Source organism: Streptomyces kurssanovii (assembly GCF_040677245.1).
GTDB classification, from domain to species: Bacteria; Actinomycetota; Actinomycetes; order Streptomycetales; family Streptomycetaceae; genus Streptomyces; species Streptomyces kurssanovii.
Map to the genome: position 1 here is coordinate 1 of NZ_JBFAQK010000028.1, position 55,851 is coordinate 55,851.

General features: G+C 72.1%; 53 protein-coding genes (1 of these 53 only partly in view). 28 read left to right on the top strand and 25 right to left on the bottom strand.

Annotated elements, in window-relative coordinates:
* Positions 1 to 118 precede the first annotated feature (118 nt).
* Positions 119 to 1,000, bottom strand: a complete 882-nt coding sequence (locus AB0K36_RS20275) for a lysozyme (RefSeq protein WP_364596119.1) — start codon at positions 998 to 1,000, stop codon at positions 119 to 121.
* A 328-nt stretch (positions 1,001 to 1,328) separates the two neighbouring features.
* Positions 1,329 to 1,682, bottom strand: coding sequence for a VOC family protein (locus AB0K36_RS20280; protein WP_364596122.1), 354 nt, complete (start codon positions 1,680 to 1,682; stop codon positions 1,329 to 1,331).
* A 216-nt stretch (positions 1,683 to 1,898) separates the two neighbouring features.
* Here AB0K36_RS20280 and AB0K36_RS20285 point away from each other — a divergent pair, with 216 nt between their 5' ends.
* A complete protein-coding gene (locus tag AB0K36_RS20285) occupies positions 1,899 to 3,167 on the top strand; it encodes a hypothetical protein (protein ID WP_364596125.1) in 1,269 nt (422 codons plus the stop codon).
* Between the two features lie 413 nt (positions 3,168 to 3,580).
* Here the strand turns inward: AB0K36_RS20285 and AB0K36_RS20290 are convergent, their stop codons facing one another.
* The 5 genes from AB0K36_RS20290 to AB0K36_RS20310 form a co-directional block, all read right to left on the bottom strand.
* Positions 3,581 to 4,417: an endonuclease I family protein gene (locus AB0K36_RS20290; RefSeq protein ID WP_364596128.1), complete on the bottom strand. Its 837-nt coding sequence runs from the start codon at positions 4,415 to 4,417 to the stop codon at positions 3,581 to 3,583.
* 241 nt (positions 4,418 to 4,658) lie between these two features.
* On the bottom strand, positions 4,659 to 5,759 hold the full coding sequence (locus AB0K36_RS20295) for a catalase family protein (protein ID WP_364596131.1): 1,101 nt from the start codon (positions 5,757 to 5,759) through the stop codon (positions 4,659 to 4,661).
* A 170-nt stretch (positions 5,760 to 5,929) separates the two neighbouring features.
* Positions 5,930 to 6,757, bottom strand: coding sequence for a chitosanase (locus AB0K36_RS20300; RefSeq protein ID WP_364596134.1), 828 nt, complete (start codon positions 6,755 to 6,757; stop codon positions 5,930 to 5,932).
* A 19-nt stretch (positions 6,758 to 6,776) separates the two neighbouring features.
* The gene (locus tag AB0K36_RS20305) at positions 6,777 to 7,373 is read right to left on the bottom strand and encodes a 3'-5' exonuclease family protein (protein ID WP_364596137.1); all 597 of its coding nucleotides are present in this window, start codon (positions 7,371 to 7,373) and stop codon (positions 6,777 to 6,779) included.
* Positions 7,374 to 7,714: 341 nt separating this feature from the next.
* A complete protein-coding gene (locus AB0K36_RS20310) occupies positions 7,715 to 8,317 on the bottom strand; it encodes a TIGR03086 family metal-binding protein (RefSeq protein ID WP_364596140.1) in 603 nt (200 codons plus the stop codon).
* Positions 8,318 to 8,456: 139 nt separating this feature from the next.
* Between AB0K36_RS20310 and AB0K36_RS20315 the strand changes: the two genes are divergently transcribed.
* A complete protein-coding gene (locus AB0K36_RS20315) occupies positions 8,457 to 10,604 on the top strand; it encodes a hypothetical protein (RefSeq protein WP_364596143.1) in 2,148 nt (715 codons plus the stop codon).
* Between the two features lie 102 nt (positions 10,605 to 10,706).
* The gene (locus AB0K36_RS20320; RefSeq protein WP_364596146.1) at positions 10,707 to 11,558 is read left to right on the top strand and encodes an ATP-grasp domain-containing protein; all 852 of its coding nucleotides are present in this window, start codon (positions 10,707 to 10,709) and stop codon (positions 11,556 to 11,558) included.
* 147 nt (positions 11,559 to 11,705) lie between these two features.
* Here AB0K36_RS20320 and AB0K36_RS20325 read toward each other — a convergent pair whose 3' ends face one another.
* On the bottom strand, positions 11,706 to 12,302 hold the full coding sequence (locus tag AB0K36_RS20325) for an NAD(P)H-dependent oxidoreductase (protein WP_364596149.1): 597 nt from the start codon (positions 12,300 to 12,302) through the stop codon (positions 11,706 to 11,708).
* 163 nt (positions 12,303 to 12,465) lie between these two features.
* Here AB0K36_RS20325 and AB0K36_RS20330 point away from each other — a divergent pair, with 163 nt between their 5' ends.
* On the top strand, positions 12,466 to 13,083 hold the full coding sequence (locus AB0K36_RS20330) for an SMI1/KNR4 family protein (RefSeq protein WP_364596152.1): 618 nt from the start codon (positions 12,466 to 12,468) through the stop codon (positions 13,081 to 13,083).
* A gap of 106 nt (positions 13,084 to 13,189) precedes the next feature.
* Here the strand turns inward: AB0K36_RS20330 and AB0K36_RS20335 are convergent, their stop codons facing one another.
* The gene (locus AB0K36_RS20335) at positions 13,190 to 14,698 is read right to left on the bottom strand and encodes a carboxylesterase/lipase family protein (RefSeq protein WP_364596155.1); all 1,509 of its coding nucleotides are present in this window, start codon (positions 14,696 to 14,698) and stop codon (positions 13,190 to 13,192) included.
* Positions 14,699 to 14,889: 191 nt separating this feature from the next.
* Between AB0K36_RS20335 and AB0K36_RS20340 the strand changes: the two genes are divergently transcribed.
* Entirely contained in the window at positions 14,890 to 15,756 is an 867-nt protein-coding gene (locus AB0K36_RS20340) for a PhzF family phenazine biosynthesis protein (RefSeq protein ID WP_364596158.1), read from the top strand.
* A gap of 152 nt (positions 15,757 to 15,908) precedes the next feature.
* Here AB0K36_RS20340 and AB0K36_RS20345 read toward each other — a convergent pair whose 3' ends face one another.
* Both AB0K36_RS20345 and AB0K36_RS20350 read right to left on the bottom strand, forming a co-directional pair.
* Complete coding sequence (locus tag AB0K36_RS20345) at positions 15,909 to 17,972, bottom strand: pectinesterase family protein (protein ID WP_364596161.1); 2,064 nt, start codon at positions 17,970 to 17,972, stop codon at positions 15,909 to 15,911.
* Positions 17,973 to 18,069: 97 nt separating this feature from the next.
* Entirely contained in the window at positions 18,070 to 18,291 is a 222-nt protein-coding gene (locus AB0K36_RS20350) for a hypothetical protein (protein ID WP_189477130.1), read from the bottom strand.
* Here AB0K36_RS20350 and AB0K36_RS20355 point away from each other — a divergent pair.
* Genes AB0K36_RS20355 through AB0K36_RS20365 form a run of 3 tightly spaced genes read left to right on the top strand, consistent with a single transcriptional unit; the run spans position 18,284 to position 20,681 of the window.
* Positions 18,284 to 18,640: a hypothetical protein gene (locus AB0K36_RS20355; RefSeq protein ID WP_364596164.1), complete on the top strand. Its 357-nt coding sequence runs from the start codon at positions 18,284 to 18,286 to the stop codon at positions 18,638 to 18,640. The genes AB0K36_RS20350 and AB0K36_RS20355 overlap by 8 nt on opposite strands.
* Before the next feature lie 53 nt (positions 18,641 to 18,693).
* Entirely contained in the window at positions 18,694 to 19,386 is a 693-nt protein-coding gene (locus AB0K36_RS20360; RefSeq protein WP_364596167.1) for a response regulator transcription factor, read from the top strand.
* Positions 19,383 to 20,681 carry a sensor histidine kinase gene (locus AB0K36_RS20365; protein WP_364596170.1) on the top strand — a complete coding sequence of 433 codons (1,299 nt, stop codon included), beginning with the start codon at positions 19,383 to 19,385 and terminating at the stop codon, positions 20,679 to 20,681. The genes AB0K36_RS20360 and AB0K36_RS20365 overlap by 4 nt, the downstream gene beginning before the upstream one ends.
* A gap of 197 nt (positions 20,682 to 20,878) precedes the next feature.
* Here AB0K36_RS20365 and AB0K36_RS20370 read toward each other — a convergent pair whose 3' ends face one another.
* On the bottom strand, positions 20,879 to 21,724 hold the full coding sequence (locus AB0K36_RS20370; protein WP_364596173.1) for a CAP domain-containing protein: 846 nt from the start codon (positions 21,722 to 21,724) through the stop codon (positions 20,879 to 20,881).
* 295 nt (positions 21,725 to 22,019) lie between these two features.
* Here AB0K36_RS20370 and AB0K36_RS20375 point away from each other — a divergent pair, with 295 nt between their 5' ends.
* Positions 22,020 to 23,009, top strand: a complete 990-nt coding sequence (locus AB0K36_RS20375; RefSeq protein ID WP_364596176.1) for a fibronectin type III domain-containing protein — start codon at positions 22,020 to 22,022, stop codon at positions 23,007 to 23,009.
* Positions 23,010 to 23,051: 42 nt separating this feature from the next.
* On the opposite strand, the gene AB0K36_RS20380 is transcribed toward AB0K36_RS20375, so the two are convergent.
* From AB0K36_RS20380 to AB0K36_RS20390, 3 genes are all read right to left on the bottom strand, one after another.
* Positions 23,052 to 23,579, bottom strand: a complete 528-nt coding sequence (locus AB0K36_RS20380) for a DinB family protein (protein ID WP_364596179.1) — start codon at positions 23,577 to 23,579, stop codon at positions 23,052 to 23,054.
* 64 nt (positions 23,580 to 23,643) lie between these two features.
* The gene (locus AB0K36_RS20385; RefSeq protein WP_189477143.1) at positions 23,644 to 23,970 is read right to left on the bottom strand and encodes a putative quinol monooxygenase; all 327 of its coding nucleotides are present in this window, start codon (positions 23,968 to 23,970) and stop codon (positions 23,644 to 23,646) included.
* Positions 23,971 to 24,070: 100 nt separating this feature from the next.
* Positions 24,071 to 24,829, bottom strand: a complete 759-nt coding sequence (locus AB0K36_RS20390) for an IclR family transcriptional regulator (RefSeq protein ID WP_364596181.1) — start codon at positions 24,827 to 24,829, stop codon at positions 24,071 to 24,073.
* A 180-nt stretch (positions 24,830 to 25,009) separates the two neighbouring features.
* On the opposite strand from AB0K36_RS20390, the gene map reads away from it, so the two are divergent.
* From map to AB0K36_RS20415, 5 genes are all read left to right on the top strand, one after another.
* The gene (gene map / locus AB0K36_RS20395; protein WP_364596184.1) at positions 25,010 to 25,777 is read left to right on the top strand and encodes a type I methionyl aminopeptidase; all 768 of its coding nucleotides are present in this window, start codon (positions 25,010 to 25,012) and stop codon (positions 25,775 to 25,777) included.
* Positions 25,778 to 25,965: 188 nt separating this feature from the next.
* On the top strand, positions 25,966 to 26,436 hold the full coding sequence (locus AB0K36_RS20400) for an SRPBCC family protein (protein ID WP_364596187.1): 471 nt from the start codon (positions 25,966 to 25,968) through the stop codon (positions 26,434 to 26,436).
* 137 nt (positions 26,437 to 26,573) lie between these two features.
* Entirely contained in the window at positions 26,574 to 29,111 is a 2,538-nt protein-coding gene (locus AB0K36_RS20405) for a SpoIIE family protein phosphatase (protein ID WP_364596190.1), read from the top strand.
* Between the two features lie 19 nt (positions 29,112 to 29,130).
* Entirely contained in the window at positions 29,131 to 29,667 is a 537-nt protein-coding gene (locus AB0K36_RS20410) for a hypothetical protein (protein WP_364596193.1), read from the top strand.
* A gap of 30 nt (positions 29,668 to 29,697) precedes the next feature.
* Positions 29,698 to 30,381, top strand: a complete 684-nt coding sequence (locus AB0K36_RS20415) for a uracil-DNA glycosylase (protein ID WP_364596196.1) — start codon at positions 29,698 to 29,700, stop codon at positions 30,379 to 30,381.
* Between the two features lie 12 nt (positions 30,382 to 30,393).
* Here AB0K36_RS20415 and AB0K36_RS20420 read toward each other — a convergent pair whose 3' ends face one another.
* A complete protein-coding gene (locus AB0K36_RS20420; RefSeq protein ID WP_364596199.1) occupies positions 30,394 to 30,939 on the bottom strand; it encodes a hypothetical protein in 546 nt (181 codons plus the stop codon).
* Positions 30,940 to 31,099: 160 nt separating this feature from the next.
* Here AB0K36_RS20420 and AB0K36_RS20425 point away from each other — a divergent pair, with 160 nt between their 5' ends.
* The 7 genes from AB0K36_RS20425 (at position 31,100) to AB0K36_RS20455 (ending at position 39,592) form a co-directional block, all read left to right on the top strand.
* On the top strand, positions 31,100 to 32,179 hold the full coding sequence (locus tag AB0K36_RS20425) for a hypothetical protein (protein ID WP_364596202.1): 1,080 nt from the start codon (positions 31,100 to 31,102) through the stop codon (positions 32,177 to 32,179).
* A gap of 208 nt (positions 32,180 to 32,387) precedes the next feature.
* Positions 32,388 to 33,902: a methionine--tRNA ligase gene (gene metG / locus AB0K36_RS20430; RefSeq protein ID WP_364596204.1), complete on the top strand. Its 1,515-nt coding sequence runs from the start codon at positions 32,388 to 32,390 to the stop codon at positions 33,900 to 33,902.
* A 250-nt stretch (positions 33,903 to 34,152) separates the two neighbouring features.
* On the top strand, positions 34,153 to 36,939 hold the full coding sequence (locus tag AB0K36_RS20435; RefSeq protein ID WP_364596207.1) for a sensor histidine kinase: 2,787 nt from the start codon (positions 34,153 to 34,155) through the stop codon (positions 36,937 to 36,939).
* Positions 36,936 to 37,373, top strand: a complete 438-nt coding sequence (locus tag AB0K36_RS20440; RefSeq protein ID WP_053556780.1) for a roadblock/LC7 domain-containing protein — start codon at positions 36,936 to 36,938, stop codon at positions 37,371 to 37,373. Before AB0K36_RS20435 ends, AB0K36_RS20440 begins: the two co-directional genes overlap by 4 nt.
* Before the next feature lie 56 nt (positions 37,374 to 37,429).
* Positions 37,430 to 37,786 carry a DUF742 domain-containing protein gene (locus tag AB0K36_RS20445; protein ID WP_364596327.1) on the top strand — a complete coding sequence of 119 codons (357 nt, stop codon included), beginning with the start codon at positions 37,430 to 37,432 and terminating at the stop codon, positions 37,784 to 37,786.
* A gap of 6 nt (positions 37,787 to 37,792) precedes the next feature.
* Positions 37,793 to 38,359 (top strand): GTP-binding protein, encoded by a 567-nt coding sequence (locus AB0K36_RS20450; RefSeq protein WP_364596210.1) that lies wholly within the window; start codon positions 37,793 to 37,795, stop codon positions 38,357 to 38,359.
* A 99-nt stretch (positions 38,360 to 38,458) separates the two neighbouring features.
* On the top strand, positions 38,459 to 39,592 hold the full coding sequence (locus AB0K36_RS20455; protein WP_364596213.1) for an FAD-dependent monooxygenase: 1,134 nt from the start codon (positions 38,459 to 38,461) through the stop codon (positions 39,590 to 39,592).
* Positions 39,593 to 39,921: 329 nt separating this feature from the next.
* On the opposite strand, the gene bla is transcribed toward AB0K36_RS20455, so the two are convergent.
* The gene (bla, locus tag AB0K36_RS20460) at positions 39,922 to 40,863 is read right to left on the bottom strand and encodes a class A beta-lactamase (protein ID WP_435877894.1); all 942 of its coding nucleotides are present in this window, start codon (positions 40,861 to 40,863) and stop codon (positions 39,922 to 39,924) included.
* Positions 40,864 to 41,172: 309 nt separating this feature from the next.
* On the opposite strand from bla, the gene AB0K36_RS20465 reads away from it, so the two are divergent.
* Genes AB0K36_RS20465 through AB0K36_RS20475 form a run of 3 tightly spaced genes read left to right on the top strand, consistent with a single transcriptional unit; the run spans position 41,173 to position 45,115 of the window.
* A complete protein-coding gene (locus tag AB0K36_RS20465) occupies positions 41,173 to 41,865 on the top strand; it encodes a FadR/GntR family transcriptional regulator (RefSeq protein ID WP_364596219.1) in 693 nt (230 codons plus the stop codon).
* The gene (locus AB0K36_RS20470; protein WP_364596221.1) at positions 41,862 to 43,256 is read left to right on the top strand and encodes a tocopherol cyclase family protein; all 1,395 of its coding nucleotides are present in this window, start codon (positions 41,862 to 41,864) and stop codon (positions 43,254 to 43,256) included. The genes AB0K36_RS20465 and AB0K36_RS20470 overlap by 4 nt, the downstream gene beginning before the upstream one ends.
* A complete protein-coding gene (locus AB0K36_RS20475) occupies positions 43,253 to 45,115 on the top strand; it encodes a GMC family oxidoreductase (protein ID WP_364596224.1) in 1,863 nt (620 codons plus the stop codon). The genes AB0K36_RS20470 and AB0K36_RS20475 overlap by 4 nt, the downstream gene beginning before the upstream one ends.
* 209 nt (positions 45,116 to 45,324) lie before the next feature.
* On the opposite strand, the gene AB0K36_RS20480 is transcribed toward AB0K36_RS20475, so the two are convergent.
* Positions 45,325 to 45,759 (bottom strand): nuclear transport factor 2 family protein, encoded by a 435-nt coding sequence (locus tag AB0K36_RS20480; protein ID WP_364596227.1) that lies wholly within the window; start codon positions 45,757 to 45,759, stop codon positions 45,325 to 45,327.
* Positions 45,760 to 45,874: 115 nt separating this feature from the next.
* On the opposite strand from AB0K36_RS20480, the gene AB0K36_RS20485 reads away from it, so the two are divergent.
* The 4 genes from AB0K36_RS20485 to AB0K36_RS20500 all read left to right on the top strand — a co-directional run bounded on the left by AB0K36_RS20485 (position 45,875) and on the right by AB0K36_RS20500 (position 48,304).
* A complete protein-coding gene (locus AB0K36_RS20485; protein ID WP_364596329.1) occupies positions 45,875 to 46,444 on the top strand; it encodes a PadR family transcriptional regulator in 570 nt (189 codons plus the stop codon).
* Complete coding sequence (locus AB0K36_RS20490; protein WP_364596230.1) at positions 46,431 to 47,321, top strand: SGNH/GDSL hydrolase family protein; 891 nt, start codon at positions 46,431 to 46,433, stop codon at positions 47,319 to 47,321. The genes AB0K36_RS20485 and AB0K36_RS20490 overlap by 14 nt, the downstream gene beginning before the upstream one ends.
* On the top strand, positions 47,278 to 47,484 hold the full coding sequence (locus AB0K36_RS20495) for a DUF5988 family protein (protein ID WP_364596233.1): 207 nt from the start codon (positions 47,278 to 47,280) through the stop codon (positions 47,482 to 47,484). The genes AB0K36_RS20490 and AB0K36_RS20495 overlap by 44 nt, the downstream gene beginning before the upstream one ends.
* A gap of 220 nt (positions 47,485 to 47,704) precedes the next feature.
* Positions 47,705 to 48,304 (top strand): hypothetical protein, encoded by a 600-nt coding sequence (locus tag AB0K36_RS20500; RefSeq protein ID WP_364596236.1) that lies wholly within the window; start codon positions 47,705 to 47,707, stop codon positions 48,302 to 48,304.
* 192 nt (positions 48,305 to 48,496) lie between these two features.
* Here the strand turns inward: AB0K36_RS20500 and AB0K36_RS20505 are convergent, their stop codons facing one another.
* The 7 genes from AB0K36_RS20505 to AB0K36_RS20535 form a co-directional block, all read right to left on the bottom strand.
* Complete coding sequence (locus tag AB0K36_RS20505) at positions 48,497 to 50,839, bottom strand: glycoside hydrolase family 84 protein (protein WP_364596332.1); 2,343 nt, start codon at positions 50,837 to 50,839, stop codon at positions 48,497 to 48,499.
* A gap of 350 nt (positions 50,840 to 51,189) precedes the next feature.
* Positions 51,190 to 51,939 carry an ATP-binding cassette domain-containing protein gene (locus tag AB0K36_RS20510; protein WP_364596239.1) on the bottom strand — a complete coding sequence of 250 codons (750 nt, stop codon included), beginning with the start codon at positions 51,937 to 51,939 and terminating at the stop codon, positions 51,190 to 51,192.
* Positions 51,936 to 52,523 (bottom strand): hypothetical protein, encoded by a 588-nt coding sequence (locus AB0K36_RS20515; RefSeq protein WP_364596242.1) that lies wholly within the window; start codon positions 52,521 to 52,523, stop codon positions 51,936 to 51,938. Before AB0K36_RS20515 ends, AB0K36_RS20510 begins: the two co-directional genes overlap by 4 nt.
* 2 nt (positions 52,524 to 52,525) lie before the next feature.
* A complete protein-coding gene (locus AB0K36_RS20520) occupies positions 52,526 to 53,809 on the bottom strand; it encodes a DUF7224 domain-containing protein (protein ID WP_364596244.1) in 1,284 nt (427 codons plus the stop codon).
* A 62-nt stretch (positions 53,810 to 53,871) separates the two neighbouring features.
* Positions 53,872 to 54,267: a hypothetical protein gene (locus AB0K36_RS20525; protein ID WP_364596247.1), complete on the bottom strand. Its 396-nt coding sequence runs from the start codon at positions 54,265 to 54,267 to the stop codon at positions 53,872 to 53,874.
* 428 nt (positions 54,268 to 54,695) lie between these two features.
* Complete coding sequence (locus AB0K36_RS20530) at positions 54,696 to 55,232, bottom strand: hypothetical protein (RefSeq protein ID WP_364596250.1); 537 nt, start codon at positions 55,230 to 55,232, stop codon at positions 54,696 to 54,698.
* 362 nt (positions 55,233 to 55,594) lie between these two features.
* Positions 55,595 to 55,851, bottom strand: partial view of a baeRF3 domain-containing protein gene (locus AB0K36_RS20535; protein ID WP_364596253.1) — the 3' portion only. The gene runs 838 nt beyond the window's last position; 257 of the gene's 1,095 nt are visible here — the last part of the coding sequence; its start codon lies beyond the right edge, outside the window — the gene reads right to left on this strand; its stop codon occupies positions 55,595 to 55,597.

The window sequence follows — 55,851 nt, forward strand, 5'->3', positions numbered from 1 at the left end:
ATGCCGCGCACCGGCGCCGCGCTGCTGCTGTGCGAACCACTGCTGGAGGTCCTGCTGCTGGTGGTGACCGCCTCGAGGCTCCACCCGGCGGCGTTCCGCTGTGCCGGGTCCTCCCGGGTCAGGCGGTGTTGTTGGCGAGTGCGATCAGCCGCGTCATCGAGCCGTTGAACTTGTTGCGGTCCACGTCGCCCGCGACGCCGCTGACCCGACCGGTCGCGGTGTACTGCCAGAAGGTCCACGTGGGGAAGCCGCTCGGGACGTTCGGGCTGCTGACGCCCCAGTGGGCGACCCACAGAGGCGCCTTGGTGGACATGCCGGTCCAGTTGCCGGTGCAGGTGTTCCACCAGCTGGCGGTCGTGTAGATGACCACGTCCCGCGTGGTGCGCGCCTTGTACGTGTTGTAGAAGTCGTTGATCCAGGTGCGCATCTGGGTCGTCGACAGGCCGTAGCACATGGCGCCGGACGGGTTGTGCTCGATGTCGAGGACACCGGGCAGCGTCCGGTTGTCCCGGGACCAGGCGCCGCCGTTGGAGGCGAAGAAGTTCGCCTGGGTCGCCCCGTTCGAGTAGTTCGGCCGGGCGAAGTGGTACGCCCCGCGGACCAGTCCGGCGTTGTAGGAGCCGGTGTAGTTCGCACCGAAACGCGAGTCCTTGAAGCTGGTGCCCTCGGTGGCCTTCATGTAGGCGAAGTCGATCCCGGCGCCCTTCACCGAGCCCCAGTTGATCGCGCCCTGCCAGTGGGAGACGTCGATCCCCTGGACGCCGCTCGTGTCCATCGGCGTGATGGGGCCGCCCGCCTCTGCGGCGCCCGGCTGCTCGATGCGGGTTCCCGAACCCATCCAGGCCTGGCCGGGCTTGACGGGCCTGTCCGCCGGCGGCGGGGCGGCGGCCGCCGTACCGGCGGTGGTCATGAGCAGGGCACCCGCCGAGACGAGGGTGCCGATGACGGTGGCGGACTTCGGTCTTCCGCGACGCGCGAATCCAACTCGTGACACAGGCATGACTGCCTCCTGGCAGGGTGGGGGATCGGCGGACGAGCGTCAGGCGCACGACGTCCCGCGGCCCGCGGGAAGTCATGGACACGTCACATGAGTAAGTCACTGTGACGCCCGGGCGTAAAGGGGTGGTCGCAAGTCCCTATGGCCCAGACCTGTGGCGCTTCGACGGACCTGGGGGAACGCCCGTTGCCACGCGGCAAGTTTCAGCGGCGGGGGCGGTGTCGCCATGGCGACGGCGGCTGGTCGGCGGCTCTCGATGCACGCTCGATGGGACCGTTGACGTGGTCGAGGCGTTCATGGAGACAGAGCCGCATGCAAGCCACGCGACAGGTCAGGCGTCGCGCCCGAGGTCCTGGGCGAATGTGATGACGTTGCCGGCCGGGTCGGTGATGGCCGCGATGCGGAACCCCCCGGAGGTGTCCTGGGGTGGCCCCATCGCAAGACCTCTCTCCGCGGCTGCAGCAGCTTGTCCGTCGATGTCGTCGACTCCGAGAGTCAGCATGGCGGAGCCTGCGCGGTCGGGGTCGCGGAGCAATTGGATTGCCCCTCCCTCGGTGACCTGCCATTCCGCCAGGCCGCCCATCGGGTTGCGGTCGGCGGGGCGCCCCAAGAGGCGTTCGTACCACCCGCGAGCCGTTTCGAAGTCCACGACGGGCATAACCGCAAAGACGTTCGTGATCGCCACGTTGAGCACTCCCTTCCTTGCGGCCTGACGTTAGTGACCACCCCTCATGCAATCGTGGAACTGGCCGCCGTGAGTCGGGGCACGAGTACCCCTCCTCGTCGGTCCGGACCGCGCGCCGGCCGTCGTGCACCGGCCGTCCGCGTCAGGGTGGCCGGCGGGCGGCGATGCACCCGGTGTTCGGGACGAGATCCTTGCCCTCGCGTTACCGTCCCAGGCGTGACGAAGAAGCCCGACGTCCTGGAAGAGCTGCCGCAGCTCCGGGAGGCGGTCGACGCGGTGTGTGGGGCTGCGCCGTCCGAGGCCCGGGCGCGGCAGGTACGCGCCCACGCCCGTGAGCTCGTTCGCGCCCTCAAGCATCCCGGCCATCCGCTGACCGTGGCCGACGACCTCGTCGACGTCCTCGCCCGCGACTCGCTCACCGCGTACGAGCAGCTCGCCCTCGTCGGCGAGTTGCGCGACCGGGGAGAGAAACGCCCCACCAGCGAAGCGACGGCCATGGTGCGCTCCGGCGTCATGGTGCTGCTGCAGCGCGAGCTCGGACTGGAGGTCCACCACCTGCGGCAGATCGAGCAGGTGCCCGGCAAGACTCCGGTGGACGTCGCTCGCCGCGAGCGGCTGCGCGACAGCCTGCAGACCCTCGCCGACCACATCGGCCGCCGGACCGGGTGGACCGTCGAGGGCGGTCTGCTCAACCGCGGTTACCCGCTGTGGGTGCGGATGCTCGCCCTGTCCTCGGTGGTGCTCGACACCGGCACCCGCGTCGGTGAGCTGTGCGCCCTGCGCCTCGAAGACCTCTCACCCACGCTGGAGGAGGTCCGCGTCGTGCGCCGGCCGCAGAACGCCCGCCCCGGCACCCCGGATGCCGTCGAGGTCTACCCGCTGCGCCGGGCCACCCGGGCCGCCCTGCGACGCTGGCTCCAGGTCCGCCGCCTGCTGATGACAGACGTGACAGGCGGCGCGGACCGGCTGTGGGTCTCGACACGCGGCAACCACGGCGGCGTCGTCGCCGAAGGTGTCGAACCCGTCTACCGGCCGGCCGGCACCCCGCTTCAGCCCCGCGGCGTCGCCCGCAGCTACACCGGCACCGTGACGAAGGTGAACATCGACCTCGCGGGCACCGAAGGCTGGGAGCCGCTGCCGGTGCGCATGGAACAGCTGCGCCGCGGCGTCGCCGCCCTCGAGGTGACCCTTGTGCCACCCGCCCCAGGCGCTGAACGAGCCGCCGCGCTGACGGCGCGCTTGGAGAAGGCCGGCCGCGAGCTCGCCGCCCTTCCCGACGCCCGGTCCCTGGCCACCACAGGCCGCCGGTCCCGTGACGAGGCCCGCCACGTGCTGCGGGAAGCATGGCAACAGGGCGTCGAGCACCGGGTGCAACTCGCCGCGCTCGGTGCCGCCGGCCTGCCCGCCCTGGACGTGTCGCGCGCCGGATGGGAGCCGGAACTGCTCCGCGCCCTGGACCGGGCGGCCCACCTCACCCCGCTGTAGACCTGTTGCCCCACACCGCTGACCCGTCCGCCGCACGGCGAGCGGACTGGCCAGGTGCCGGTCGACGAAGACCAGCCGGTCGTTCGCGTCGGCGTCCCCCGTCAGTTGCCGCTGCCGGTCGGACGGGCATCACTCCTTTTCCTATTAACAGGCCCTTGCGCCTACGACTGCTCTCTGGGGGCCGCCGTATGGCACGCCCAGTGTGGCCGCCGGGATCCATCCGGCCAGGGGAACACTGCGTAAGGCCACGCACCGACCCGCAGCGCCCGCGTCCGCGACCGCGCCGAAGGCGCCCGCGTCCACGACCGCGCCGAAGCGCCCGCGTCCACGACCGCGCCGAAGCGCCCGCGTCCACGACCGCGCCGAAGCGCCCGGGTGTCACCCCAGGCGCCCCGGCCCACGGAGGGAACGTTTCAGCCCCAGATCGCGGTGACCCACTCGGGGTGGTCGACGAACGGGTTCCGGTTGTGCTGGAAGTCGTCGTAGATCACCTGGTTGCGCCTCTTCTCGAAGGCGTCCGGCGGGTCCTGCTCGTTCCACTGCTTCAGCACGGACAGCCGGCCGTGGTACGGCATGGACCCGTTGTTCACCCGGTCGTTGACCTCCAGGTCGGCGAAGGCGTCGTCGCCCTCGTAGCGTACGGCCATGTAGAAGATCATGCGGGCCACGTCGCCCTTGACCGCGTCGCGGGGCTCGAACGAGTCGCTGTCGGTGTAGTTGCCCGGCGCCTCCCCGACTTGGGAGCCTCCCATGTCGAAGTCCTTGTTGCCGCGGGTGCTGTTCACCGACACGTCGGTGGGCCGCAGGTGGTGGATGTCCGTGCCCGGGCCGGTGGCCGTTCCGAAGTCACCGTGCGACTTGGCCCAGGTGTGCTCGCGGTTCCACTGGTCGGGGTCGCCGCCGTTGGAGGACTTGCTCTGGGAACGGCCGGTGTAGAGCAGGATCACGTTGGCGGAGTTGGCCGGATCCTCGTCGGTGGCCTTGAGCGCGTCCCAGACCTGGGAGTAGGACAGCTTGGTCTGGTCGCTGATGATGGTGTGGAGGGAGTCCTTGAGGTCCTGTCCGGTCCTGCCGATCGCGTCCTGGTAGTAGGTGTCGTCGTACACCGACGTGGACGCGGCCGAGCCGGCGGTCACGTCGGACGCGGGCGCGGTGATCGCCGTCGCCGAGCCGGTCGCGGCGATCGCCAGCGACAAGCCGCCTATGGCCAGGGCGAGATGCTTCCAGCGGGTGACTGGTGTGGGGGGCATGTACGTCCTCTTCTCGGGCCGGTACCGCCCACGGCAACGCGCGTAGAACACGGGCGGCACGACCGAACCTTCATTCGGTTGCGAAGAGTCTGCCCGTGGCCCGGCAACGAGACATGAAGAAGACGCAGTGGTTGCGCGAAGAGAGGGTGAAGCTGACGCAGGGTCAGTGACACGGTACGCACGGGCCCTTCGGTCCTTCCAGGCGCCCCTCGGCCGGCCTCGCGGTCATCACCTGCGCCGCTCAGCCCAGGAGTTCGGCACTGCTCCGCGGCTCCACCCGCGGCTGTCCGTTGATGCGGTGGCGCTCGACGGAGGAGCGGCGGTAGACCTCCTCGCGCACCCGCTGGATCTCGCCGATCGGCCGGTGGTCCTCGCGCACACGCCAAGGGGTGATCGAGGTGCCGTCCGCGGCGGTGAGGTTGTCCGCGCCGCCGATGTCCTGGCGCGGGATGTCGATCCTGGCGACACCGACCCAGGGGGAGAGCTGCTCGGGCCATTCCACCGAGGTGTTGTCCACCGGCATCCGGGACAGGTCGGTGTTCAGCTGCACCTGGAGCTCGAAGGCGTGGTCGCGCTCGGCCGCCTCTGCGACCAGCGTGTTGCGGAAGGCCTCGCCGTCCGCCAGGACATCGACCCCGAGGTGTCCGACCGGCGTGAGGGGCACCGTGCGCAGCTTCGCGATGTGGTCGCCGTAACGGAAGGCGCCCATGCTGTTGTAGGTGTACGAGAGCAGGTTCTGCCGCTGGACCCTGGTGAAGGACAGCATCGCGAACAGCTCGTCCCACAGCCACTCGTCCGCCGTCTCCAGCGTCCCGCGCCGGGTGAGGAACTCGCCCATCCACGACCTGCGCCGCGCCGGGTCCACCAGGGCGTCCGGCAGTTCGGAGAACAGCTCCTCGATCACCATGTAGTCGTACGCGGTGTTCGCGAAGAAGACGTTGTTGTTGATCAGGTTGAGGTCGAACGTGGTCGCTTCGGACTCGTCGCTCAGCAGTGACGTGCCGGGCACGCCGAACATCTTGATCCCCATGCCGCACGCCGCGCCCAGCAGCGAGTCGGCCCGCAGGTGCCCGAGCCCGTTGGAGTAGCGGACCACGGCGTCGTACGCCGTCGGCTCGGCGAAGATGCCCTGGGCGTACGGACCCTCCACCTCACTCACCGTGACGGTTGCCTTCATCAGTCCGTAGGTCTTGCCGTGCGCCGTCCTGACGGCGCGGCCGGCCTTCTGCCGCTCGACGGACCCGCGGGTGCGGTCCGCGACCTGCTGGACGACTTCGTCCAGCTCCTGCTGGTAGGTGGGTCGTTGGACGGGCCGGTACGTCTCGAACCTGACGAATTCCATGGAGATTCTCCTCCTCGTACGAAGCGGTGCGCCGCGCCGCTCGCTGCGTCACTGCCTCGGTGCGTTCAATGTAGTGCTCAATTCAGTTGTGCACAATGTAACTGCTTGTGATGGTCCCCACGTCGTCCGTCAAGGGATCCGGCCCGCCCCTTGGCGTGGGCGGTCGATAGTCACCCGCCGGGTCGGGCCGCCATCGCGCCGATGTGGTAACTGTCGCCGTAGACCCGCCAGTTCAACGGCGGCTCCAGGCCGAAGTTCCGCTCCCGCACGAACAGCCGCTGCGCCGTCTCCACCCTGCTCGTGTCGGCGTGCGACGGCTCCTTGCGGATCGCCTCGACGCGGGCGTCCAGGAAGGCGTTCAGGTACTCCTCCTCGTCACCGCCCTCCGCGGGAGACTCCGCGCCGACCAGGGCCTTCTCGCGCAGCGCGCGAAAGCCCGTGGAACTCTCGGAGGTGTCGGAGCCGTGCATGACGTACGCGTCGAAGTAGATCAACTGCCCGAGCGCGCCGAGACCGTCGTCCTCGGCCCGGCGCACGGCGGGCAGCAGGTACGACTCGTCCCGCTCGGCGTCCTGGGCCGCGCGGAACGCCGCGTCGGACGTCGCGGCCCGCTCCCACGCCCTGGTGAAGGGCTCGCCCAGCCCCTCGTGCGAGTCACTGCCCTCGACCGCCCGCAGCGCGGGCAGGAAACGCTCCAGGGCGTTGCCCGGCCTGGCCTTCGCGTAGCGCTCGACCACCGCGAGCATGTCGCCGGTGCCCGAGCAGAAGCCGATGATGCCGGCGGTGTAGCCCCGGCCGTCGCCGATGTCCTCGATGTACTCGTACTGCGCCTTCCAGTCCAGCGTGGAGTTCTCCGCGCTGGAGACGATCCGCATCGCGATGTCCTTCTTCGCGGGATCCTCCAGCCCGGCCCCGCCCCCGGAGCCGTCGCCGGTGCAGGCGGTGCACGCCCCCACCGCGATCAGGAACGCGAACAGCATGCGCGGTACGGACTTCATGGCGGACCCCCTCCCGGGGTCACACCCCCGGCCATACCATCAGATTACTGAACAGCTCCGCCTGCTCGATCGCGTCGTCCAGCGCATGGTGGGTGTGCCGTCGTGTCGACAGCAGCTCACGCGGCATCGCCGACTTCGTCACCGCTCGAAGTGGCAGCCGCGCCTTCACCGCGTACAGCGTCTTCATGTCGAGGCACCCGGAGTGCCCGAACGGGCTCGCCCCGGTGAACCGCAGCAGGTACCAGTACAGGAACGTCCAGTCGTACGAGGCCGGGTAGCCGCACATCACCGGCTGCGCCCCTCCGTGCGCCTCGCACACCTCGCGCACCCACTCGCCGAACGCGGCCATGGCCGCCGCCGGTTCACTGCCCTCGGCCGCGAGCCGTTCCCGGTCCAGGCCGCTCACGGCCAGCGCACGCGGTACGAAGTCGTCGCTGATCGGTCGCAGTTCACGGTAGAACGTGTCCTTCTCGGGATCGGCCGGCTCGTACCTGTCGGCGTCCTGGCGGCCGGCCACGGCGGCGCCGAAGCTGAGCATCGAGTACGGGCCGGGAATCGGCCCGTCGGCCTCGACGTCGACGGAGAAGTAGAGGCTGGGCTTCACTCGGCGTGTCATGCCAGGAGCATCGCATCGGCGTCCCTTCCGGCTCATCCCCTTTCCGCCGGGGTGCGGGGCGGTCCACGCCGGCCGGCGGACGGAAGTGGCCTGGCGCCGGGGCCGGCTCCGGCGTCAGGGCGTGGCCTGGTGACGGAGCCGGCCCCGGCGCCGCCGTCCGCCACACCGTTCGGCCTCCGCCGGAGCCGCACTCCCTGCCGGCCTGCCGAAGTCGCACTCCCTGCCGGCCGCCGGCCGCCTCGCTGACCGCCGCACCGGCCCTGTTCCGCGGCCCCGTCCCGCGGGCTGCGTCCGCGTCGTCGGCCGACGGCCGACGGCCGTCGGTCGCCGGCCGTCGGTCGTCAGTCGCCCGGCCGCCAGTCCGGCCGCCGCCCGCTCATGCCGACGGCCCGGTCCAGCAGCGGTGCGTCGTCCGGCACCGGTACCGGCGGCCCGAAGATCCCGTCGCGCAGGGAGTCGTCACCCGACGGCTTCACCATCTCGTACGAAACCGCCGCACTCGCCTCACCGGGGTCGTACTCCTGCCCCGTCGCCCGAGCCAGGTCCCAGCCGTGGAGCACCAGCTCGTTCAGCGCGACGCGCCCGGCGACCTGGCCCGGCAGGTCCACCCCGCCGGCCTGGGTCATGCCGTCCCATGCCGACGGCTGCCGCCAGGCCTCCGCCAGCTCCTCCAGCCGCTGGGGCAGCACGGTGCGCCACTTCTCGTCGAGCACCGGGAGCGAGCTGCCGGGGTCGGTGCCCGTCGTCGGGCCGAGGTCCTTGCGCCCCGCGTCGCGGAACGCGAGGGACAGGCCGTCGATGTGGGCCAGCAGCTCACGCACGGAGTAGTCGGGGCAGGGCGTCGGACCGCCCAGCTGGTCGTCGCTGATCGGGTCCAGCAGCCGGGCCACGGCGCGGGCGGCGGGCGTGAGGTCGGGCACGGGTGTCGTCTCGGAGGTGTTCATGCAGTGGTGACCGTCCGCGCAGCCGGAACTCATCGCCCGGACGCGGCCCCGCGCCCTGCGGAGGTGATCGCTCGCCCGATCGGGCTAACACCCGGCCCGGAAGGATCTCCGGCGCCGCCCGCCCTCATACGCTCCACGAGTGACTCGTACGAACGCCTTGAACACCGGCCGCGACGACTTCCTCACCTGGGTGTCCCGGGAAAGAGGCGCGGCGCTGCCCGTGCGCACCACCGACGCGGTGCTGACGATGCTCGCGCTGCGTGGCGCGGAACGCAGGGCGGGCGTGCCCGAGCCCACGCCGCAGCTGGTCCGGCAGGTCCTGCACGAGGATCTGCCCCCGATGCTGTCCGCGGGCGACGAGGAGCTCGACGCCGTGCCCGTCGTCCTCACCGCCCTGGCCGACCGGGTACGGGCCGCCGGCCGCCTCAACACCAAGCGGCACGCGAAGCTGGTCGCCGCCGTCGAGGAGGCCGTCCCCGAGTTCCGCCGCGCCATGGCCGACCCGCTGAACCTGACCTGGTCCCGCTGGTACGCGTCGCTGCTGCGTGCCGACGGCGTCGACCGCGACGACGCCGACGCCGTACGGGCCTGGCTCGACGCGCTCGCGAGCATGCCGCACGCGGACCGGCCAGCCCTCCCCGAGCCGCTGCACCGCTCGGACCTCGCCGACCGGACCTTCTCCGTACGCGCCCGGCTCACCGAAGCGCTGCTCGAGGCCTTCGCCCGGGACACCCGCGCGGCGTCACCGGCCGGCCCGCTGCTGCCCGCGCCGCCACTGGACGCCGACCGTCCCGACGACGCGCTCACCGGCGAACTGGACCACATCGCCGCCGAGTTGACCGACCGGTGGACCGCGGCGGGGCTCGACGGCGCACTGACCGGACGCCACGCTTCCCTCGCGCCCGGCCCGGAGGCCGTGCCGCACGCGTCCCTCGCCGACCACATGCTCGACGAACACCTCGACTACTACGGCGACTCCGCCGTCCCGCTGCCGCCCCCGGCCGCCGTCCCCGCACCGGACGAGATCCAGGGACTGCTGCACTCCGCGCCCCTGCCCGCCGCCCTGGCGTCCGGAGACCTCGACGACGAGCTGCGCGAGGTGTCCGAGCGCTGCGGCCTGCCCGGTCCCGCCTCCGACGTGTGGACCGGGGGCACCCCGCAGGAACTCCTCGAACTGGCCGCCGACATCCTGGCCGCGCAGGCCGAACGGCTGCCACCGGTCACCGGCCCGGACGACGCGTACTCGTTCGACGCCGCGCACATCCTCTACTCGCTCTACGAACGCGGCAGCACCCCGGACTCGGTGGCACGCAAGATCTGCGACGCCAAGGACGACGGAGTGGCTCCCGAACTGGAGGACGCGCCGGCCCCCGTCCCGGGCAGCGCCCCGGACGCGTACGAGACCCCGTCGCCCGAGGAGCTCTCCGTGCTGCTCGGGATGCCCGGCCGTACCGAGGAGGACCGGGAAGAGATCGACGCCCCCGCGAAGGGCCTGGCGGCCGTGGTCGACCAACTGGCCCTGACCGGCTGTGTCTTCCGGACGGGCGACACCTTCGGGCTCACCCCCCTGGGCGCGGCCGTCATGCGCCACGTGATCACGGTCGGCCATGTGGCCGCTCCCGACCAGGAGACCGTCGCCGGCTGGAACGCGGCACAGACCGTCGCGGCGGTCCGGCACTGGCCCACCCAGCTCGCCGCCTCGGCCCTCGCCGCCTTCGTGGACCGGCACGGAGGCACGGACCAGGCCTGGGGCGAACTCCTCGCCGCGGTCGCCGCGGCCAGGTCCGAGGACGCCAACGCCGCCCGCACGGCCGAGTACTTCGCGCAGCTCGACCTCGCGGGCGTCCCCACCACCGCCCTGCGCGCCGCGATCGGCGACCCGGTGACCGGCGCGGCCGCCCGGCGGCTCCTGCTGTCCCGTGGCGAGAGCGTCCCCGAGGACGCGGTCCCGCTCGGAGCGCGCGCCACGGTGCTCGTCGAGGAGCTGGACCAGCGCTGGATCGACGACATGCTCGTCCACGTGAAGCGCCGCGACGACTCCGGTGACACCGGCATTCCGGGACCGGCCGACATCCCGCCCACGACCCTGCTCCCCGCCTTCGACGAGGCGGCCGCCGCCTGGCCGGGCGGCGCCACGGCCCTGGTGGAGGCCTTGGCCTCCGCCGACCCCGCCACTTCCCTGCGCGTCCTCGACAGCCTGCACAGCCACCACCCGGACCGCGCGGTGGCGGCTGTGGCGGGCCGTAAGAGGAAGTCCGCGCAGCGCACGCTGTCCGGCCGGCGCTGAGCTCTGACAGGCGCTGAGCCCCGGTCGGTGCTGAGCCCTGGGCGGGTCCAGGGGGCCTTGGGCCGTATGGATAGGTTGGCGGTCGGCCTACCGTCCGAGGAGATGCCCGTGCCCGCCCGCCCTCGCCTGCTGTTCGTGACCGACCTCGCCTATCCGGCCAGGGGACGGCGCTACGGCGACGAGGACGTCTTCCTCACGTCACGACTGCGCGAGGAGTTCCGCCTCGCGCTGTGCCATCCGCTGGACGCCGCCGAGCTGATGGACGCCTTCGACGCCGTCGTCGTCCGCAACAGCGGCCCCGTACTCCACTACCAGAAGGAGTACGACGTGTTCCGCGAGCGGGCCGCGGCGACGGGTGTCCGGGTGTACAACCCGCTCGACGGCCGGGGTGACATGGCGGGCAAGCAGTATCTGCTGGACCTGACCGTGGCCGGTCACCCAGTCATTCCCACCGTCGACCGGCCGCAGCACCTCGCGCGCCTCCCGGAGACCGCCGAGTACGCGGTGAAGCCGAAGGCGGGTGCCGACTCCATAGGCCTGGACTTCGTCCCGCGCCAGGACCTCGCCAAGCTCGCCGCACGCGGTGACCTGCTCGTCCAGCCGCGGGTGGACTTCCGGTACGAGGTCTCCTTCTACTTCGTCGACGACGCCTTCCAGTACGCGCTGTACGCCCCCGACCCCGGGCAGCGGTGGGTCCTCGAGCCGTACGCGCCCACCGAGGCGGATCTGCGCTTCGCGAAGAGGTTCGTCGACTGGAACACCCTCGACCACGGCATCCAGCGCGTCGACGCCTGCCGCACGAGGACGGGCGAACTGCTCCTGGTCGAGCTGGAGGACCTCAACCCCTACCTCTCCCTCGATCTCCTCCCCGCGCCCGTGCGGGACGCCTTCGTCAGCGCGATGAAGGCGTCCCTGCACCGCTTCCTGGACCGCCCGGCGCCGCGGCCACGCTGACGCCGACCGGCCGGCGGCGAGGCCGCTGCGGGCGACGACCGGGACGCCCGGGGGCCGTCGGCGATGACCCGGCCGCCCGGCGGGCCGTCGACTACCCCCGGCGACCCGGCGACCCGGCGACCCGGCGGCGCGAGCGCGGGGGAACGGTCAGCCGGACGCCAGCGCCGCGGCCTCGCTCCGCGCCCGCCGGAGCCACTCCGCACGCTCCTGCTCCGTCGAGTCGGTGACCGTACGGAAGACCACCCGCCGTACGTCGTCGACACCGACGTACGGCAGCACGCACGCGGCCCACACTCGCTGCAGGGGGTCCCGGAACTCACCTTCTTCCCGGTCGGCCGGGGTGTCCGAGGTGTTCAGCACGAGCGCCCGGCCCGCCGTCAGCAGACCGACGGGCTCGCCGTCGGCGCTGCCGAGCTTGTACGCGACGCCGGGCACCAGCACGCGTTGCACCCAGCCGGTGAGGACGGCCGGAGGCATGCCCCACCAGTTGGGGTGGACGAACACCAGGGCGTCCAGCGTGGCCACTTCCGCGCGGTGGAGGGCCACTTGGGGATCAGGCGCCTCGTCCGACGCCCGGACGGTCTCCGTCTCGCCGGCGGTCAGGACCGGCGGGAAGCCCTCGCCGCACAGATCGTGCGCGATCACCTCGCACCCGCGACCCCGCAACTCGTCGGCGACCGCGTCGAAGAGTGCGTGGTTGAAGCTGCCCGGCCGCGGATGTGCGAGATAGACGCCGATGCGCATGTGCGTGATCCCCCCGGATCGATACGGGCCGGTGCCTGCCACGCGGCCGTTTTCCCGCCTTGGAACCGGATCCCAGGCCTGGTCCGGGCCACGGTACTGGGCTCTCGCCCTCTGCATGTGGGACGTGACCGATCTCAGGCCCGAGGTCTGTCAGGATGCGCTGGTGGACGACCTCATACGCCCGTGGGAGCGCGTCGAGACCTGGCTTCGAGAGCACCAGTGCACCGGTGCTCTCTCCGCGCTGCGCCCGCCGGCCTCGGAAGAGGCCGTTCAGTCCCTCCAGGACGCCGTCCCGTACCCGCTCCACCCGCATCTTGTGCAGTGGCTCGGACTCCACGACGGAGGCAGCGCCCCTGTCTGGCCGTCGGGTGGCTTCGTCCCGTACGGCACCGAGTCGCTCAAGTGCGGGCCGGGGGCCATGGCGGACATGCTCGAAGAGTTCCACGACCAGTTCACCGAGGAGGAGATCCAAGATCTCGGCCTGACTCCGTGGGCGCACCCGTTCTGGCTTCCCATCGCGGGTACGAACACGGGAGAGAGCCTTCTCATCGACCACCGGCCCGGCGATACGTACGGCGCCGTCCTGGAGATCGACTACGACCTTGATTTCTGGGGTGAAGTCCGCTGGAAGAATCTCGGGGAGATGATCAGGCTGATGGCTGAGTCCCTGGAAGCCGGATCCCCTCTGCCGTACTCGCGTGAATATTCGCTCGTTCGCCAATTGGACGGCGAGCCCGCGGCACGCCGTCTCGCCTGGAAGTTGGAGAAGATCCAGGATTGAAGGACGCGAGAAGCGCCTGGGTCGGCCGGGGCCGAGACCACATCACGCCCCCGCCCCGCGAAGCATGGCGATCACCCGGTCCAGCTCCTCGGGCAAGGCCTGACAGTCAAGGACCCAGCGGCCGGTAGTCGAAGTCCCGCCACAGCGGCCGGGTGTCGGGCAGCGGGGTGCGCGCCGCGTCGTCGTCCGGGGCCCAGGTCCGGGCCGGGCCGGACCCTGTCGCGTCGAGTGGCGGCCACCCGGGGCGGCCGGTCGAGGCGAATTCCGCCCACGCCGAGAGCATGCGCCGCGACAGGCGGTCGTCCGCCGGGGAGGGCGGGCCGCCGAGGAGGAACTCCACTGCGGCGAGGCGGTGGTTGCCGAATGCCAAGGGCACGTCGGCGCAGTGCCAGGCGCGTACCTCGCCGTCCGGCCCGGGGCGTCGGCGGTCGAAGCGGGACATGAACGCCCGGCCCCCTGCCCGGGCGTGCGCCTCGGCGAGCCTGCTGCTGTACTCGGCGAACAGCAGGTCACCGTAGACGGCGAGATGGACATCGAGCACCGGTGCCCCGGGCATCAGGTCGCGATAGCCGGCAAGGAGCCCGTCGGGCAGCGCGAAGGCGGCCGCGAAACGGGCCAGTTGCTCGTCCGTCGTGACGTCGGCGCTGCTCCCGACCGCGTCCATCAGCCAGTACTCCTGTGTGGTGTGGCAGACGAGCAGGTCCACCTCCCTCCCCGCCCCCGCGGCCACCGCGGCGAGGGGGTCCGCCGGGAGGACGTCACCGTCGGCGACCGGGGCGTAGAGCACCGGGTCGTAGTGCAGGTGGCCGGACGACGGATCGCGGCGGTAGGCGTCCGCGACCGCGTCGGACGCGGCGACCAGGGCCTCCGGCGGCGCCGCGGCCAGGGCCGCGGCCGTCGCGGGAACGCCCGCCGCTGCCGCCACCCGCTCGGTGATCTCCCGCGACAGCGCGGCCGACCAGCACGGGCCCACGGCACTGTGCGCGATCGCGCGGCGGAACAGCCCCCGGGCCCCGTCCATCACCATCAGAGCGGCCACCGAGGTCGCGCCGGCGGACTGTCCGGCCGCCGTGACGTTGTCCGGGTCGCCGCCGAACGCGCCGATGTTCTCCCGCACCCACCGCAGCGCCGCGACCTGGTCGAGCAGCCCGCGGTTGTCCGGGTGACGCGTGCCGTCGTCGTCCGCCGGCACGTGCCCGAAGCCCTCGAAGCCGACGCGGTAGTTGATCGTCACCACGACCAGCCCGCCGTGGCGGGCCAGGGCCGTCCCGTCGAAGTCGGGCTGCGCGGACGACCCGAAGGTGTACGCCCCGCCGTGGATCCACACCAGCACGGGCAGCGAGGTGCCGCCCGCCGGGGCCCACACGTTGAGCGTCAGGACGTCCTCGTCACCGGGCGACCACGACGGCGCCCCCGGCAGTTCGGCCGACTGCGGGGCGACGGGCCCGAAACGCGTGCAGTCCCGCACCTCCGTCCAGGGCTCGGCGGGCAGCGGTTCCCGGAACCGCGCCGCCCCGAAAGGAGGCGCGGCGTACGGGATCCCGAGCACGGCCACCACATCGTCCGCGACCCGGCGCCCGCGTACAGGCCCGTCGTTCGTCCGGAACACCACCACGGAAACGCAACCCCCACCTCGCCGTCGAGCCTGCCGCGGTCCCGGCCGGCTCCTGCGACCAGCATTCCAGCGCGCCGGCCACGGGCACCAACACCAAGATCACCGCGATTGACGCAGCTGCGATGTCGATCTCGGAAGACCCCGGGCACCGGCCGGGAACAACACGGCCCCGCCCGGTGGTTCGGACGATCATGACGACGAAGAACGAAGTCCTGCGCTACACCGCCTTCTCCGGCGATCCCGACGGCGGCAATCCCGCCGGCGTCGTCCTGGACGCCGCGGGACTGGACGACGCCGGGATGCTCGCCGTCGCCGCGGAGGTCGGGTACAGCGAGTCCGCGTTCGTGTCCGCGCCGCCCGAGGGGCTCGAGGGGGAGCCGGGGAGGGTGTTCACCATCCGCTACTTCAGCCCCAAGGCGGAGGTGCCGTTCTGCGGGCACGCCACGGTCGCCACCGCGATCGCCCTCGGCGAGCGGATCGGGACCGGCGACCTCGTCTTCGCGACCCGCGCCGGGACGGTCCCGGTGACCGTGACCGAGGAGGACGGGACACTGCGGGCGACGCTGACCACGGTCGAGCCGCACAGCGAGGAGATCGCGGACGCGGACGTCGCGGAGGCGCTGGCCGCGCTCGACTGGCCGGCCGCCGACCTGGATCCCGGACTGCCGCCGCGTATCGCCTTCGCGGGCGCCCGGCACCTGGTGCTCGGCGCCGCCACCCGGGCACGGCTGGCGGACCTGGCGTACGACTTCGACCGCCTCGAGGCCCTGATGCGCCGTCTCGACCTGACCACGGTCCAACTGGTGTGGCGGGAGTCGGAGACCGTCTTCCACGTGCGCGACCCGTTCCCGGTCGGCGGGGTCGTCGAGGATCCGGCGACGGGCGCGGCGGCAGGCGCGTTCGGCGCGTACGCCCGCGAGCTCGGCCTGGTCCCCGAGACGTCGGTGCTCACCCTCCACCAGGGCGCGGACATGGGCCGCCCCGGTGTGCTGACGGTGGAACTACGGGCGGGAGACAAGCGGGTACGGGTGTCGGGGGCCGGTACGCGCATCGCCTGACCGGGACCCGGACGCGGACCGGGACCCGGACGCGGACGCGGACGCGGCGCGGCCCGCAGGGGCGTTGCCCTGCCGGTCGCGCCGGTCGCGCCTGTCGCGAGGCCGCCGGACGGTGCGGGAAGCGGTCGCCGCCGCGCCGTCCGGCGCGCACGTCATCCCGCGGTCGGGGTCCAGTCGCCGAGCCAGTCCGCCGGTTCCTGGCCGGCGGCCTGGGCGTCGGTCAGGTGGGGCCGGTCGGTGCCCGCCGGTCCGGACCCGGGGCCGGTGTTCCGGTATTCGGCGAAGCGGTCGTCCTTCCAGGAGAAGCCGCTCATGTCCGTCCACGGCGCGGTCCGCACCGCGCTGCTGAGGCTGGAGTCGCGGACCGTGGTCTGCGGGTCGAGCGTCGCGTCCCCGCCGGCGTGCCACGGGCGGCCGAGGTGGAAGCTGCCCGCGGACACGTCGCCGTTCACGGTGGAGCGGGTGATGAGGAATCCCTTGCGGTGCGCGGGGGTGCTCGGGGCCGTGACGTAGCCGGCGGAGGTCCCGTTCCACCGCTTCTTGAGGGTGATGACGGACCTGTCGATCACGGCGGTCGCGCGGCCGAAGATGAAGTCCACGTTGCCGATGACGTACGAGTTGGACATGTGGACCCTGCCGAGGGCGTCCTTGGAGCGGGTGTCCAGCAGCAGGGTGTCCTGGTCGCCGCTGACGATGACGCTGTCGAGGACGACGCGGTCGGCGGCGGTGCGCAGGGCCACCGCCTGGTGTCCGTTCAGGTGCTGGTTCCTCGCCTCGTCGAAGTCGTTGGAGACCGTGAGGTTACGGGCCTGGAAGTCGTCGGCCTCCACGGCGACGGTGGCGCTGCCACTGGTGCCGTAGGTTCCTGAACCGTCCGGCTTCGGCGTGCCGGCGGCGTTCCCGTGAACGATGACGGTGTCCTTGCGGCTGACCCCCGTGCCCTGGATCGTGATGTGGGGCTTGTCGGCGGGGATCTTGACCGTCTCGCGGTAGGTGCCGGGCTTCACGTTGATCACCACGCGGGCGGTGTTGCCCGCCGGGACGGCGTCGACGGCCTTCTGCACGCTCGTGTACCGGCCGGTGCCGTCCTTGGCGACCGTGAGGGTGGTGCCGGCGGCCGCGGAGGCGTCGGCCGCGGCTCCGAGGGCGGCCCTCGGCCCTGCCCCCGCTCTCAGCAGTGCGGGAACGTCCGCCGCCCGGTCGAGGGTGTAGTCGTAGTACGCCCGCGGGTCGAACGCCGTGCCGCCGCTCTCGTTGCGGCCGCTCGTGCCGGAGAAGACGTTGCCGCGCTGGACGACGGCGGCCGTGCTGTCCTTGATGACAGGGTTGCGCAGGCCTTGGAAGTAGCTGTTCTCCAGGACCATCCGGGTCCTGCCGCGGGCGTAGTTGCCGTAGGCGGTCGTGATGTCCGTGCCGGGGGCGTCCTGGAGGTAGTTGTTGTAGAGGTGGGCGTGGGCCACGTTGTCGGTGGACGGGTTGCGCTGCTCGGTCTCGTGGAACCAGTTGTGGTGGATCGTGAGGTCGGCGGTGACGTTCTCCGTCCAGCCGATGCCGAACGTCTTGTTGTTGTCGCTCAGCTTGTTCCAGGACACCGTCACATAGGTGGTGTCCTTGCGGCTGTCGATCAGGCCGTCGGCCATGTGACGCAGGTCGTTGTGATCGATCCAGACGTGGTGCGCGCCGTCCATCTGGACGGCGTCCCAGTCGTGGTCCTTGTCGTTCCATGTGCCGTGGTACGAGTCCCGGATGGTCAGGTTCCGGATGATCACGTTGTGGACGCCCTGCCCGAGGAAGAAGCCGCCTCCGACGATGTGGCCCGAGGTGCCGGAGCCGACGATCGTCTTGTCCGAGGTGACCTTGATCTCCTTGCCCTTGGGGTTCATGGCGATCGTGCCGGCGACGACGATGACGTAGGGTTCGGCGGCGGTCGCGTACTTCTCCAGGTCCGCCTGCGTCCGCACGGTGACGGTCCTGCCGTCCCGTCCGCCGTACGTCCCCTTCTGTCCCAGCGCGTCGACCGACGCGAAACCGTCGGCGACGTCATCGGTCCACGGCGTGGTGCCGGCCGCCGCGGCTTCCTGCCGGGCGTCCTGGCCGAAGAGCCCGAAGTCCGTGCCGTACGCCAGACCCACCGCGGCTGTCAGGGCCAGCGGGACACCGATCCGCAGCGCCCTTCTCCCGCGGCGGTGCCGTGCCTTGCGGCCTGTCTCGCTCATGCGTCGTTCCCGTTCTGCGTGGGGGATGCCCCCTCTGTTGGTAGGGGCATGCCAAGCAGTTGCCGCCGAGGCCGGAAAGGTTTCCGGCCCGAGGCGGTCAGAACGACGTCTCGCGCACGCTCGCCCGGTCGGAGGGCTCGGTCGTGGCGGTGATCTCCGAGCGGTGGCGCGCGGCCGAGAAGGTCGCCGTCAGCGTCTCCGGCGCGGTCTGCGACGTGCTGACCGTGAAGCCCTCGTTCGGCACCGCCGAGATGAGGCACACACCGCCGCTGCCGTAGCGCACGGTCGCCTTGCCGCCCTGGGACGAGATCGTGTGCACACCGGAGCCGCCCTCCTCGCAGCCCTGGCCGCTGTCCGGCGGCGTGACGGGCTGTTCCTGGGGCGGGGGCGGCGTCGTGCGGGCCGCCGGTGTCGGCGTCGCCGTGCGCGGCTTCTCGGTCGTCGGGGACGGCGACCGTGACGGCGTGCGCACGCTCGGCGTCGGCTCGGGGCTGGGCGAGGGGGAGGGGCGGGCCGCGGGGGAGGACGGCCGGGGCGACGCCGCGAAGTCCCTGGGCGCGGACTGCGCGACCGGTGCCGTCGGTCTGGTCGAACCCACCACGAAATGGACCGTGATCATCACGGCCGTGACACTGGCCGCGGTGCACGACAGCCAGATGAGCAGATAACGCGGAAGGCGGGACACGACACCATACTGACGGACCGGCTAACGTGCCTGCTCATGGCCTCCGTACTTGTCGTCGAGGACGACCCTGTCATCCGGGCCGCGCTCATCGAGGTCCTCACCGGACACGGGTACGCGGTGAAGACCGCCCACCAGGGCTTCGAGGCGCTGCGCGAGGTGACCCAGTGCCCGCCCGACATCGTGGTGCTCGACCTCGGGCTGCCCGATCTGGACGGGCTCGACGTCCTGCGGATGATCCGGGGCATATCCCGGGTGCCCGTCCTGGTCGCCACCGCCCGCGACGACGACACGGAGACCATCAGGCTGCTCAACGCGGGGGCCGACGACTACATGGTCAAGCCGTTCTCCGGTGGCCAGTTGGCCGCCCGGCTGGCCGCCGTGCTGCGCCGGTCGGGGCCGGCCGAGGACGCCGTCGACCGGCAGCCCGTCGTACAGGTCGGGGAGCTGCGGATCGACCCGCGGGCGCGCACCGCCCATCTCGCCGGGCGTGAGCTCGCTCTCACCCGCCGGGAGTTCGATCTTCTCGCGTATCTGGCGGCGCACGCGGACCAGGTGATGTCCCGCAAGCGCATCCTCGCCGAGGTGTGGCAGCAGCCGTACCTGGAGGACCAGACCGTGGACGTCCATCTGTCCGCCCTCCGTCGGAAATTGGGCGAAAAGGCGTCGGATCCCCGATATCTCCACACTGTGCGAGGAATCGGCATCAAACTGGTCACTTCGCCCTCATGAGACGCGCACTCGCCGGGATCGCGCTGGCCGTGACGTCGATGGTCGCGCTGTCCTTCCTCATCCCCCTCGCCCTGCTGGTCCGCGAGCAGGCCCGCGACCGGGTGACCACCGCCGCGGAGCAGCGGGCGTCCGCCCTGTCCCCGGTCCTCGCCCTCACCACCCGCCGGAGCGACGTCCAGCAGGCCGTCGCGGAGCTGGACTCCCACGACCGGCTGGCCGTACGGCTCCCGGACGGCGGTTTCGTCGGCACCCCGCACGCCCCGCGCGAAGCGCTCGACCGGGCGGTGCGCAGCCGGGGCACGCTGGCCATGGACACCGCGGAGGGGTGGGTCTACCTCCAGCCCGTCGTGCTGCCGGGGGACCGGGTCGTCGTCGTCGAGGCGTACGTGCCGGCCGCGGACCTGACCCGCGGGGTGTGGGCCTCCTGGGGCGTGATGTCGCTGCTGGCCCTGGGGCTGGTGGGCGGCTCCGTGCTCGTCGCCGACCGGCTGGGCGCCCGGGTCGTCCGGTCCTCGCGGAGCCTGAAACGCGCCTCGCTGGCGCTCGGCTCCGGCGACCTGGACGTGCGGGTGGAACCGGACGGTCCGCCGGAACTCCAGGACGCCGGCGTGGCCTTCAACACCATGGCCGACCGGGTCGTGGAACTGCTCGCCATCGAACGCGAGATGGTCGCCGACCTCTCGCACCGTCTGCGCACCCCGCTGACCGCGCTGTACCTCGAGGCGGACCTCATGGGCCCCTCGCCGGGAGCCCGGCGGATCACCGCGGCCGTCTCCCAGCTGGAGAGCGAACTCGACTCGATCATCACCGCCGCCCGTACCCCGCTGGCCGCGGGCCAGGGCAGCGGCCAGGCGCCGGTGCGGCCCTGCGAGGTGGCGGAGGTCGTCGCGATGCGACTCGACTTCTGGTCGGTGCTCGCCAAGCAGCAGAACCGGATCTGCGAGCGCTCCTTCACACCACGGCGGACGCCCGTCCGGTTCCTGGAGGACGACCTCGCCGCGGTGGTGGACGCCTTGATCGGCAACGTCTTCCGGCACACCCCGCAGGGCACCGGCTTCGCGGTGCGGGTGGAACGCGACGACCGGCACGTGGTGCTGACCGTGGACGACGCCGGTCCCGGCGTCGCAGATCCGCAGGCGGCTCTCACCCGCGGCGTCAGCGTGGGAGGCGCGGGCAGCACCGGGCTCGGCCTGGACATCGTGGCGCGAGCGGCGCAGGCCGCGGACGGACATCTGGAGATCACCCGCGCCCCGATGGGCGGCGCGCGGGTGCGGGTGTCCTTCGGGCTGGTGTGAGGGGGCCTACGGCCGCTGCGGCGACGTTCCTTGTGATCTCGCGGCCCCGGCAACGCCGGGGCCCCAACCGCGTCGTCGCGCCCGGTCCAGCCGGATGCCGGCCTGGCCTCTCGAACCGGGCCGTACGGGCGATGCGGCGCGGCGGCGTCCGTCACGGTCCGGGACGGCGTGCACGACAGTGCGCAAGCGCACAGGCCTCAGCGGCCGGCGCCGAAGTTCTGCGTCCACCACGGGCCGCCGTCGCCGAAGTGGACGCCGACGCCGAGCTCCTTGAACGAGCAGTTCAGTATGTTCGCGCGATGGCCGGGGCTGTTCATCCATGAATTCATCACGGAGGCGGCGTCCGCCTGCCCCCTGGCTATGTTCTCGCCCAGCGTCGACCAGACGTATCCGGCGGCCTCGACGCGGGTCGTCATCGTGGAGCCGTCGGGCCCGGTGTGCGACATCACGCCGCTGCGGGCCATGACGTCGCTGTAGTCGTCGGCGGCCTGCGTCAGCTTCGCGTTGGCGGTGAGCGGTGAGCATCCCGCGGAAGCGCGCTCCTTGTTGACGAGCGACAGGACCTCGGCCTCGGGGCCGCTCGGGTCCGAGCCGCCGGAACCGCCCGATGTGCCGGAGCCGGACCCGCCGGAGGACGAGGCCGGCCGGTCGCCGCCCCCGGGAGCGCCGGTCGCCGCCTGCGTCGTCGTCCGTGTCCGGGGCTTCGTCGTGGACGCCGTCGGGCTCGGTGCCCGCTTCGGCGCGGCGGAGGCGGTGACGCTCTTGCTCGGCGAAGCGCTCGCGCTCGCGGAGGGCGAGGGCGACGCGAGGAGCGACGGGCTCGCCGGGGTCTCCTCGCCGCCCGCCTCGGCGACGTCCCCGGCCGCGTTGGTCTCCACCCGGTTCGCTCCGCCCTCGTCCCCGCCGCCCGTGGCCAGGGTGACTCCGACCCCGGCCGTGACGGTGATCACGCCGAGCGCCAGCACGGCGCTACGGGCCCGCAGACCCGTCCTGGGCCGGGCGTGCGAGCGGGCGTTGGGGCGAGCGGCTCGACGAGAACCCATGCTTACGACACCTCGGGAGGAAGACGGCTGAGCAATCGGGATCCCGGGGGGCGCCGCTGCGCCCACCGGGATCACGGTGGGGGGTTGCCGAGATCGTAAGCCGGTTCGAACGGTGTCGTACCTTCCCTGAGGGCTTCTTCAAGAAGCCATAAGGAAGGCATCAGGCTCACGCAAGGTACGGAGGCGGCGCGGCCGGTGCCGACGGACCCGCGCCCCGGGTGCCTTGTGGGGAACACCGGACTGTGGCATACAGGTCTGGACCAATGCCCGTCGTCCGTCACGCGGAGGCCCGACCGTGCACCGTCCCCCCACCTTTGCCACGCCGCCCCGCTACGCCGTCCTCCTTGTCGCGGCCTGCACCGCGCTCGCCGCCCTCGCGACCCTCACCGCCTGCGCCGGCGAGGCCGTGGACGACAAGCCGCCGTCGACGCCCTCCGGAGTGACCGCCCAGGCGGGCAGCGCCACGTCCGTCCACGTCATGTGGGACAAGTCCTCCGACAACAAGGCGGTCACCGGCTACGAGGTCTACCGCAAGGGCACCAAGGTCAAGTCCCTGCCCGGCAGCAAGCACATGGTGGACGTCGACGGACTGGCGCCCCGGACCGCGTACAGCTTCACGGTGCGGGCGCGGGACGCGGCCGGAAACCTGTCCGCGCCCAGCGCCCCGATATCCGTGACCACCCCGGCCCCCGCGCCGGAAGACCGCCGGGCCCCGAGCCGGCCGGCAAGGGTCAAGGGCCGTACGGACGGCGGCACCGCGGTGACACTGACCTGGGAGCGGGCCGCCGACGACACCGGCGTCACGTCGTACGACATCTACCAGGAGGACTCACGCGTCCACAGCGTGAGCGGCACGGAGACCGGCGCGCGCGTCACCGGCCTGCGGCCCGGCACCGTCTACACCTTCACCGTCCGGGCCCGCGACGCCGCGGAGAACTCGTCGCCCGACAGTGACCCCGTCGATCTCACCACCCCTTCCGCGCCGGGCGACGGCGGCGGCAGCACGGCGCCCACCGATCTCGAGGCGAGCTCCCGCAAGGGCGCCGTCGAGCTGCGATGGAACCCGCCGCGGACGGGCGCCCCGGTCAAGGAGCACCAGCTGTATCTGAACGGCAGGTTGGCGACCACCATCGTCTGGGGCGCGGAGCCGCCCGCCGGGACGGCTGTGTACACCATGACCGTCACGGATGAGCCCGGCACCCGCTACAGCGTCAAGCTCCGGGCGAAGCTGCCGGACGGCAAGTGGGGCGACTTCTCGGCCCAGCGGACGGTGGTGGTCCGCTGACGCGGCGGAGGTCGCGCTCTCGTGCCGCCGGAACGGTCACCGCTACGCGCCCGTGACTCCGTCGAGGCTCTCCCGCAGCAGGTCCGCATGGCCGTTGTGGCGCGCGTACTCCTCGATCATGTGGACCAGGATCCAGCGCAGGGACACTCCTTCGCCGCCGAGCACCGCCGCGTTCTCCTGCGAGAGCCTGCCGGCGTCGTCGAGCGAGGCGTCGGCGATCAGCTCACGGCTCCGGTCGACCTCGGCCCGCCAGGCTGCCATGGCCTCGTCGATCCCGCGGTCCGCGGCGAGGGCGTAGCCGAATCCGCCGTCCTCGCCGTAGAGCAGCGGGACGTCGTGGCCCGCGAACACGCGCTGGAACCAGTTCCGTTCGACCTCGGCCAGGTGCTGGACCAGGCCCAGGATCGTCATCGACGACGGTGTCACAGAGGCGCGGCGCACCTGGGCGTCGTCGAGGCCGGCGCACTTCAGCGCCAGCGTCGCGCGGTGGAACTCCAACCAGCTTTCCAGCATGGCCCGTTCACCGGCCTGCGGGGGCGGGATCGGGCGTCCGTCGGGTGTCGTCTCCATGCGCAGCACCCTCGCACACGCCCACCGACAGCCGGCCTGACGTCGCCGCCCCGGGCCGGTGGGGCTAGCGTGCCGGCTTGAGCTCGGCCATCTCGTTCCAGCCCTGGCCGGGCACCTCGACGTTGATGATCTCCGGCGTGGTGGCGATCGCCGTGGCCATCGACTCCATGCCCGCCCGGAAGTGGTCCGAGGCCACATGCGCCGCCCCCGCGTCCGCGTCGGCGAAGGCCTCCAGCAGCGTGAACCTGTTCGGCTCCTCGACGCTGCGCGACCAGTCGTAGAAGAGGTTTCCGGGCTCGGCGCGGGTCGCGCGGGTGAAGTCGTCGACGATGTCGAGCCAGCGGTCGCTGTACTCGGGGCGGACGGTGAACCTGACGGCGATGAAGATCATGCGTACACGGTGGCGCTCCGGCAGCGCGGGAGCCATCTGTGACGCGCCGTTTTCCGGCCCTGCCGGAAAACGTCCCCCCGGTCCCGTCGCTCTGCGCGCCTCACCAGGGCGCGCCGGAAGCGGCCTGCGCCACCGCCGCCCGGATCTCCCCGTGCCGGCGCCGGAACTCGGCGGTCGGAAGCGACACCGACAGGGCGTGCACCGCACCGTCCGTAGCGCCGGGCCGGTCCGGCAGCGTCGTGGCCAGACATGTGAACGCGGGGTCGGCCTCGCCGATCGACACGGCGAGGCCCTGCCCCCGCACCCGCGCCAGCTCGGCCTCGAACCGCTCGGCGCCCGTGATGGTGCGGTCGGTGAAGCGGGCCATGCCGTGTTCGGCGAGGTACCGCCGTCGCGCGGCCCGTGGCAGCGCCGCCAGCAGCGCCTTGCCGTGAGCGGTCGCATGCGCCCGCGTCTCCGGCCCCGGCGCGAAGGGATGAGCGACGTCCGTGACCGGCACCGTGCTGTCGATCATGACGATCCGGCCGTCGCGGTACGCCGAGAAGTACGCCTCCGCCCCGGTCGCCCTCCGCAGGCGCGGCAGCAGCTCGGCGATCTGCGGGCCGAGCCCCAGGTGCCGCCGGAACGACCGGTGCAGCGCGGCCACCCGGGGCCCCGGGGCGTACCCGGCGGGAGTGCGGACCAGGTGCCCGCGGGCGGTGAGCGGCCCCAGCAGGTGGTACACGGTCGACAGCGAGCATCCCAGCCGACGCGCGAGCGCCTTCGCCCCGACCGGTCCGGGTGCCTCCGCGACGGCGTCGAGGATCTCCAGCGCGCGGTCGACCGACTGCGGGCCGGTGGGACCGACGGGCTTGGCCATGCTCATGTTCCTTCCGGGGCGCGGTCCGCCGCTGACTCCGCTTGTCGCCGAGGTGGTTGGGCTCTGTCGCCCACGTGGTTCGGCTCCAAGGCCCTGCGCGGCCAGGAACTCTCACCATACCCGTGATACTAATACCGGTATAAGTATTGGATGGTGTCGCATCGCAGGGAGTCACGACACATGGTGGAGATCAAGACCGACACGGCCCTGGAGGCCATGCGAGAAGCCGGACGCGTCGTCGCCCACGCACTCGCGGCCGCCCGCTCGGCGGCAGCCGTGGGAGTGCGCATGCGGGACCTCGACGAAGCCGCCCGCGCCGTTCTCGCCGAGGCGGGAGCGCGCTCTCCGTTCCTGGGCTACCGGCCCTCCTTCGCCCCCATCCCCTTCCCCGCCGTGATCTGCGCGTCCGTCAACGACGCCGTCGCGCACGGCATCCCGGACGGCTACCGCCTGCGCGACGGCGACCTGGTCAGCATCGACTGCGGGGCCGAACTCGACGGCTGGACCGGCGACGCCGCGATCAGCTTCACCGTCGGCACCCCACGCCCGGCCGACGTCGAACTCATCGCCGCCACCCAGCAGGCCCTGGACGCAGGCATCGCCGCCGCCACCGTCGGCCACCGCATCGGAGACATCTCCCACGCCATCAGCACGGTCGCCCGCAAGGCCGACTGCGGCATGCCGGCAGACTTCGGCGGCCACGGCATCGGCCGCCAGATGCACGAGGACCCCCACGTCCCCAACCACGGACGGCCCGGTCGCGGCTTCCCCCTGCGCCACGGCCTCGCTCTCGCCATCGAACCCATGCTCATGGCCGGAGGGCGCAACGACTACTACACCGACCCCGACGGATGGACCCTGCGCACGATCGACGGCAGCCGAGCCGCCCACATCGAACACACCATCGCCGTCACCGAGGACGGCCCTCGCATCCTCACCCTGCCCTGACCTCGGATCCGCTCACTCCGGCACCCGGACGCGCGGGCCACTCCCGGGGAGCACCGACCAGTGAGAGGCGGCTCCTAGCGGCGCCGAGCCCTGATCGGCAGAGCGTCGACCACCGAACCACGGACCGGCGACCGCTTCACCGCGCCGGTCCCGGCCCGCCCTGCCGCGGGAGCGATACGTTGCCCCACATGTACTCGACGCAGGTGTCCCGGCACATCAGAGCCCCGCGCGCGGCCGTCTACCGGGCGCTGCTGGACGCCGACGCCGTCGCGAGGTGGCGGGTTCCGGAAGGCATGAGCAGCCACGTCCACGAATTCGACGCCCGCGAAGGCGGCAGGTTCCGCGTCTCGCTCACGTACGACGCGCCGGCCGGCACCGGAAAATCGGTCCCGCACACCGACACCTACCACGGCCGTTTCGCCAGGCTGGTCCCGGACGAGACGGTGGTCGAAGTGCTCGAGTTCGAGACGGCGGATCCGGCCCTTCGCGGGGAGATGACGATGACGACCACGCTCACCGACGCGGACGGCGGCACCGATGTCGTCATCGTTCACGAAGGCGTTCCCGACGCCGTCCCGGCCGCCGACAACGAGACCGGCACCCGCATGGCACTCGACCACCTCGCCAGGGTCGTCGAGAGGGACGAGCCGCCCGGGTAGTCGCGGTCGGCACGCCCGGTGAGTGCCGGGCTCCGACCGGGGACGTGCCACCCGGTGACATCCGGCGGCACGGTCCCGGGCTCCCCGCTCACCGCCAACGCTTGTGCATCCGGCGGGGCAGGCAGATTCTGAAGAGGATGAACGGGTCTGTGCAGGCTGCGGGCACGTGGGACGCGGCAAGCGCCTGGCGGACATGGAGACCGGTGGAGGGCGAGGATCTCCGTGGCCCGCTCGACCTCGCTGTCGCCGCCACGGTGGTCCTCGATGCCCGCAACAGGGTCATCGGGTGGAGCCCGGCGGCCGAGGCACTGCTCGGATACGGGCCGGGGGACATCCTCGGCCGGCCCGTCGACGCGTTCCTGTGCGGAACCGCGCTCGCAGCGGGTTCCGGCATTCCGGCCGACCCGTCGGAGCCCGCGCCGGCCGCCGCCCCTTCCGCGGCGGCCGCTCCCGCCGCGGCCCCGCCCCCCGCCCCGCCCGCCGCACCGGGGCTGCCCTTCCGCGGCCACGAGCCCCGGCTCGCGCGACACCGCGACGGTCACGGCGTCCCCGTCGAAGTGGCGGTGTCCGAGCTGGCCGGCGGCGGGACGGCCACGCGGGTCCTGGTCCTGGCGGAGTCCGAGCGGCTGCGGGTGTGGGAGTCCCGCCTGGCGATGCTCGACGGCCTGGCCACCCAGTCACCGATCGGGCTGGCGATCTACGACACGGATCTCCGGCTCGCCTGGGCGAACGCCGCTTCCAGCGCGGAGATCGGCCGGCCGTTCGCCCAGTACCGGGGCACGCACGCGGACGAGCTGTACCCGGGCGGCACACTCGTCACCGAGGGCTACCCACGCACGCTCGACGGCGTCATGCGCCAGGTCCTCGACACCGGCGAACCCGTGCTCGATGTGCACTTCCTCGGGCAGCTGCCCAGCGATCCCGGCAGAGAACATCTGTGGTCGTGCTCGTACTACCGGCTGGAGGACGCGGAGGGCCGGGTGCTGGGCGTGTGCGAGGACGCCTTCGACATCACCGACCGCTACGACGCCCAGAACCGGCTGGCCCTGCTGGTCGAGGCGGGGCGCCGCGTCGGCACGACCCTCGACGCGGCGGTCACCGCCCAGGAACTCGCGGACGTGGCGGTGCCCGGCTTCGCCTCCGCGGTCGAGGTCGACATCGCGCCGGGCGTCCTCGAAGGCGGCGACACCGGAACCGGCTGGCCGCCCAGAGGCGGTTTCGTCAGGGTCGCCAGGGCGCCGGCGCGGGCGGCACGCACGGTCGTCGAGTACCCGCCCGGTACGCCGCAGCTCCGCAGCCTGTCCTCCGGCGGCAAGGTGCTCGACGAGAACGCGCTCGTCGTGCCGCTGCGCGTCGGCTCCGAAACCCTGGGCCTCGTCACCTTCACGCGTGAGGGCCGGCCGGCGGTCTTCGACAACGGAGAGGTCGCCCTGGCCGACGAACTGGTGGCCAGGGCCGCCGTCTGCATCGACAACGCCCGCCGCTTCACCCGCGAACACGCCGCGGCCCTCACCCTCCAGCGCGAGCTGCTCCCGCAGCACCTTCCCTGGCACTCCGCCGTGGAGGTCGCGCACCGCTACCTGCCGACCGACGGGGCCACCGGGGTCGGCGGCGACTGGTTCGACCTCATCCCGCTCTCCGGCGCACGTGTCGGGCTCGTCGTCGGTGACGTCGTCGGCCACGGTCTGCCGGCCGCGGTCACGATGGGACGCCTGCGCACCACCGTGGAGGCCCTCGCCGAGCTGGACATGGCGCCCGACGAACTCCTCGCACGGCTGGACGACCTGGTGGTCCCCACCTCCGACGGGTTCCACGGGCCGGGGGAGGGGCGCACGGGGGAGGCGGCCGCAGCGTACGTCGCGGCAGGCCCGCATCCCGACGTGACGACGGGCGCGACCTGCATCTACGCGGTCTACGACCCGGTTTCCGGCCGTTGCACGATGGCACGCGCCGGGCATCTGCCGCCGGCGGTCGTGGCCATGGACGGCTCGTACCACTACCCGGAGCTGCCCGCGGGACCGCCCTTGGGGCTGGGCGGGCTGCCGTTCGAGTCGATGGAGATCGGCCTGCCCGCGGGCAGCCTGCTCGCCCTGTTCACCGACGGCCTGGTGGAGGCCCGTGACCGCGACATCGACGAGCGGCTCGACATGCTGGGCCACGTGCTCGCCGACCACCGGGACATGCCCTTGGAGGAACTGTGCGACCGGGTGGTCACCGAGCTCCTGCCGGGCGGTACGACCGCCGACGACACCGCCCTCCTCCTGGTCCGCACCCGCGAGTTCGACGCCGGCCAGGTCGCGATGTGGGAGCTGCCGGCGGAAGCGGTGGCGGCCGGCCGCGCGCGGGAACTCATCACCGGGCAGCTCAGCACCTGGGGTCTCGAGGAACTGGCGTTCTCGACCGAGCTGGTCGTCAGCGAACTGGTCACCAACGCGGTCCGGTACGCGGAGGGACCGCTTCAACTCCGCCTGATCCGCGACCGCACGCTCCTGTGCGAGGTGGCGGACACCGGCCACACCTCACCCCACCTGCGGCACAGCACGGCCGAGGACGAGGGCGGCCGCGGCCTGTTCATCGTCGCCCAGCTCGTCCAGCGCTGGGGCACCCGCTACACCCGCTCCGGCAAGACGATCTGGACGGAACAGGCGTTCCCGGACGGCGTGCCCACGGCGTGAGCGGCTGCGAGACTGGGGCATGGCCACGTCACGAGATCCCCGCGCTCCCGCCGGCCGTGCGGAAGCGCTCTGTGCGACGCTCGACCACAAGGACCTGGTGGGCCGCGATGCCGCGACGCAGTCGCCGCGTCCCGATGCGGCGGCCGACGAACTCGGCGACGTTCTGGAGGCCGGCAGCCTTGAACAGGCGGACGCCGAGCGGGTGGTGACCGTTCTCGTCCGGGCCGTTACCTCGCAATGTGACCGCGTCGTGCAGGAGGCCTGCCTCAACGCCCTGTCGCACGCGGTCGTCCGCTACCGGATCCCGTACGCGCTGCTCGAGCCGATCGCCGGCGCAACGGCGGAGCTGCGCCCGCGCGAACTGGCCTACGTGCCCTTCATCCTCTCGGCCACCCATGACCCCGGCGCCAGGGCCGTTGCCGAGCGGCTGCTCCTTCATCCCGACGCGGAGGTACGCGCGGAGGCCGCTCAGGCGATCGACGAGCTCGACGCCGTGGCGGCCGCCGGGGCGGACGGCGCGGCCAACTGCGCGGCGCGCGCGGGCAATTCACGCTGAATCGCGCCCCTGCGCGGCATACTTCGCGACATGTCTCCGAAAAGCTTCGCGCCCACCACGGCTCCGCGCAGCCTGCGGGATCCCGTCTTCCTCACCGCGCGGCTCAAGGCGGTACGTACCGGTCCGTCGGTGCGGCCGCTCAACGACTGGGTGGCCGACCTGCGTGAACGGCTCGGTCAGGGCGAGTCCGTTCCATGGTTCGACCCGGCCTCCGGCGGAGTCGAGGCGCGCAGCCTCTTCCTGCTGGAGGCGCCCGGCACGGCCGTGGGAAGCGAGGCGGGCCGACGGCGTACGGGCAGCGGAATCATCTCCGTCGACAACAACGACCCGACCGCCCAGAACTGCTGGCTGCTCCGCCGCGAGGCAGGACTGCCCTACGAGCACTCCCTGCACTGGAACATCGTGCCGTGGTACCTGGGCACGGCCGACCGGATCGCCGCGCCGGGACGTACGGAAGTGCAGCGAGCGGCGCCGTTCCTCCACGAAGTGATCTCGCTGCTCCCGAAGCTGGAGGTCGTCGTGCCCATGGGCCGGAGCGCCCAGGCCGGCTGGGCGGCCTACGTCGCCCGCTACGCCCCGGCGGTCCGCACCCTGGCGACCTGGCACCCCAGCCCCCGCGGCCTCGCCTCCCGCCCGGCGGCACGGCCGGAGATCCTGCGCACCATGCGGGAGGTCGCCCGCCTCACGTCGCAGGAGGGCGGCAGCCCGCCCTGACACCGTGGTCGGTCACGCGTGCAGGCGCGGGGCTTCGTCGTCCGGCGTATGCGGGCTCGCGAAGTGGAACGGCACCGCCAGATGCGCCGCCAGGGCACTGCCTGCCCGCTCGGCCGCCACCGCTGACGGATGGCGCCTGCACAGGTCCTCGTCACCGAGATGCCGCACGGCCGCGTCCCGGTGGACCACGGCCAGCGCGTGGTCCCCTGTGGGGTCGGCGGTGACGGCCAGCAGCACCACGAACCAGTCGTGGACCGTGTCGCCGTCCCAGACGGCCTCGATCGCCACGACACGGCCCCGGACACCGGACGCCAGTGCGGCCAAGGAGTTCAGGTCGAGCGGGCTGTCGGGGGTGCGGGCGATCCGGTCGCCGTGGTGGAGATAGCGGTCGTGTACGACGAGCTGCGCGTCGGCGAGCCCCAGCCCACGTGCGCGGCCCGCTTCGAAGACGGTCCGGACCGCCCGCATGCGCGCGTCCTGGAGGACGTAGCCGTCGGCCAGTTCGCGGATGCCCGCGGGCAGCAGTTCCCACCACTCGGTCGGGGTGATGCCGGCCATCGAATTCCTGCCCCTCGCCGTGCAACCGGCACGGCCGTCACCGCCGTCCCGGCCATCCGCGCCCCGGGCAGAGCCGTGACGGCACGCTGTTCTTGCACCAGAACCTACCTCGCAGTGCTCAACCGTGCTCCTGTCAGTGGTGCCGTCTACGCTCCCGATCATGAGCAGATGGCTGAGCAACCCCGACATCCTGGTGGAGCAAGGTGCGGTCCACCGCGGGTTCGCGGAGCGCGGAGACCTCGCCGGGCTCGCCCGGTCGGTCATGGAGGCCGCGTGCCACAACGGATGCATGACCGGGCCGGGTGCCGAGGCCATGGCGTGGCTGCGGCAGCTGCCGGACCGTGACCGGCTGGAGCTGGCGGGCATCTGGGCCGAGTGGCATGCGCGCACGACACCGGCGGACGCGCCGTCCGCCGAGGCCTTCCGCAGGAACACCTCGTACCTCAGGGCCGAGTTGCTGGTGGTGGCGACCGGAGTGGCCCGCGGTCTCGATCCGGACCTGATGGCCGGGGAGCGCCAGGCAGTGCTCACGGAACTGGCCGGTCAACACGTGGCGTTCGGCCACCGGGAGTGGGAGCTCGCGGATGCCGAGATCGAAGCCGGACGCATACCCGGCCCGGAGGTGCTGGCGACGCTCCGGCGCACCGTGATCGACTACCACGCCGAGCCGGCCCTCCGTGAGGTGCTGACCCGCTTCCCCGGTCCCGTGCTCAACCCGGGCGAGGCATGGGCCGATCAGGCACTCGAGGACGCGGCGGCGGGCGGTGAGCCGTGGCACCGGCTGCTCGGCCACCGGGCCCCGGTCAGCGCGGGTGTGCCGTCGGCCAAGTGGCTGGACGCCGGCCGGGACCTGCTCGACGCGGCAGGGCCGGAGTCGGTCCGTCGCAGCGCGCACCGGTGGTTCGAACTCGTCGGCCGGGAGCGCAGCGTGCCGCTGCGGGGTTCGCGGGGCCCCGCTGCCTACGACCCGTACAACGCCCAGGCGCTGCGCGCACTCGCCTGGCTGCTGTCGCTGCTGCCACCCCGTGACGACACCTGTGACGCGCTCGCCCGCCTGGTCGAGACCTCGTTGAGAGCGCTGCCGGGTTCCGGCGCGTACCCCGTGAGGGTCGCGGAAGCCGGCGTGGTGGCCCTCACGCGCATCGGCACCGCCGACGCGCGGCTGGAACTGGACGGGCTGCGCAGGCATGTCACCCACAAGACGGTCCTGCGGCGCATCGACCGTGCCCTCGCCGCATGACCCGGGGGGCGCGGCGGTGCCCGCGGAAATTGCCCGGAGCCGCCCGCCGGGCTCTGTTAGCCTCCCCGCATGACCACGCACTCGTTCCCGATGATGCCCCGCAGACGGGGCCGCTGAGTCGGACGTGTGACGTACCGAGGCCCCGGAAACGGGGCCTCTTTCGCGTATGTGCAGGTGGAAGCCCCGCCCGGGACAGAAGGAGGCTTCCATGACAGCTACGCGTACCTACATCACCACCACCATCCCGTACGTCAACGCCCGGCCGCATCTGGGCTTCGCCCTGGAGCTGGTCCAGGCCGACGTGCTCGCCCGGCACAGCCGGCAGTCCGGCGAACAGGTCCGTTTCCTGACCGGCACGGACGACAATTCCCTCAAGAACGTCCTCGCGGCGGAGGCGGAGGGCATCGGGGTCCAGGAGCTGGTCGACCGCAACGCCGCCGCGTTCGCCGCCCTGCGGGGGCCGCTCGCCCTGTCGTCGGACGACTTCATCCGCACCAGCAGCGACCCACGCCACCGCGCCGGTGTGGAGCGGCTGTGGCAGCGGTGCGCCGACGCGGGCGACCTGTACCGCCGGCATTACGAGGGCCTGTACTGCGTCGGCTGCGAGCAGTTCTACACCTCCGCCGACCTCGACGAGGGCCGATGTCCCGACCACGGGACGGAGCCCCGGCCCGTGTCCGAGGAGAACTGGTTCTTCCGGCTCTCCCGCTACGCCGGCACCCTGCGGGAACTGATCACGGACGGGCGGCTGCGGATCGAGCCCGCCTCACGCCGCAACGAGGTCCTCGGCCTGATCGAGAGCGGTCTGCACGACTTCTCCGTCTCCCGCTCGCAGAGCCGCGCCCGCGGCTGGGGCATCCCCGTCCCCGGCGACCCCGACCAGGTCGTCTACGTGTGGTGGGACGCGCTCGGCAACTATGTCACCAGCCTCGGGTACGGCACGGGGGAGGACACGTTCGACGAGTGGTGGCGCGGGAGCGGCAGACGCGTGCACCTGGTGGGGAAGGGCGTGTTGAGGTTCCACGCCGTGTACTGGCCGGCGATGCTGCTGTCGGCGGGGCTGCCGCTGCCGACCGACATCCTCGTCCACGACTATCTCACCGTCGACGGCCGCAAGATCAGCAAGTCGAGCGGTACGACGGTCGATCCGGTGGAACTGGCCGCCGATGCCGGCACGGACGCGGTCCGCTGGTGGCTGCTGCGTGACGTGCCGAGGGTCGGCGACGCGGACTTCACGCGGGACCGTCTCGTGGACCGCGCCAACAGCGACCTCGCCGGCGGGCTGGGCAACCTGGTGAACCGCGTCGTCACCATGGTGCACCGTTACCGTGACGGGCGTCCTCCGGCGTCGCGCCCCCTCGCGCTCACCTCGAAGCCGCTGGCAGAGGCGTGCGACGACAGCCCCCGGCTGATCGCGGCGGCCCTCGCCGGCTTCGACTTCCGCCGGGCGGCGGCCGCGGTGTGGACGGTCGTGGAGGAGGCCAACCGCTGTATCGACGCCACCCGGCCCTGGGAGTCGGCAAAGGCGGAAAGGGCGGGAGACCCCGACGCCGCGCGGCGCCTGGACCGGGCTCTCGACGCCCTCCTCCAGGCCTGTCTGGTCCTCGCCGACCGGCTGGACCCGTTCCTGCCGGGCGCCGCGGCCCGTATCCGGGAGCAGTGCACGGCCGTCGACGGAGTCCTTCCCGCGCCCGCTCCGCTGTTCCCCCGGATCGAGGTGTGACGGGTCCGTCGTGCCACGGGGGCCGTCGGGAGGGCTGACCTGCCCCGACGGCCCGGCCCCCCCGGCCGGTGACGGTGGTGTGAGTGAAGGATGATGCTTGTGTGGGGTCCCGAGTCCTTTGTGGTGCCGCAGTGTGACTAATATTCACGCGTCGGAGCGCACCACGAATTTGACCAGCCGTCAGGTCGGTCCCTCGTCAAGGAGCATTGCCCTGCGCACGCGCGCCTCACGGCGGACCGGCTCGACATCCATGTCGCTGCGGACGGCCCTGCTCGTCCTGGCCTTCGTCCCCGGTATCGCACTGGTCGCCCTGTGGGGCGTCACCAGCGGCCAGACCTTATTCGACTTTCAACGACAAGCGGCCCAGGGGCTGTTGGCGGAAAAGGCGGGCCAACCGTCCAACGTCGTCTACTACAACCTCCAGGAGGAGCGCCGGCTCAGCGCCGAGGTGCTCGCCCGCAGGGACGGCGCCGCCGAGGACCTGGCGCGCCAGCGTGAACTGACGGACGAGGCGGTCGACCGGTTCCGGTCCCTCTCCGACGTCACCGAGGACGACGCGCCCCGCGAGGTCCTGGACGCGGTCGCGGGAGCCCGCCGGGCGATCGGCCAACTCCCCGCCCAGCGTGCCCTCGTGGACAGCGGCGACCGTGATCAGCAAGAGGCCGTGTACGACTACTACACGGACCTGATCGCCGTCGACCTGAAACTCTTCACCGCACTCAGCCACGTGGACAACGGGCGTATCACCACGCTGTCGCAGCCCCTCGTGGACCTGTTCTGGGCCAAGGAGATGATCTCCCGCTCCGACGCCCTGCTCGCCCGCGGCTGGAGCCGGGGCAGGCTGAGCACCGAGGAGCACCGGCAGTTCCGGCAGGCCGTGGCCGGCCAGTCGTTCGTGCACACCACCAAGGTGGTGCCTTTCCTCCCGGACGACGAGAAGGCCGAGTGGCAGGCGATCACCACGAGTTCGGCCTGGCAGGCGAAGACCCGCGTCGAGGACGCCGTACTGCGCCCCGCGGACCCCGACGCGTCCGGCGACATCAGGCTCCGCGCCCAGGAGAAGACCTGGCGGGAGGCGATGGACACGCTCACGCCCCAGATGAAGAGCCTCATGGAGCACCGGACCGCCCGAGTGGTCGAGGAGGGCAAGGGCAGTGTCATGTCACTGCTCTTCCGGATGGTGCTCACCACGGTCGTCGGCCTCCTCGCCGTCGTCGCCGTCATCTGGACCACCTGGCGCCTCACGCGAAACCTGCGCCAGCGCATCGGCCGCCTCCAGGAACAGGCGGAGGCACTGGAGAAGGCCCTCCCCGACGTCGTCGAGCGACTCGCTCAAGGAGAGCGCATCGACGTCGAGGCCGAGGCACGGGCCATCCGGCAGGACGACCAGGACCGGGCCTCCGACGAGCTCACCCGCCTCGGCGAGGCCCTCAACCTCGCGCGCACCAGCGCGCTGGAGGCCGCGGTCCGGCAGGCCGACCAGCACCGCGGGTTCGAGCGGCTGCTCCAGCGCATCGCCCGCCGTACGCAGCAGCTGATCGGCCAGCAGCTCAAGAAGCTGGACGAGCTGGAGCGCCGGCACGAGGACCCCGAGGTGCTCGACGGTCTCTTCGACCTCGACCACCTCACCGCCCGGCTGCGCCGCTACGAGGAGAACCTGGTGATCCTCGCGGGCGGGTCGCCGCACCGGCGCTGGCGCAAGCCGGTCCCGCTGCTCGACGTGATGCGCTCGGCTCAGGGCGAGGTGCAGGACTACCGGCGCGTCATGCTGGACCTCGACGGCAGTCCCTGGCTCTCGGCACGGGCCGTCGGCCCGGTCTCGCACGTCCTGGCCGAACTGATCGAGAACGCGCTCGCCTTCTCCCGCCCGCCGAGTCCGGTCGAGGTCAGGGCCGCGGCGGTGAGCCGCGGACTGGCCATCGAGGTCGAGGACCGCGGTCTCGGCATGGAGGAGGACCAGCTCGCCGACGCCAACGAACTGATGCGCCGCCCACCGCGGATGGACGTGCTGGCCCACTCCGACGACATCCGTCTCGGCCTGCACGTGATCGCACGGCTCGCCTCCCAGTACGGGCTGCGGGTCGAGTTCCGTCCGTCGGCGTACGGCGGCACGCGGGCCGTCGTCCTCGTCCCCCACGAGCTCACCGTGGCCGGGCCGGGCCCGGAGGCGCCGACTCGACCGGCGGTGCCGGTCCACGCCGTGGCGCCCCTCGCCGAGCCCGCCGCTCCCGTGGCGGACACGGACGCGCTGCCGACCCGCGTGCAGGGCAGGGCCCTCGCCGACGTCACCGCGCTGAACCCGGCCACCGCGACACCGTACGAGACCGCCGCCCCGCCGTACGGGGAGGAGCCGGGGCACCCGTACGGGAACGGCGCTGAACCGTACGGGAACGCCTCTGAGCCGTACGGGAACCCGGCCGAGCCGTACGAGAACGGCCCCGAACAGTACGGGACGTCCGACGGGCCGTACGGGGAGCCTGATGTGCGGTACGAGGCGCCCGGGCAGCCGTACGAGCACGCCGGGCCGCAGTACGACCACGTCGAGCCGCCGTACCGTCCGGCGCCCGCAGAGCCGTACGGGACGCCGGAGCCGTACGGGACTCCCGCCGCGCCGTACGCGGCCACCCCCGCGCCGTACGCGGCCACCCCCGCGCCGTACGGGACCCCCGCCCAGCCGGCTGCCGGGCCGGAGCTCGCGCACGACGGCGCCGGCGATCCGTCCGGTGCCGTCCAAGGCCTCCCCGGCCTCCCGGCGCCCGCCGCGGAACCTCCGCTGCCGCGCCGGGTGCGGCAGGCCAGCCTCGTCGACGAGCTGCGCGTCGCCCCCGCCGACCGGCCCGTGCCGCCCAAGCCGCCGCGCTGGCAGGACGACCCGCTGCTCCGGCCCGCCCCGCGCCGGGCGGGCGCCACGATCGGCGCGTTCCAGCGCCGGTCCCGGGCGGCCCGCGCGGGCGACGCGCCCACGGACCCGGCCCGCCCCACGGAACGGCCCGAATCCACCCCACCGACCCGTCCCACGAGAGAAGAACGGTCATGACACGCACAACCGCCACCCACCAGGACCTGGACTGGCTGCTCGACGGTCTGGTGGACTCGGTGGCAGAGACCCGGAACGCCGTCCTGCTCTCCGACGACGGGCTGGTCGTCAGCCACTCGCGGACCATCGAGCGCTCCGCGGCGGAGCGGCTGGCCGCCATCTGCACGGGCCAGCAGAGCCTGGCCCGCGGGGTCGGTCAGCTCTTCGACGGCGGCGTCGTGCACCAGGTGATCGTCGAACTGGCCGACCTGTGGCTGTTCATCATCTCGGCGGGCCAGGGCACCCACCTCGCGGTGGTCGCGTCGCAGGAGGTGGACGCGGAGGTCATGTCGCTCGCCATGCACAACCTCGTCCAGCAGGTCGGCCAGAAGCTCGGCACCCCCGTACGCGGGGAGTTCGACGCCTTCGGCACCGGGGAGGGACCGGTCGCGTGAACACCGGCTGGGAGGACGAGGACGACGAGGCGCTGGGGGAGGACGGCTCGGGCACGATGGTCCGCCCGTACACCATCACCCGTGGCCGTACGGCCCCCGAGCGGGACGACTTCACGCTCATCACGGTGCTCAGGACGGCGGACGAGCCGCGTGACGGGCGCGGTGTCCCGCTGCGCCCCGCGCGGTTGCAGCCCGAGCACCGGATGATCCTCGACCGCTGCCGGCGGCCCGCGGCAGTCGCCGAGGTCGCCGCCGACCTCGACCTCCCCGTGTCGGTGACCAAGATCCTGCTGGCCGACCTCGTGGGCCAGGGCCTGCTCACCGCACGCGCGCCGCTGTCCGTGGCGCGCGCGGCGGGCGGCGCCGACAGGGGCCTGCTGGCCGCCGTTCGTGACGGACTCCGGAGACTCTGAATCATCATGACCATCAGCCAGGCGGCGCCCGCCGCCGTGAAGATCCTGATCGCCGGCGGGTTCGGCGTCGGCAAGACGACCATGGTGGAAGCGGTCAGCGAGGTCGCCCCGCTGCGCACCGAGGAGTACCTCACCAAGGCGAGCGTCGGCGTCGACGACCTGGCCGGCGTCGGCGACAAGGACACGACGACCGTCGCCCTGGACTTCGGGCGCATCACGATCAGCGACGAGCTGGTCGTGTACCTCTTCGGCACACCGGGCCAGGAACGCTTCTGGTTCATGTGGAACGACCTGGTCAACGGTGCGCTCGGCGGCGTCGTCATCGCGGACACCCGGCGGCTGGGGACCAGCTTCGCCTCGATCGACTTCTTCGAGAGCCGGGACATCCCGTTCGTCGTGGCCATCAACTGCTTCCACGGGCACAACACCCGTACGGCGGAGGAGATCAGGGTGGCCCTCGACCTCGACCCGCACGTACCGCTGCTGATCGGCGACGTCCGGCGGCGCGACTACGGCAAGGACGTGCTGCTCGCCCTGGTCGACCACCTGATGAGCCTGCCCGCCGCGGTCTGAGCAACTGAGGCCACCGCCACCGCCCCGCCTGCTGTCCCGCGTTCTTCATCCCCGTCCCGGCCCTTCCCGTCCCGGCCCTTCCTGCTCTGGAGACTTCTGATGGCATCACCCCTGCGTGTCCTCGTCCACGGCGGCGGCATCGGCGGGCTCACCCTCGCCACGGCACTCGCGCGGCGCGGCCACACCGTGGAGGTCGCGGAGATCCGCGACAGGCTCGACGCGCTCGGTGTGGGCATCATCCAGCCGTCGAACGCCCTCCACGTGATGCGCGAGATCGGCGTTCTCGACGACTGCCTCAAGGCGGGTTACGAGTGGGAGATCCTCACCATCGCCGACCCGGCCGGGAACACGCTGGCGCGCATACCGCAGCCCCGGATGGGCGACGTTCCCTCCAACAACGGCATCCCGCGGCCCGCGCTCGCCGCGGTGCTGGGCGCGGCGGCCACGGCGGCCGGTGCGACGCTGCGGTTCTCGGCCACCGTCACCGAGCTGCACGACGACGGCGAGGGCGTCGACGTCACCCTCTCCGACGGCTCGGCCGGACGCTGGGACCTGGTCGTCGGCTTCGACGGCATCGGCTCGCCGCTGCGTACCCGCCTCTACGGCGAGCGCTACGCGCCCCGGTACACCGGATTCGCCAACTGGCGGGTCACCGTGCCGCGGCAGGCCCGCGTCGACGGCGTCGTGATGAGCACGGCGGGGCAGGACGGCAAGGCGCTGCTCACGCCGATCACGGACGAACTGATGTACCTGGGCGCGGTGTTCGCCGAGAAGGAGGACTTCCGTCCCGATCCGGAGCGTGCCCACGAGCAGTTGGCCGAGCGGCTGACGGCGTTCTCCGGCCCCGTGGCGGAGGCGCTCGCCACGGTCAACGGTCCGGCGGACGTCGTCCATTCGCGGATCTCCCAGGTGACGGTCGAGGAGCCGTGGCACGTCGGCCGGGTCGTACTGGCCGGCGACGCGGCGCACGCCTGCACCCCGCACATCGCGCAGGGAGCGGCGATGGCCGTCGAGGATGCCGTCGTGCTCGCCGAGTCACTCGACGCCGAACCCTCGGTGCCGGCGGCGCTCGCGGCCTGGGAGGCGCGTCGCCGGCCCCGGGCGATGTGGGTCCAGGCCATGTCGCACGCGGTGCTCAAGCAGGAGACGGGCGGAGAGACCACACCGGAGGAGGACGAACTCCTGAAGATCGGCATCCCGGGCGCGGCGCACGTGCTGGCGAAGCCGTACTAGGCCCGCACGGGCCTGGGCCGGCCCGGCATCGGGTCTGAACAGGGCCTGGGCCGGCCTGAACAGGGACTGGAACCGTGCCTGGACCAGGCCGCACCGGGTCTGGGCCGGGCTTGGACCGGCGTGGACCGTGCTTGGACCGGCCCGCATTGGGCCTGAACAGGGCCTGGGCCGGCCTGAACAGGCACTGGACAGTGCCTGGACCCGGCCCCACCGGGCCTGGACCGGCGTGGACCGGCCCGCACCGGACCTGAACAGGGGCCTGGACCCCGCCGGTCGAGACGTGTCCGCGGTCCTCGGCGTGCGTGGGCTTCCCTCGTTCAGGGTCCGACCTACGCCAGGGCCGCCACGACCACCTCGGCGGCTCGCGCGACGAGCCTGTCGTCGTACTCCGCGTCCTCGGCGGCGCGGCTGGAGAGGATGGCGATGACGACGGGGGCGGCCCCGGGCGGCCAGGCGACGGCGATGGCGTTGCGGGTGCCGTAGGCGCCTGCGCCGGTCCTGTCGCCGACCTGCCAGGTGTCGGGGACGCCGGCGCGGATGAGGGCGTCGCCGGTGGTGTTGCCCTTGAGCCAGTAGGTCAGCAGTGCCTTCTTGTCGGCGTCGAGCGTGTCACCGAGGACGTACTCGCGCAGGTCGCCGGCGAGGGCGCGGGGGGTGCTGGTGTCGCGGATGTCGCCCGGCGTGGCTTCGTTGAGGGCGGTCTCGAGACGGTCGGCGTGCGTGGTCGTGTCGCCCAGGGCGGCGAGCGTGGCCTGGAAGGCCTTGGGCCCGCCCAGCTCGTCGAACAGGAGGTTCGCGGCGGTGTTGTCGCTGTAGCGGACGGCGGCGTCGCACACCGCGCGCAACGTCATGCCGCTGTCGACGTGCTTCTCCGTGACCGGTGAGTGGTCCACCAGGTCGTCACGGGTGTAGCGCACGACCTTGTCGAGGCCGGCCAGGGAGTTCTGATCGAGCACGGCGGCAGCGGTCAGTGCCTTGTGGGTGGAGCAGTACGCGAATCGCTCGTCGGCCCGGTGGGTGACGGTCCGCCCGTTGCCGGTGTCGACGGCGTACACACCGAGCCGGGCATCGAACTCCCGCTCCAGCCGGGCGAAGGAGCGGCCCGACGGTGCTGCGGACCCGGACCCCCTTGGAGCGGGGGACGTCCTTGACGGCGCGGACGCGTTCGGAGACGCGGCGTCTGCGCGTGGGGCGGCGCATCCCGTGAGCGGGGCGGCGGCGAGGGCGGCCAGCGCGGTGAGCGAGGCCCGACGGGAGATTGCCACGGAGATCCTCTTCGTATGCCTTCAGTTGGACCCGACCGTGCCGGAGGCCGTCCGCCCAGCGGCTGAAGCCCCGGTCACAGTGTCCGTCGTATCAAAGCGGGTTGAACGGGCCCGGCAGGGCCGGCGGCGTGTCGCCCTGATCGCCGCGGTTGTTCCGGTACTTGCCCAGGTCCCGGTCACGCTCTCGGCCGGCCGCACCTGACGAATCGAAGCAGGACGCGGTCGCCCCGTCGCCGGTTCTCCTCGGCACGGTCCTTGCCTCCCGATCCCGCAGCGTGGTTCAGTGGCTCATCCACTCAGCCACTGAGGAGAGTTGTGGAGACACTGCCCCGTGAGACGATCGTCGACGCACTGGAGATGCGCCTGAGGGAGGACATCCTCACCGGCCGCCATCCCACGGGCAGTTATCTGCCCCCGGAGCGTGAACTCGCCGACGGCTACGGCGTCACCCGCACCACGCTCAAGCACGCCTTCGGCCGCCTGGTGCAGGCCGGACTGCTGGAGACCCGGCACGGTGTCGGCACCCGGGTGCGCGACTACGCGCGTCTCGGCGGCGCGGATCTGCTGCCGATGCTGGTGCGGCACAGCCCCGGCTGGCTCGGCGAGATCTTCGAAGTACGGCGCAGCATCGGCGCGTTGATCGCGGGCCGCGCAGCCGAGAAGGCCACGGCGGCGCAATGCGCCGAGCTGCGGGAGCTGCTGGCCGTCGTGGCGGCCGCCGAGGGCGGGGACCCGGTCCAGCTCGCCGACGTCGAGGTGCACCGTGCGCTGGCCCGCGCCACCGGCAACCGCGTCTACACCCTGCTGACCAACACCCTGTTCAACGCCTACGTGCCGATGCGGTCCCATCTGGTCGGCCCGTTCCTGGACCCCGAGGCCGCCCATGCCCGGCTCGCCCCGGTCGTCGAAGCGGTCTGCGCAGGCGACGGCGCGGCGGCCCGCGCCGCCGCCGACGCGTACATGAGTGCCACCGAGCGGATCATGCTCGACGGGCTGGGACTCGAGTGACGGCCGCGCGCGGAACGGAGTTCACCGAGACGATGGTCGGTTCGGTGCGGCTGGCCGGCGAGAGCGGGACGCGAGCGATGCGGCTCGATCTGGCCGTCCGGGCCGAGCGGCTGATGCTCCCGCACCGGACGACCGGCGCCACCTCGACCGGCCGGGTACGGATCGCGGGACTGGCCGACGACCGTGACGTCCGCGGCGAACTGGAGATCTCGCCGATCGCCCGGCGCCGGATCCGCTACAGGCTGGACTTCACCGCCGGCGGTCGCCGCTACTCGCTCGACGGGTGGAAGTCCGTCACCGCGCTGCGGCCGGTGAAGTCGATGACCGTACTGCCGTTCACGCTGCTGACGGACGGCGAGGAGGCCGGGCACGGCACCCTGCGCTTCCCCGTGGCCACCGCGCTGATGCCGTTTCTGGGCAGCTTCCGCTTCCCGCGAGCGCAGGAGGACACGGCGCAGTATCTGGCACCACGCTGGAACGGCAGCCCCGGCCGCACCGAGGTCTGGTACACCACGCTCACCGACCCCAGGACCCGTACCGGAGTGTGGCTGCACCACGAGCTGACCGCGCCGGACGACGGCTCCCGCGCCCACGGGCACGGCTGGATCGCCCTCTTCCCGCCCGACGGTCCCGTCGAGCACGCCCGGTTCGGTCCCGAACCATGGGAGCCGGATCCCGTCGGCTTCAGCGTGGACGGCATCGAAGCAGGGCCCGGTCGGCTGCGGGGGTCCGCGGGCGACTTCCGCTGGGACGTCACCGAACGCCCCGAGGGTGAGCCCCTGTTCACCTTTCCGCGCTGGTCCTGGCGGCGTCCGCTGCTGCCGGCCGCGCAGATCCTTCCGTCCGCGCGTGCCTCCTACACGGGCACGATCGCGTACCCCGGCGGCGAACTGCACCTGGACGCCGCCCCGGGCGCCTCCGCCCGGATCTACGGGCACGGCAACGCCCGCCGTTGGGCCTGGCTCCACGCCGACCTCGGCGGTGGGGACGTCCTCGAGATCGTGGCCGCCGTGTCCATGCGGCCCGGTCTGAACAAGCTGCCGCCGCTCACCTTCCTGCGGCTGCGCAGGAACGGCCGCACGTGGCCGCGCCGCGCGGAGCGCGGCATCGTGGGCTGGGCGGGGCTCGGCCGCTTCCGGACGCGCATCGGCCTGCCCGTATGGACGGTGAGCGGCACGGCGGGACTTCGCCGCATCAGGGTCGAGGTCACCCAGCCCCAGGAGCGCACCCTGGCGCTCGACTACACCGACCCCGACGGCGGGGCCGCCGTGTGCCGCAACAGCGAGAGCGCGGACGCCCGGGTCCTGCTGGAGCGGTGGTGGGGCCGGTGGCGTACCGAAGCCGAGTGGTTCCTCGACGGCACGGCGCACGCGGAGGTGGGAGACCGATGAACGGCAGGCTCGACGGACTCGTCGCCGCTCTGCTCGCCGACGACGGCAGAGCCGCCTGGCCCGGCGCGGTGCCCGACCGGCTCGGCAGGATGCTCGACGCGATGCCCTCGGCGGCACGCGCCGGAGTGCACGGAGCGGCCGCGGCCATCGACGCGTACGCTGCGGTGCGCATGGGCCGGCGGCTGCGCCGTCTCACGCCGGGGGAGCGGGAGCGCGTGCTGGTTTCGCTGGCCGCCCGTCCCGCGTTGGTGCCTGTGCTGGACGCCGTGAAGGTCCCGGTGATGCTGGCCGCGGGCACGGAACGGATGCTCCATGAGGAGCCGGTCCGCGCGCCCTCCGCGCCACCGCCCGAGGACCCGCCGCTGGACTGCGTGCCGTCGGCCGAGTGGCCGGACCGTTCGACGGCCGACGCCGTCGTGATCGGCTCCGGCGCCGGCGGCGCGATCGCCGCGCGCACCCTCGCCCGCACCGGGATGCGCGTCGTGGTCCTGGAGGAGGGACGCCGGCACACCACCGCCGACTTCGGGCGACGGGCACCCCTGGACCGCTTCGCGGAGCTGTACCGCGACGGAGGCGCGACCGTAGCGCTCGGAAACCCACCCGTGGTGCTTCCCGTCGGCCGCGCCGTGGGAGGCACCACCGTCGTCAACTCCGGTACGTGCTACCGCACTCCGGACCATGTGCTCGCGCGCTGGCGCGAGACGTTCGGAGTGGAGCTCGCCGACGCGACCGCCTTCGCGGCACACCTCGACGAGGTCGAACGCACGCTGCGGGTGGCGACCCAGCCGCTCGACGTCCTGGGCCGCAACGGGCGCACGGCCCTGGCCGGCGCCGAGACCCTCGGCTGGAAGGCCGGACCGCTGCGGCGCAACGCGCCGGGCTGCAAAGGCTCGTGCCAGTGCGTCGTCGGCTGTCCCACCGGTGCCAAGCAGAGCGTCCAGCTGTCCGTGCTGCCCGACGCGTGTGCGGCCGGGGCGCGCATCGTCACCAGCGCCTACGCGCGCCGGATCCTGACCGACCCGGACCGGCCCGGAGGGCCGCGCGCCTGCGGCGTCGGCGTACGGCGGCCGGACGGAACGGACTTCGAGATCCTCGCACCGCTCGTCGTCGTCGCGGCCGGGGCACTGCACTCTCCACCGCTGCTGCGGCGCTCCGGCCTCGGCCGTCACCCCCGGCTCGGGCGCAATCTGGCCGTCCACCCGGCGACGAGCGTCGCCGGGCGCTTCACGGAGCGGATCGCCGCGTGGCAGGGAGTGCTGCAGAGCGTCGGCATCGAGCAGCACCACGACGACGGGATCCTCATCGAGGCCACGGCCGGGCCACCCGGCATGGGATCGTTCGTGCTCCCCGGCGTGGGCCGCGCGCTGCGTACGGAGCTGGAGCAAGCGGGCAACCTCGCCACACTGGGCGCGATGATCGCCGACCGGCCCTCCGGACGGGTCCTGGGCGCTCGGCGCAGTGTGCCGCGCTACGACCTCGATCCGCGCGACGGCCGACGGCTGCTGGGCGCGGTCGAGGCCATGGGAGAGCTGCTGTTCGCCGCGGGCGCCGAGGAGGTCCTGACCGGGATCGCGGCCGCGCCACGGGCCGGTTCCCTGAACGAACTACGCGAACTGCTGGGCAGGGTGACGGCACGGCAGCTGCATCTGTCGGCGTTCCACCCGACCGGGACGGTCGCCATCGGCGCCGACGCTCGGACCGCGCCGGCCGATCCCCGTGGCCGGCTGCGCGGCGTGCACGGCGTCCTGGTCGCGGACGGATCGGCGCTGCCGAGCTGTCCTGAGGTGAACCCGCAACTGACCATCATGGCAACGGCCCTGGCGGTGAGCGAGTCCGCTGCCGCGGGCGGCCCGGCCTGATCCGGGAGGCAGACCGTCGACGGCGGGGCACCGGACCGTCGACGGCGGGGCGCCGGACCGTCGACGGCGCCCCGCCGTCCGGGTCTTCCGCGAGCGCCTTGTGCGTGTGCTCCGGACGGCGCACGCCGGAGTGGCCGTCGCCTGTGACCGGTCGGCGGAACCCGCCTACCCCGCCGGCGCCGTCCGGCGGCATCGGTCGGCGCGGCCCGTCACCGGACCGTCGGGGCCGGGACCAGGCCGTCGGCGACCAGGCCGGCGAGGACCGCCTCGCCCAGCGCGTGGACGGCCGACTGCGGCCGGACCATGACCGTGAACTCCTTGATCCGGCCCTCGTCGTCGAAGTGCAGCAGATCGATGCCGTGGATGTCCTTGCCGTTCACCGTCGCCCGGAAGGGCAGGATCGCGGACGGCGCCTCGACGCCGTCCGCGCCGGTCTCGGCCGCGCCGTCGTAGTGCCCGATGTAGCGGAAGTCCTCGAACACGCGCATCAGGACGCCGAAGAGGCCGAGGAGCATCGGCTTCCCCTCGAACGGGGTGAACTTCACAGGGCTGTAGAAGCGGATGTCATCGGTGAACAGCTCGTCCAGAACCGTGAGGTCACGGGTGTCGACGGCGGTTTTGAAGCGCTCTGCTGCGGTAGCCATGGTGTCTCTTTCCTGCCTGGTCGCCGGGATCTTCCCTACTCATGAAAATGACTAGTCAGATTCATGAGTATCATGGTCGGTGTCCGTGCACGAGCGCAAGAAGGAGGCGGGCCCGATGGCCTTGCGGCACGCTGTCCTGGCGGCGCTGCTCGACGAGGAGTTGAGCGGATACCAGCTGGTGAAGGCCTTCGACCTGGGTGTGGCGAACTTCTGGCACGCCCAGCCGCAGCAGCTCTACGCCGAGCTCACCCGCCTGGAGAAGGACGGGCTGATCACCGGCCGTGAGGTCGTCCAGGAGAACCGGCCCAACAAGCGTCTGTTCAAGGTCACCGACGCCGGCCTGGCGGAGCTGGACCACTTCACGGGCACGGCCGCCAAGCCGTCGTTCATGCGCGACGACCTCGTGGTCAAGGTCCAGGCCGCCGACCACGTCGACACGGACACACTGATCGGCCGGCTCACCGAGCGTGCGGCCATGGCCGAGGCCAAGGTCGAGCTCTTCGGCAAGCTGCTGCGCACCATGAGGGGCGACCGTACGGAGGAGGAGTTCCTCCGCCACGGGGAGCGCGTCGGCCCCTACCTGACATGCCTGCGGGGCCTCGCCTTCGAGCAGGGCAACCACGACTGGTGCGTACGCACCATCGCCGTCCTGCGGGAAAGGGCAGCCGCTGATGTCCGCGAGTGAGGGGGAAGGGCCGCGCTACGTCGCCCTGGGGGACAGCCAGACCGAAGGACTCGGCGACGGCGACGACACGGTGGGCCTGCGCGGCTGGGCCGACCGGCTGGCAGAACACCTCGCACACCACCACCCGGGCACGCGGTACGCCAATCTGGCCGTACGAGGACGCCTGGCCCGCCACGTCCACAGCGAGCAGCTCGCCCCCGCCCTCGCGCTGCGCCCCGACCTGGCGACCGTGGTCGCCGGGGTCAACGACCTGCTGCGGCCGCGGTTCGACGCCGATGAGGTCGGCGCCCACCTGGAGGCGGTGTTCGCCGCGCTCACCGCTCAGGGGGCCCGAGTCGCCACGGTCACCTTCCCCGACGTCACCCGCATCACCCCGCTCGCCAGGCCGCTCGGACCACGCGTCGCCGCGCTCAACGACCGGATACGCGACGCGGCCCGCCGCCACGGCGTGGTCGTCGCCGAGACCGGCCGGCACGCGGTGGTCACCGACCTCCGGCTGTGGAGCCCCGACCGCCTCCACGCGAGCCCGCTCGGGCACGCGCGGATCGCCGCCGCCGTCGCGCACGCCCTGGCGCTGCCGGGCAGCGACGACACCTGGACGCATCCCCTGCCGCCGGTCGCGACGGCTTCCCCCACCGGCGGGAGGGCCGCCGCCGAACTGCGCTGGGCCGCGGCCTTCCTCGGCCCGTGGCTCGGCCGCCGACTGCGCGGCCGCTCGTCCGGCGACGGCCGCACGGCCAAACGCCCGCAGCTCCTCCCCGTCCTGACGCCGGGCCCGCGGGCTTCGGCGCGTCGTGGCGGAGAGCGACCGCCGCACGGGGAAACTGACCTCCATGAGCGACGCGATGAAGGCCGTCCTGGAGGGCGGCCCGGATGACCTCCCCGAGCGAATCGTTCCCGTGGACGACCCGGGGCAGGAGCTCAAGATTCCGTTCCGCGGGGGATACGAGCACTTCAAGTCCACGACGCGCACGCAGAACACCGACCAGGGCCAACTGCCGGTCTACGAATGGTGGGAGCGCACGGAGCTCCCGGGCTGAGGCGGCAGGATCCGCTCGTAGCTCGTAGCTCGTAGCGCGTAGCTCGCAGCCCCTGGCTTGCGGCACGTGACTCGTGGCTCGAGGGCCGCGGTCCGGGGCCCGTAGCCCTCCGTACGTCGTCGAGGGGACAGCCACCTATGCTGCGCTCATGAATTCAGCGGGCCCGACTGTCATGGCCGGAGGAGTGGGACCGGCCGCACCGCGGCCCCGGCGGGGGCGCGTGGGTACATCGCTCCTGGCAACCTTCGGGGTGCTGCTCCTCGCCTGGGCGATCGCCGCCGGCAACACCGGCATCGCGTACGTGACCCTCGGCAACGACATCGTTCCGATCGTGACGGGCTGCCTGGCCGTGCTCGTGTTCGTGGTGGTGCTGCGCGTGCTCCACCACGCGTGGTGGCTCGCCCTCCTCTCCCTCGTGCCGGGCCTGTTCCTTCTCGTCGGCACGGTCCAGTACGCGCCGGAGGCGGCACTCGAGCGCCGCGGTGTCCGGGAGAGCGTGGTCGTCACGGCGGACAGCGCCGAGGGGACGTCGAGCAAGGACCACCGCTTCACGCTGGTCGGCCCGGACGGGGAACTCGAGGAGACGCTGCGCTACCGGGGCAGCAACCCCGACATCCATGTCGGTGACAGGCTCGAGGTGATCCGCGACCCCGAGGGCGTCGTGCCGCCGGCGGAGGCCGACGACGTCGACCCGGAGGGCCGCCTCAGCGGCCTGATCACCGGTGTCACCGGCTGGAAGGTCATCACCCTGGCCGCGGGCTGGCGGGGCCACTACCTGCGGCGCAGCGACCGGGAGCCCTTGCTGGACCGGTTCGCCTGACAGCGAGCGCTGCCACGAGGCCGGTTGCCGCAGACACGGCGACAGGTGGCCGGTGACGTGGCCGTCCCTGGGACACGGCCCGTCCGGCCGGGCCAAACCGGCTCGCACAGGACGGGCCTCGGCCCCGCCGCGGCCCGCCGAGGCCGGCATCGGGCGGCCCGGTACCGAAGGGGGCCGCCCGGTGCCGATGCCTCAGGACGCGGGCGCCCCGTACACGCCCATCTCGTGGATCGAGTACCCCCAGGTAGTCCTCCGCTCGACGCCCTGCATCCGCACGTACCGCACGGCTTCCTCGTCGGCCGGAAGCCGGACGACGTCGTTGCCGCACTCCTCCGGGCGCTGCGTGGCGACCGTCTTCCAGTCCGTGCCGTTCACGGACGTCCGGATCGTGTACGCGGTGGCGCAGGCGCTCTCCCAGGAGAGCGTCACCGCCGCCACCTTCGAGGGGGCGGCGAGTTCGACCTGCACCCACTCGTCATCGGTGTAGCCGGACGCCCAACGTGTCCCCATCAGACCGTCGTTGACATGACGGGCGGCCAGGCGATCGAGATTCTGCTCGACGCTGGAGGCCGTCGCCGTCCCCTTCGGCGCGAGGTTCTCCCCGCCGCTGGCGACGTCCCACAGCTGGAGCCGGACCTCGGCCTGCACGAGGAACACGTCGAGCACACCGTCGGCGACCTTGGGTTGCGCGGAGCCCCAGGAGTTGCGCGGCGGGTCCACCCGTACGGCGGTGGCCTGCCGCTGGATCTCGACCGACTCGCCCCGCAGCTCATCGGCCTTGTCCCGGTCACCGGCGTGCCGGGCGTCGAGCGCGTCGAGCATCCGCACCGTCGCCCTGCCCCACAGCTCGGTGGCGTCGAGCCACGGCGCCGCGTCCACGGTGAAGCCGCGTTCCACGGAACCGCTCCGGATGACGGCCGGCGCCTGCTCGATCCTCTTCGCGTAGCCGCGCAGGGACGCGACCGCCTCCGCGCGGTTCCCGGCGTCCCACGACGTCCAGAACTCGGTGACCCGGCGCGCGAGTTCCGGCGCCTGCTCCTGCCAGGGAGTGGCACCGAACGTGGGCGCCATGTGCTCGAGGTCGCCGAGGACCAGCAGGGCCTCGGTCGCCTCGCGATCGCCGCCCGCGAGGTATGCCATGGCACGCGGCCAGCTCGCCCGCGCGTCGTACGCCGCGTCGTTCCAGGCGAAGTCGGCCGCGCCGAAGACCGCGACCTTGCTGGCGTACGGCTGGTTCATCGGGTTGGCGACGATGCCGGTGAGATGCGCGGACAGGCCCGCCTCACGCTTGTCGTACGGGGCGAGCAGCAGCCTGCCCCGGGTGTTGCCGAAGTCGTTGACGGGATAGTTGTCCCAGACGAAGACCTTGCGCCCGAACAACTTCGCCGCTCCCTCCGCCTGCTGGTTGGTGATGCTCGGCGGCACGACGTCCGTGCCCGTCCACATCACCTCGACCGCGGGGTCGAGGGTGGCCCGCATCGTCTGCTTGTACGCGGTGTCCGTGAGGTCGCCGTACTCGGTCGGCACCATCTGCAGGGGCTGCACGCCCGGGTGCGTGGCGACGAAGGTGCGCTGCACATCGTTGAGCAGGTCGACCTGTGCCTCGGCGGCGGCCCGGCGGCCGGGTTCACCGTAGGCGGCCCTGTCGCCTTCACAGTTCCAGCGGGTGTAGCTGATGTCGTCCAGCGGGACGGAGAACGCCCGGGTGCCCAGGTCGTACATCGCCTGGAGTTTGGCCTTGAGATCCTTTCGGTGGGCCGCGTCGGAGTAGCAGATGGACTCGCCGGGGGAGACGGCGAACGTGAAGCGGACGTGGTTCGCGGTCGCCCGCCGTACCAGCTCACCGAGCTCGGCGAGCTTGTCGGCGGGGTAGGGCTCGCGCCACTTACCGCGGTGATAGGGGTCGTCCTTGGGTGCGTAGATGTACGTGTTGGCCTTCACGTCGCCGTAGAAGTCCATCTGGTCGAGGCGTTCGGCGTGCGTCCACGGGGTGCCGTAGAAGCCCTCGATGGTGCCGCGCAACGGCATGGACGGGAAGTCGCCGACCTCGGCGCCCGCCACCTTCCAGCCGTCGTCGCCGCGTACGAACAGCTGACGCAGCGTCTGCACGGCGTAGAACTGGCCCGCGGCGTCGTTGCCGGCGAGGGCGATCCGGTGCCCCGTTCCGCCGGAGCCCGCGACGCGCACGGCGTAGCCCTCCGCACGGCCGGGAACAGCGGTGTCGCCGAGGGCCGCGGCGATGTCGGGACGGTCGCCCGGGCCGATCCGCACGGTCAGCAGCCCGCTCGCGGCGGTCGGTTCGCGACCGGGTGCGACGACGTCGACCCGGCCGGCGCCGTGGCCCTTCAGCTCCGCGACGAGCCGGTCGCGGGCGGCGGCGTCGGTGCGGGCGTCGGCGACGACGAGCACCCGGTCGGTGACCACCGCGTCGGCGCCGGCGCGGTCGATCGACCGGGGGGTGGGGGAGACGGGGGGAAGCGGGGCGGGTGACGCCGCCTCGGCCTGCGGGACGGGGGAGAGGACGCCCACCGTCATGGCGGCGGCCGACGCTGCTGCGGCGAGGGACAGGCGGACCGTTCTTCCGTGCCTTCTCACGAGACCTCCAGAGTGGTCTAGACCGCGAACTGCGGCACACCGTACCGGCGGAGGGTCCGGAGCTGTCCATGGATGCGTCCGCGACGGGCTTGGACTTTTGCGCGGGTACGGGCCGCCTCCGTCCGGGCGGCCCCGACGGCGGCGACCACGCCTGCGGCCCAGAGGGGATGTCGGCAGGGACCCAGGTCGTCGAGCGGACGACGAAATGACACGGGGCGTTGCGGCAGGCGACCGTGCCGACGAGCCGACCGCATGCGCACACCCGCCGCCTCCGCAGCGCTACTGCGACGTCAGCGGGAGCCGTCGAGGCGCATGAGGACGGAGTATGCCGATTCGGCCCTGCGAGCGGGTACGGCGTCGTCGTGTGCGTGGTCGAGGAAACTCTGGGTCCCGCCGTGGTGGAGAACCCGACCGCTGTCCATGAGAGTGACGGTGTCGGCTTCGTCGGCGAGGTCGGCGATGTCATGCGTCGACATGAGCACCGGTGTCTTCGCCGCGACCTCCCGCAGCACCTCACGGAAGACCGTGCGCTGATGAGGGTCGAGCCCGGCCGTCGGCTCGTCCAACAGAATGACCCGTGCGTCATGGGCAAGGGCGCAGGCGATGCCGACACGGCGGAGCTGTCCCCCGGAGAGCTTGGCCGTCTTCCGCCCGGTCTGCTCGGCGAGTCCGACCTGGTCGAGCGCGGTGCCGGCACGCTCCCATGCGGCGGAGCGGTTCTCACCCTTCAGCCAGGCGACGTAGGCGACGTACTCGCGGGCGCTCAACTGCCGCGAGGTGGGCACCCGCTGCGGCAGCCAGGCGACGTGGCGGCGGTACTCGCGGCTGGTGGAGACGAGCCCAGAGCCGCTGAACAGGACCTTGCCCGACCTCGGCTCGACCGTGCCGGCGAGAAGGGCCATCGTGGTGGACTTGCCCGCCCCGTTGGGGCCCAGCAGGATCGTCAGACCCTCACCGGGGACCTCGTAGGTGAATCGGTTCAGGACAGGGCGGATCCAGCGGTGGTAGCTGAAGGTGACACGGTCGAGCAGCAGAGTCATCGGTCGGTCCTTGGTGTGAAGCAGATGAGCGAGAGAACCCCGGCCAGAAAGACAACGGCGGCGCCTACGGCGGCATGCACGACATCGGCTTGCTCCGTGACGATCACCCAGGGATAAGGGTCGTTGCGACTGCGCCCCCCGAGGAACATGGAGTGGATCATCCAGAAGACCGGAAGCAGGGTCGCACGGTGGCCCACCAACGGCCAGACTCCCAGGGCGAGTCCGCAGAAGAGCAGGTTGTTTCGCGCCGCCGTCCACATGCCCTCCGGACCGAGAAGAGCCATGACTGTGGCGACCACGGTCGCCAGAAGAGCGAAGCCGGACACCAACGCGACGTCTCTCGCGTCGAGTCGGCGTACAGCGGATCGTTCCACTGAGGGCATCCGCCTCTCGAGGCAGACGACGACGGCGACAGAGGGCACGAGGCACAGGAAATTGCTGAGCTCGGTCGCCATCGCGTAGTTCCCCACGAACGCGGGAAAGACGAGAACCACGTTCAGGGTGAGTCCGATGCCCAGGGCGAAGCCGAGCAGCGCACCGGGCAGCATCCCCAGTGCGCCGCGCTGGCGCAGCCACCAGATCATGGTCACCGACCTGCCCGGCACGCCTGCTGAAGCCGCTCGGCGTACCAGGTCTTCTGCTCCTGCGGGGGGAGACCGTTCACCCTGGTCATCTCGGCGAGAAGCTGCTTCTTGCTCTGCCCTTGGCTGAACCCCTGGGTCTCATGGGACAACCAGTCGAGGTACTCGCTCTCCACGCCGATCGTCCGGGCGACCCAGAGGGTGTTGTAGTGCAGAGAGTTCCAGTTCGGTTCCCGGCAGGGCATCCCGACCACGTCAATGGCGATGTTCTCGCGAAGGGCACTGTCCGCGTTGCCGGGCACGAGGCCGAGCGTCCACTGCTCGCCCCTGGCGCCGATCTGCTGGGCACTGGCCACGGTGAGGTCGGTGATGCGGGTGGGCTTCGCGGCGATGATTCCCTTGGCCTGCAAGCGGTCCGTCATCGCGGCGAGTTCGTCCTGGATCTCTCGGATGTGCGCGGAGCCGGCAGACGGCAGACAAACCTCAGGAGCGCTCCCTTCGCAGGTGACCGGAGCAAGGCCCTTGGTGGCCGGCGCGATCGATCGCCAGTCCTTGGTGATGCTGTAGGCACCGAGCAGACCGGCGGACGCGATCACGAGGGACGCGGCGACAGCGGTGACGCGGACACGCCGGGGGCCCGCCAGTACGACGCAGGCAAGCGCCAGACAGACCGTCGGCAGAACCGCGGCTATCGTCATGGACAGCGAGTACGCCTCACCGAACCCCAGCCAGCCGATGGACCCGGTGACATGGTGGGCCCAGTAGCTGTCCGTCCCCAACGGAAGGCTTATGCCGACGAAGACCACCACGGCTACGAGCGGCGCGGCGTAGAGCGCGTGGAGCCGACGCCCGATGACGAAGCCGATGACCGCATGCGCGGTGAGCAGGACGACGACGATCCCCATCAGGTGCAGCACATACAGGTCGGGAAGGACTCCGACCACCCACAGCCCACCCGCTGTGACACCGGCGGTCAGGACCGACAGGCACAGCACGGCGATGAGGACGGGCAGGAGCGCGATGCGCCACGTGGGCCGTGCGGCCCCCAACTCCCAGGCGCCGAGGGCCCGCAGCCGGGTCGCCTCCACCGCGGCCAGAGCCGCGACCGCTGCGGCGGCCATCGGGACCGGGGCATGAACGGCGTACGACGCGGCCTGCGCCGGCCACGGCACGGCAATGAGCCGCTCGATGTTGCGGGTACTCGTGAGGAACACGTAGGCGAAGAAGAGCCCGATCACGGGGAAGGCCAGAACGGCCGGATGCGTGCGAAGAGCGGAGGAGAAGCGCATGAAGCCTCGCTTGGAGAAGAACCGGGCCGCCGCGCGCCGTACGCGTGGCGGCCCGGCAGAGATCAGTCAGCCTTGGTCGTGTCTACGCTGACTTTGTCAGCCACCCCCGTGCAAGCTCCGCACCCGGTGCCGAGCTTCGTGACTTCGAGGTAGTAGCTGTCGTAGGGAAGACCTGACTGGGTAGCGGTGCTCGTGTACCCGTCCCCCTTGAAGCAGTTGGTGAGAGTCGACGTGTCGTGCTTCTTGTCGGAGCCCCAGTCGATTTGCTGCCACAGTGCCACGTCGACACGGTTCGAGGTTCCCGACTGGAAGCAGCCGGTGACGTGGAACTCGTTGTAGCTCTCATCGACCCACTGCTGGGAAGTGGTTCCCTGGGTCAAGCTGAAAGGCGCCTTGCTCCAGTTGGCCCAGGCACCCGTGGCGGTGGCGACCGTCAAGGCAGCTGCGGTACCGGTCACGACACAGAGGTTGCGCAAACGTCGTACGGACAACGGAAAAACCCTCCCTGTCCTTCCGGTTGTCGAGGCCCCTCCCTCGAACTGGAGACCGAAAGGCTGCGTGACTGTAGCAGTGGTGTCACCGCCTACCGGCTGCCACCCGCGAGGAAGTGATCAAGCTAACTCCCCAGCTGGGCACGGACGTTGCGGTCCTCTGGTCGGCAGTCGGCCCTCCGAGCCTTGGCAGCAGATTCCTCTGCACTCCCGCCCGGTGTCCCGGATGCCGCCGCGACAGAACGACCGGCTCGACCTGGCCGCCGCCCATGAAGCCCGTAGCGTCCACCGCGGCGCGGCAACGTGTCGTCGTCGCCTTCCTCCGCGATCCGGCAGACTTCCAGGAGGAGCCGGTCCGGTGCTTCGAGCGCCACAGCCTCAGGGCCGCCGGGCGTTCACGAAGGTCGCGTGGACGGGACCTGCCATTCCCCGGAGTGGCCCGGCGGGAGCGCCAGGTCGTTCCGGACGGCCGAGTAGTACCTTTCGCGCGCGGTGCGCTGGCGCTCGAGCATCGCCGACCATGTGTCGGAATCGACGGTCCGGGCGCGCAGGAACGCTTCCATGTCCATCACCGCGACGACCCACTCGCGGGCCTTCTCCACCACATCCGGACTCCCCAGCATCAACAGGGCCTCCCCGGCGGGGTCCCGGGCGACGGCGGCCTCGGCCAGGTGAGGCGCCGCGTCCTCGGGCGACAGGGGGTGCGGGTGGGGGTCGTTGCCGAGATGCGCGGCGATCCGGTACGCCAGGGTGACGGTCTTCTTCAGCGCCCTGGCGTAGTCGGCGTAGACCGTCAGCCGCCGTTCCTCCCAACGGGCCGCCTGCTCGCGGCGGAAGCGGGCCGCGTCGCCCCGGGTGATGGCCAAGTACGAGCCGAGGGCGCCGACCACCACACCGATCAGGGCAGGCAGCTGTTGTATGAACGCGGACATGGCCCCACGGTAGCGGGAGGCCGGCACCGTGACTGACGCCCGTCGGCCGAACGGTCGTGCACGGCAGGTGTGTTGCCCGCTGCGTAACAGGGCCGGGCGATATTTCGCCCGGCACCCCGTCTCGCCAGTACCGAAGCCGCTCTGGGCGGCGCCGAGTTCACGGGTGCCCCCTCGGATTCAACGCCGCCGTGGGCACGGTCCTGCCGCACAGCAAGTGGCGCGATCAGCGCCTGCTGTGCGGCCGCACGGCCCGTCGCGGGGACTCCGCCCGAGCCCCGCGGCGGAGCCGGCGGCCGGCACCCCGTCGTGGACGCCGGCGATCGACGATCGAACCTCGCGTCGTGGAGTCGTGATCAGTGGCCTCAGTAGCGCAGAACGGCTGCGATCCGTCCGGAGTGCTCCAACGTGTCGTCGCGTACGAAGTGGACTTCGGCACCGGTTTCGAGGGCCTGCTCGACGACCTCGTCGACGATGTCGTCCCGTGAGTCGGGTCCGGAAGCGTCGGCGGGCTCAAGATGGTCGCCGACGTCACGTACGACCGCGCGGAAGTGTTCCTCGACGGCCAGCAGACGGATCCGGCCGTCCTTCGAGGCCCGCCACACCTCGTCGAGACCGCTTG

Excerpts from the sequence above, each read along its gene's own strand:
- AB0K36_RS20275 (WP_364596119.1), bottom strand. The coding sequence starts at position 1,000 with ATGCCTGTGTCACGAGTTGGATTCGCGCGTCGCGGAAGACCGAAGTCC.
- AB0K36_RS20290 (WP_364596128.1), bottom strand. The coding sequence starts at position 4,417 with ATGCCCCCCACACCAGTCACCCGCTGGAAGCATCTCGCCCTGGCCATA.
- AB0K36_RS20295 (WP_364596131.1), bottom strand. The coding sequence starts at position 5,759 with ATGGAATTCGTCAGGTTCGAGACGTACCGGCCCGTCCAACGACCCACC.
- AB0K36_RS20300 (WP_364596134.1), bottom strand. The coding sequence starts at position 6,757 with ATGAAGTCCGTACCGCGCATGCTGTTCGCGTTCCTGATCGCGGTGGGG.
- AB0K36_RS20305 (WP_364596137.1), bottom strand. The coding sequence starts at position 7,373 with ATGACACGCCGAGTGAAGCCCAGCCTCTACTTCTCCGTCGACGTCGAG.
- AB0K36_RS20310 (WP_364596140.1), bottom strand. The coding sequence starts at position 8,317 with ATGAACACCTCCGAGACGACACCCGTGCCCGACCTCACGCCCGCCGCC.
- AB0K36_RS20320 (WP_364596146.1), top strand. The coding sequence starts at position 10,707 with ATGCCCGTGCCCGCCCGCCCTCGCCTGCTGTTCGTGACCGACCTCGCC.
- AB0K36_RS20325 (WP_364596149.1), bottom strand. The coding sequence starts at position 12,302 with ATGCGCATCGGCGTCTATCTCGCACATCCGCGGCCGGGCAGCTTCAAC.
- AB0K36_RS20340 (WP_364596158.1), top strand. The coding sequence starts at position 14,890 with ATGACGACGAAGAACGAAGTCCTGCGCTACACCGCCTTCTCCGGCGAT.
- AB0K36_RS20345 (WP_364596161.1), bottom strand. The coding sequence starts at position 17,972 with ATGAGCGAGACAGGCCGCAAGGCACGGCACCGCCGCGGGAGAAGGGCG.
- AB0K36_RS20360 (WP_364596167.1), top strand. The coding sequence starts at position 18,694 with ATGGCCTCCGTACTTGTCGTCGAGGACGACCCTGTCATCCGGGCCGCG.
- AB0K36_RS20365 (WP_364596170.1), top strand. The coding sequence starts at position 19,383 with ATGAGACGCGCACTCGCCGGGATCGCGCTGGCCGTGACGTCGATGGTC.
- AB0K36_RS20370 (WP_364596173.1), bottom strand. The coding sequence starts at position 21,724 with ATGGGTTCTCGTCGAGCCGCTCGCCCCAACGCCCGCTCGCACGCCCGG.
- AB0K36_RS20380 (WP_364596179.1), bottom strand. The coding sequence starts at position 23,579 with ATGGAGACGACACCCGACGGACGCCCGATCCCGCCCCCGCAGGCCGGT.
- AB0K36_RS20385 (WP_189477143.1), bottom strand. The coding sequence starts at position 23,970 with ATGATCTTCATCGCCGTCAGGTTCACCGTCCGCCCCGAGTACAGCGAC.
- AB0K36_RS20390 (WP_364596181.1), bottom strand. The coding sequence starts at position 24,829 with ATGGCCAAGCCCGTCGGTCCCACCGGCCCGCAGTCGGTCGACCGCGCG.
- map (WP_364596184.1), top strand. The coding sequence starts at position 25,010 with ATGGTGGAGATCAAGACCGACACGGCCCTGGAGGCCATGCGAGAAGCC.
- AB0K36_RS20400 (WP_364596187.1), top strand. The coding sequence starts at position 25,966 with ATGTACTCGACGCAGGTGTCCCGGCACATCAGAGCCCCGCGCGCGGCC.
- AB0K36_RS20405 (WP_364596190.1), top strand. The coding sequence starts at position 26,574 with ATGAACGGGTCTGTGCAGGCTGCGGGCACGTGGGACGCGGCAAGCGCC.
- AB0K36_RS20410 (WP_364596193.1), top strand. The coding sequence starts at position 29,131 with ATGGCCACGTCACGAGATCCCCGCGCTCCCGCCGGCCGTGCGGAAGCG.
- AB0K36_RS20415 (WP_364596196.1), top strand. The coding sequence starts at position 29,698 with ATGTCTCCGAAAAGCTTCGCGCCCACCACGGCTCCGCGCAGCCTGCGG.
- AB0K36_RS20420 (WP_364596199.1), bottom strand. The coding sequence starts at position 30,939 with ATGGCCGGCATCACCCCGACCGAGTGGTGGGAACTGCTGCCCGCGGGC.
- AB0K36_RS20425 (WP_364596202.1), top strand. The coding sequence starts at position 31,100 with ATGAGCAGATGGCTGAGCAACCCCGACATCCTGGTGGAGCAAGGTGCG.
- metG (WP_364596204.1), top strand. The coding sequence starts at position 32,388 with ATGACAGCTACGCGTACCTACATCACCACCACCATCCCGTACGTCAAC.
- AB0K36_RS20435 (WP_364596207.1), top strand. The coding sequence starts at position 34,153 with ATGTCGCTGCGGACGGCCCTGCTCGTCCTGGCCTTCGTCCCCGGTATC.
- AB0K36_RS20440 (WP_053556780.1), top strand. The coding sequence starts at position 36,936 with ATGACACGCACAACCGCCACCCACCAGGACCTGGACTGGCTGCTCGAC.
- AB0K36_RS20445 (WP_364596327.1), top strand. The coding sequence starts at position 37,430 with ATGGTCCGCCCGTACACCATCACCCGTGGCCGTACGGCCCCCGAGCGG.
- AB0K36_RS20450 (WP_364596210.1), top strand. The coding sequence starts at position 37,793 with ATGACCATCAGCCAGGCGGCGCCCGCCGCCGTGAAGATCCTGATCGCC.
- AB0K36_RS20455 (WP_364596213.1), top strand. The coding sequence starts at position 38,459 with ATGGCATCACCCCTGCGTGTCCTCGTCCACGGCGGCGGCATCGGCGGG.
- AB0K36_RS20475 (WP_364596224.1), top strand. The coding sequence starts at position 43,253 with ATGAACGGCAGGCTCGACGGACTCGTCGCCGCTCTGCTCGCCGACGAC.
- AB0K36_RS20480 (WP_364596227.1), bottom strand. The coding sequence starts at position 45,759 with ATGGCTACCGCAGCAGAGCGCTTCAAAACCGCCGTCGACACCCGTGAC.
- AB0K36_RS20485 (WP_364596329.1), top strand. The coding sequence starts at position 45,875 with ATGGCCTTGCGGCACGCTGTCCTGGCGGCGCTGCTCGACGAGGAGTTG.
- AB0K36_RS20490 (WP_364596230.1), top strand. The coding sequence starts at position 46,431 with ATGTCCGCGAGTGAGGGGGAAGGGCCGCGCTACGTCGCCCTGGGGGAC.
- AB0K36_RS20495 (WP_364596233.1), top strand. The coding sequence starts at position 47,278 with ATGAGCGACGCGATGAAGGCCGTCCTGGAGGGCGGCCCGGATGACCTC.
- AB0K36_RS20505 (WP_364596332.1), bottom strand. The coding sequence starts at position 50,839 with ATGACGGTGGGCGTCCTCTCCCCCGTCCCGCAGGCCGAGGCGGCGTCA.
- AB0K36_RS20510 (WP_364596239.1), bottom strand. The coding sequence starts at position 51,939 with ATGACTCTGCTGCTCGACCGTGTCACCTTCAGCTACCACCGCTGGATC.
- AB0K36_RS20515 (WP_364596242.1), bottom strand. The coding sequence starts at position 52,523 with ATGATCTGGTGGCTGCGCCAGCGCGGCGCACTGGGGATGCTGCCCGGT.
- AB0K36_RS20520 (WP_364596244.1), bottom strand. The coding sequence starts at position 53,809 with ATGCGCTTCTCCTCCGCTCTTCGCACGCATCCGGCCGTTCTGGCCTTC.
- AB0K36_RS20530 (WP_364596250.1), bottom strand. The coding sequence starts at position 55,232 with ATGTCCGCGTTCATACAACAGCTGCCTGCCCTGATCGGTGTGGTGGTC.